Source organism: Prosthecodimorpha staleyi, from assembly GCF_018729455.1.
GTDB classification, from domain to species: Bacteria; Pseudomonadota; Alphaproteobacteria; order Rhizobiales; family Ancalomicrobiaceae; genus Prosthecodimorpha; species Prosthecodimorpha staleyi.
On record NZ_JAHHZF010000006.1, the window covers coordinates 1 to 55,978 of the forward strand.

The window sequence follows — 55,978 nt, forward strand, 5'->3', positions numbered from 1 at the left end:
CTTCCCGTGGTCGACGTGACCGATCGTCCCGATGTTGCAGTGCGGCTTGTCGCGGTTGAATTTCTCTTTGGCCATCGTCGTCCTGTCCTACACGGGGTCCGGCCGGGCCGGAAACGAACCGGGCAGTCGCTTAGTGGGTTTCGCGCCCGCATTCAAGACCTTTTCCGCGTCGGCGGCGTTCGGAGACGTGGCGGCGGCGGAGCGGGCGACCGGGTCGGAGCCGCTGTCGCGCCCGGAATACCTGTTATCGGTCGAATTGCCGCGACGGCGGCGCTAGCGTCCGTCCTGTCCTGCAAGAAAATCGGGAGGAAAGCGCCATGTCGGCAGTAGCCGGCCCCTATCCGGGCCCGGACTGGTTGGAGCGATACCGGTCGCGCGTGAATGCCGACCGGGAACTCGGCGTCATCGGTCGCTGGTTCACCGCGACCTTCATGCTCACCTTCGGAGACAACCGCCACGCCGTGAAGGTGGTCGAGGGCCGGATCGCGGAGGTCGTCGTCGCACCGCGATTCGACGTCCGTGCGACCTTCGGCTTCCGCGCGCCGGTCGAGGTCTGGGCGAAGTTCCTGTCGCCCAACCCGCCGCCGCTCTACCACGACTTCTTCGCCATGCTGATGCGGGTGCCGGCCTTCGTGCTGGAGGGCGACAGCCTCGCCGCCATGCAGAATGCCCGGGCGCTGCACCGGATGATGAACATCATGCGCGAGACGGGGGCGCCCGATGCCTGATTTCGAACCCATTGCCGGGCGCTACCTGACGGTCGCGATCGACGGCGTCGACCACCGCATCTTCCTCGAAGAGGCCGGCCGGGGCCTGCCGCTGCTCTGCCTGCACACGGCCGGGGCCGACAGCCGCCAGTACCGCCATCTCCTGAACGACGCCTGGGTCACCGAGCGCTTCCGGGTGATCGCCTTCGACATGCCCTGGCACGGCCGCTCCAACCCGCCGGACGAATGGTGGCTGACCCGCTACCGGCTGACCACGGCCGGCTATCTGGCGACGATCCGGGCCGTCTGGCAGGCGCTCGGCCTCGACCGCCCGGTCGTGCTCGGCTGCTCGATGGGCGGGGCGATCGTGCTCAAGGTCGCGGCCGACTACCAGGACGAACTGACCGGCATCGTCGGCCTGGAGAGTGCCGCCTATGCGCCCGGCCGCTACAACGAGCTGCTGCACCATCCCGCCATCCACGGCGGCGAGCTCTGCGCCAGCTACACCTACGGCCTCAACGCACCGACCTCGCCGGAGGCCAGCCGGCGCGAGAACTGGTGGTACTATTCGCAGTCCGGCCCCGGCGTCTACCAGGGCGACGTGCACTATTACAGCCTCGACTGGGACGCGCGCGAGGACATCAAGACGATCGACACCGCCCGCTGCCGCGTCGCGCTGCTGACAGGCGAATACGACTATAGCTGCACGCCCGAACAGACAGAGCAGGCCGCCGCCTCGATCCCGGGCGCCTCGCTGACCATCATGGAGGGCATGGGGCACTTCCCGATGATCGAAAACTACCGCGACTTCCGCCCCTATCTGCTGGAAGCCCTGAAGCAGATGCTCTGAGCCGCATCGGTCCCCGCCGCGCTGCGGCGGGGACAGGCCGGGGGCGACGTCCGGGTCCGCTCAATAGCTGCGCGGCATGCCGAGGACGTGTTCGCCGATATAGGCGAGGATCAGGTTGGTGGAGATCGGGGCGACCTGATAGAGGCGGGTCTCGCGGAACTTGCGCTCCACGTCATATTCCTCGGCGAAGCCGAAGCCGCCATGGCTCTGCAGGCAGGCCTCGGCGGCATGCCACGCGGCTTCCGAGGCCAGCAGCTTGGCCATGTTGGCCTCCTTGCCGCAAGCCTCGCCGGCATCGTAGCGGCGCGCGCCCTCGTAGACCATCAGCCGGGCCGCCGACATCTCCGCATAGGCGCGCGCGATCGGGAACTGGACGCCCTGGTTCTGGCCGATCGGGCGGCCGAACACGACCCGCTCGGAGGCATAGGCGGAGGCCTTGTCGATGAACCAAGTGGCGTCGCCGATGCACTCGGCGGCGATCAGCAGGCGCTCGGCATTCATGCCGTCGAGCACATACTTGAACCCGCGCCCCTCCTCGCCGATCAGATGGTCGGCCGGGACCTCGAGATTCTCGAAGAACACCTCGGTGGTGGCATGGTTCATCATGGTCCGGATCGGCCGGATGGTCATGCCGCGGCCGACCGCTTCGCGCATGTCGACGACCAGGATCGACAGGCCCTCCGAGCGCTTCCTGACCTCGGCCTGCGGCGTGGTGCGGGCCAGGAGCACCATCAGGTCGGAATGCTCCGCCCGCGAGGTCCAGATCTTCTGGCCGTTGACGACATAGCGGTCGCCCCGGCGCACGGCCGTGGTCGCGATCGAGGTCGTGTCGGTGCCGGCGGTCGGCTCGGTCACACCGAAGGCCTGCAGGCGCAGGTCGCCGCGGGCGATGGCGGGCAGCCAGCGCTGCTTCTGCTCGGCATTGCCGTGGCGCAGGATGATGCCCATGACATACATCTGCGCGTGGCAGGCGGCGCCGTTGCAGCCCATGCTGTGGACGGTCTCCAGGATGGTCGCCGCCTCGGTGACGCCGAGCCCCGAGCCGCCGAAAGCCTCGGGGATCAAGGCCGAGAGATAGCCCGCTTCGGTCATGGCGGCGACGAACTCGCCGGGATAGCGTCGTTCGCCGTCGACCTCGCGCCAATAGGGGCCGGGAAAGCGCTCGCACAGGGCTTTCACGGCATCGCGGATGTGGTCGCGCAGCGAATCCTGGGGCGTTGAAGTCGGGGTGTCGAGCACGTCCATCCTCGTCCGTTGCATGGCCGATGGGTTCGGACTGCATGGTACCCGGACCCGAACGCCCGATAAGCTGTCGCGCCGCGCTAGCTGATATATTCGAACGATAAGGCGCGGCAACGCTGGGAGGCGGCCCTGACCATGGAGATGAAGCAGCTCAAATATTTCCTGGCCGTGGCGGATCTCGGCAGCTTCTCCAAGGCGGCCGTGATGCTGGCGGCCGCACAGCCGGTTCTGTCGCGGCAGATCCGCAGCCTGGAAGAAGAACTCGGCATCGAACTGCTCTATCGCAACGGCCGCGGCATCGTACTGACCGAGGCCGGCACCGCCTTCGTGGCGCGCGCCCGGACCATCCTCGACACGGCCCGGCTGGCGGCCGCCGAGATCGACCAGATGCGCGGCGACCCGTCCGGCAAGATCGTGATCGGCCTGCCGCCGACCGCCGGAGCGGTGCTGACCGTGCCGCTGATCCAGCGCTTCCGCAAGGAACTGCCGCGGGTCCGCCTCAAGGTCCAGGAGGGCTACAGCGGCCATGTGCTCGAATGGCTGTCGACCGGCCGCATCGACGTGGCCGTGCTCTACAATGCACCGAAGACCTCGACCCTGCTGACCCAGCCGCTGATCGAGGAGGAATTGCTGCTGATCGGCCCGCCCGCCACGCCATCCGCGCTGCGCGCCGGCCCGGTCACCGGCAAGGACCTCGCCGGGCTGCCGATGATCCTGCCGTCGCATCCGCACGGCCTGCGCGTCCTGCTGGAAAACCTGCTGGCGGCGCATCAGGTCGAGCTCAATGTCGAATACGAGATCGACAGCTTCCAGGCCTGTCTCGGCCTCGTCGAGGAAGGGCTCGGCTATACGGTTCTGCCCTATGCCGGCGTCCACCGGCAGGTCGCCTCCGGCCAGCTCGTCGCCACCCCGATCGTCGAGCCGCGCCTGGCGCGCCAGCTGGTGCTCGCCACCTCGACCCAGCGCCCGATGACCCAGACCACCCGCGCGCTGGCCCGCACCGTCACCCAGCTGGTCCGCGACCTGGTCCACGACGGCATCTGGATGCCGAAATCCAACCGCCCGGATGCCTGAACGGAACATTCCGGGCGCGCCGACGGCAGAAATGGAACGGGCGCCCCCTTCTCCAAACCGCAATCCCGGACAAGGCCCGAAGGGCCGCCGATCCGGGACCCACTCGCACCGCAGCGGCGTCAAGATCACGCGCCAACGGAGTGCCGTGCGGCAAGTCGGGATGAGAGTGGGCCCCGGCTCTCCGCTGACGCTCCGGCCGGGGATGCGCCGCAAGATCGTCAATCCTCTCGAGGTATCGCGGCGAAGCGCCGCGAGATGCGGGGCCGGCCCGCGGCATCCCGTTCCTCGCCATCCCCCCTGAAACCGCAATCCCGGACAAGGCCCGCAGGGCCGCCGATCCGGGACCCAATCGCCTCGCAGCGGCGTCAAAATCACGAGTCGACGCAGTGCCGTGCGGCAAGTCGCGATGGGAGTAGGCCCCGGCTCTCCGCTGGCGCTCCGGCCGGGGATGCGTTGGGAGATCGGGGAGCGTTCCACCAGACTCTTCGCCATCCGCCGCCCGGGACAAGACCGGCCCACCCCGCCCCGGCCCACCCTCCCCTATAGCTGCTATACCGGCGGACGGCCGATGCGGCCGTTGTCCGCGCCGGCGACTTGCCCAACACTCGCGACCGGGAACGACCCGGCCGCAGATGCCGGGCAGGGAGACCGCTCGTGGATTTCGTCGATTCGCATGCGCATATCTGGGGCGCAGGCTTCGTGCCGCCGGCCTTCTTCACGCGGGCGGCGGAGGGCTGGGCCGCCAAGGCGCCCGACCGTCAGCCGGACATGATCCTGCCGAAGCTGCTCTCCGGCATCGTCGACCCGGACGGCGACCAGTTCGTCGCCAACATGGATGCAGCCGGGGTCGCCACCTCGCTGATCATGATGATCGATGTCGGCGCGCCGGTCTTCGGCGAGGAGCCGGAGACCGGCGTCGAGGCGCAGATCGACTACTATGCCGCGCTGCAGAAGCGCCATCCCGGCCGGCTCTATTGCCATGTCGGCGTCGATCACCGCCGCCCGGGCCATCTCGACATCGTCCGTCGCGCGATCCGCGACGGCGGCCTGGTCGGCATCGGCGAGATCACACCGGACGGCTTCTCGGTCGCCGACGACGCGTTCCGCCCGCTGATGCGGCTCGCCGCCGACCTCGGCGTGCCGGTGCAGATCCACACCCGCACCGGGGTCTGGACCGAATTCGCCGGCGTCGACTTCTCGGAGGCCAATCCGGTCCATCCGGTCCATGTCGCGCGGCTGGCGCGCGAACTGCCGGACCTGAAGATCGTGCTCTGCCATGCGGGCTTTCCGCATTGGTGGCAGCGCGCCGCCGAGCTGATCGCCGACCTGCCGAACTGCGTCCTCGACATCTCCAACTGGAACGAGACGCTCGGCCATGACGAGGCCGAGTTCGTCGCCCGGCTCGCCACCTGGCGCGGGCTGGTCGGCATCGAGCGCATCCTGTTCGCCTCCGACCAGGCCTCCGGCGCCCGCTTCACCGGCGAGCGCTCGGAACTGCGGCATTGGACCGGCTTCATCCGCGACCTGCCGGCCCGGGCCGCCCGCTGGGGCACCCGCTTCACGCCCGCCGAGGCGGCCGCCATCGCCGGGGCCAATGCCCGCCGCTTCTATTCGCTCGCCTGAGGACGCCCCGATGCCCATGCCTTCGAGCCGCACCGTGCCGGCCCTGCTCGCCGAACAGGCCGCCCGCTATCCCGACCACGAGGCGCTCGTCGCCGGCCCGGTCCGCCACACCTACGCGACGTTGCGCGACGAGGTCCGCGCCTTCGCCAAGGGCCTGATCGCGCTCGGCTTCGGCAAGGGCAGCCGGATCGCCATCCTGATGGGCAACAAGCCCGAATGGGTCGTCGCCGACCTCGCCATCTGCTCGATCGGCGGCATCATGGTGGCGGTCAACACCTGGGTGACGACGCGCGAACTGCACTACATCCTGAAGCATTCCGATGCCGACGGGCTGGTCGTCGCCGACCGGTTCCTCAAATACGACTATGTCGCCATGCTGGCCGAGATGGAGCCGCATGCCGAGAGCCTGCCTTGCCTGAAGACCATCATCCATGTCGGCGCGGCCGGGCCGAAGGGCTCGATCGCCTATGCGGACATCTTCGAGCGCGGCCGCGTGGTACCCGACGCTGTGCTGGCGGCGGCCGAGGCGGCAGTGGCGCCGGAGGACGTGACCTATCTCCTCTACACCTCCGGCTCGACCTCAACCCCGAAAGGCGTCCAGATCCAGCATTTCGGCCTGATCGAGAACATGTGGAACATCGGCGAGCGGATGCACGTCACCGATCAGGACCGCCTCTGGCTGGTGGTCTCGCTCTATTGGGGCCTCGGCTGCGAGAACGCGCTCTTCAACATGCTGACCCACGGCGCCTGCACGGTGCTGCAGGAGCATTTCGACGCCGGCGAGGCGCTCGCCATTCTGGAGCGCGAGCGCTGCACGCTCTTCTACGGCACGCCGAATATCGCCCAGGCGCTCGACGAGCATCCCGACCGGCCGAAATACGATCTGTCGCTTCTGCGCTCGGGCGGATCGACCGGTTCGCCGGAGCAGTTCCAACGGCTGATCAAGCTCGGCGTCACGGAGGTCTGCCACATCTACGGGCTGACCGAGACCTACGGCAATTGCACCGTCTCCGACGGCCGGCTCGACCCGCCGGAGAAGCGCTACGCCTCGGTCGGCCGGCCGCTGCCGGGCGTCGACCTGCGCATCGTCGATCCGGAGACCTTCGAACCGCGCGGCGTCGGCGAGCCGGGCGAGGTGCAGATGAAGGGCTACGTCACCATCGGCTACTACAAGGACGAGGACAAGAACCGCGCCTCCTTCACGCCGGACGGCTATTTCCGCACCGGCGATCTCGGCTTCCTGGACGAGGACGGCTACCTGTTCTTCCGCGGGCGGCTGAAGGAGATGATCAAGACCGGCGGCATCAATGTCGCCCCCGCCGAGGTCGAGGAGATCCTGATGGCCGAGCCGGCCGTCAAGGTCGCCTATGTGGTCGGCGTGCCGGACGCGGTGCGCGACGAGATCATCGGCGCGGTTGTGGTCGCCGAGCCGGGAACCGACATCTCCGAGGCCCAGTTGATGGATCGCTGCCGGCGCAATCTCGCCGCCTACAAGCTGCCGCGCGCCTTCCGCTTCGTGAAGGAGGCCGACCTGCCGCTGACCACGACCGGCAAGGTGCAGAAGAACCGGCTGGCCGAGTTCTTCCAGCCGGCCGCGGCCGGCTGACGGGCGGGCGACACCCGATGACCGACGTGAACCCATGACCGACGTGACGCCGATCGGCTTCGGCGGCGAACTGGCCGGCCGGGTCGCCCTCGTGACCGGCGCCTCCGCCAATATCGGCCGGGCGATCGCACTCGCTCTGGCCGATGCCGGCGCGGCGGTGGTGGCGCATGCGCGCAGCGCCGAGGCGGAGGCGGCGGAGACCGCCCGGCTGATCCGGGTCGCCGGCGGCCGGGCGACTTTCGCGCTCGGCGACCTCGCCCGGCCCGAGACGGCAGGCGACCTGGTCCGTGCGGCCGTCGGCGCCTTCGGCCGGCTCGACATCGTCGTCCACAATGCGGCCCTGCGCGGTGCCGCGCGGCTCGCCGACCTGGAGCCGGCCGACTGGCGGCAGGTGATGGCGGTCGATCTCGATGCCGCCTTCTGGCTCGCCCGCGCCGCCGCGCCGCTGCTCGCCAGCTCGGACGGCGCCGCGATCGTCGTCATCGGCGGCATGTCGGGCCATGCCGGGGCGGCCGGGCGCGCCCATGTGGTCGCCGCCAAGGCCGGCCTGTCCGGCCTCGCCCGCGCGCTGGCGCACGACCTCGCGGCCCAGGGCACCACCGTCAACTGCGTCGTCCCGGGCGTGATTGAGACCCGCCGCGGCCCGAGCGCCGGCGTCGCGCCCACCCAGGCGATGCCGCTGGTCGGCCGCCCGGGCCGGCCCAACGAGGTCGCCGCCATGGTGCGCGTGCTCGCCGGACCCGCCGGCCGCTACGTCACCGGCCAGACCCTGCACGTCAACGGCGGGGCCTATCTCGGCTGATAGGCCACCGCAGGACCTCACCTCACCGGCTGGCCAGGGCCTTGGCGCGGATGGCGGTCAGCGTGGTGCCCGGCAGGATGGCGTCGGGCGAGATCTTCAGATGCACGATCGCCGGCAGGCCGGAGGCTTCCGCGGCCCGGAAGGCGGCCGGGAAATCCTCGGTCCGCTCGACCGTGGCGCCGAAGCCGCCGAAGGCGCGGGCATAGGCGGCGAAATCGGGGTTGACCAGCTCGGTCGCCGAGACGCGGCCGGGATAGTCGCGCTCCTGGTGCATGCGGATGGTGCCGTATTGGCCGTTGTCGGCGATCACCACCACGATCGGCAGCCGGTACTGCACCGCGGCGGCGAATTCCTGGCCGCTCATCAGGAAGTCGCCGTCGCCGTTGACCGAGATGACCGGGCGGTCGGGATAGAGCCGCTTCATGGCGACCGCCGCCGGCATGCCGTAGCCCATCGAGGCCGAGGCCGGGGCGACATGGGTCATGTAGCGGCGGAAACGGTAGAAGCGGTGGATCCAGGAGGCGTAGTTGCCGGCCCCGTTGCACAGGATGGTGTCGTCGGGGAGGTTCTCGCGCAGCCAGATCATCACGTCGCCGAGATTGACCGCACCGGGCTGCGGCGTCGCCGTGCCGCTCCAGGCCAGATAGTCGGCATGGGCGGCCTCGGCCTCCGCGCGCCAGGCTGGCTTCGGCGTCACGGCGAGGCGCGCGAGCGCCGGCACGAAACGGGTCGGCGCGGCATGGATGGCGAGCGTCGGGCGATAGACCCGGCCGAGTTCTTCGGCACCCGGATGGACGTGGACCAGCTTCGTCTGCGGCGACGGCAGATCGAGGAGCGTGTAGCCCTGCGACGGGATCTCGCCGAGCCGGCCGCCGACCAGCACGATCAGATCCGCCGCCTTGGCACGCGCGATCAGCTTCGGGTTGGGGCCAAGCCCGAGATCGCCGGCGAAGACCGGCGACAGCGGATCGAACAGGGTCGCGCGGCGGTAGGAATTGGCGACCGGCAGCCCCCAGGCCTCGGCCAGTTCATGCATTTCCGCCCGCGTCGCCTCCGTCCAGCGGCTGCCGCCGACCACGAAGAGCGGCCGCTCGGCGCCGGCCAGCAGCCCGGCGAGTTCGGCCATTTCCTCAGCCCCCGGCGCGGTCTCGACCGGCGCGCAGGCGGGCACGTCGGGGGCGCTGCAGCGTTCCTTCAGCACGTCCTTGGGCAGCGCGATCACGACCGGGCCGGGCCGGCCGGCGGTGGCGGTGTAGAAGGCGCGGCTGACGATCTCCGGCGTCCGGTCGGGGTCGTCGAGCTCGGTCGTCCACTTGGTCATGCTGCCGAAGACGGCGCGATAGTCCATCTCCTGGAAGGCCTCGCGCTCGCGGAAGGCGCGCTCGATCTGGCCGACGAACAGGATCATCGGCGTGGAATCCTGCTGGGCGACATGGACGCCGGCGGAGGCGTTGGTGGCGCCGGGGCCGCGCGTCACGAAGCAGATGCCGGGCCGCCCGGTCACCTTGCCGACCGCCTCGGCCATCATCGCCGCCCCGCCCTCGTGGCGGCAGACCGTGACCGTGATGCCGCTGTCGACCAGGGCATCGAGCACGGCCAGATAGCTCTCGCCCGGCACGCAGAAGACATGGCGGACGCCGTTGACGACCAGTTGCGCGACCAGGGCCTCGGCGGCGGTGCGGGTCTGAAGCGGGGCATGCATGGATCGGTCTCCCGGTCGGCAGGTCGTGGGGCGGCCATGGGGGCAGGTCGTGGGGCGGATCGGCGGGGCCGGATCGGTCACGGCCCGAAGAGCACCAGTTCGGTATCGGTCAGGTCGGCGAGACGCGCCTCGCCCGGCCCCTTTACGTATTTGCGGCCGCGCCGCTCGGTGTAGAACCCGGCGAGCCCGGGCACCGGGCCGAGCGCGTCGATCAGCACGGCGAACCGGCCACGCCGCGCCAGCGCCCGCCCAAGCGGGGCGGCGGCGGCGACGAAATCCTCGACGCTTCGGCAATAGGCGAGCTGCATCACCGGCAGCGGAATGCGGCCGCTGCGCATGCGGAACGGCAGGAACACGAAGGGCGACGGTCCCGGCGCGCCGCGCACCACCAGGCTCAGGCAGCCATAGCCGGCGTGGTCGCCGAGGAGCCGCGCCTCGGCCTCGTCGAGCCCGTCGACCGCCGCCGCCCCCGGGGCGACCGTCTCGACGCGCCGGCCGGCCCCGTTCGTCGACAGCAACGGCACGGCCGCGAACAGCCCGCTGCAATAGCGCCGGTAGCCCTGCGCCTCCAGGATCGGCCAGGTGCTCGGCGCGGGCGTGACGTTCAGATAGGTCGCCTGCTTGTTGCGCAGCGCCATCGAGGACAGCATCGCCGCATGGCCGCGATAGGGCGGATCGACATACCAGCTGGCGATGTTGCAGCGCGGACCGGCCTCGCCGGACCGCCCGGTGAAGATCAGCAGCACGGCGCCGACCGGAACCCCGCCGGTCTCCAGCAGGTAGCCGTAGCGCGGCAGGCCGTCCGGCACCGCCCGGCTGCCCTGTCGCCGGAGCCCATCGAGGAAATAGGCCCGCGGCCGGGGCGCAAAGCCGCGCGCGAGCAGATCGGCGACCGCCTCGATGTCGGCATCTCCGATCGGCCGGCAGCGGACCCGAGTATCCGTAGTGCTTTGCTTTTCCATCGGCCCAAAGTCACTTCAAATTTAGGATTTCAACCTATCGTCCAGTCGTATTCGAACCGCCAACGGGGGTGCAGGAAATGTCGTCACGGTTAACGATTACCAACCTGATCGAAGAGATCGCGGCGGACCACAAGAAGACTCTGAAGCCCTTGTCTGACGACTTGGTTCTCCTGGAATCCGGCCTGGATTCTCTGTGCTTTGCGATCCTGGTCGCGCGGCTGGAGGACAAGCTCGGCATCGATCCCTTCTCGGCATCCGAGGAGGCCTATTTCCCCGTCACCCTCGGCGACTTCATCCGGTCCTACGACCATGCCGTCGCAGCCTGACCCGCGGCCGCTGGTCGCCCGCCTCGGCCAGCGGCTCGCCGAGCGCAGCCTGTCGGACGCGTCGCGGACGGTGACGCTCGCCGCCATGGCCGGCGGCACCGTCCTGGGCGGCCGGGCCGATGACCTCGCCGGCCGCGCGGTGCTGATCGCGACCGCGACGCAGCTCGGCGCCGCCATGGCGCTGGTCGAACTGGACGGGCTCGTCCGCCGCCTCCTGCTGGCGCCGCCCGATCTCGCCGTCGAGCACCGCGCCGCGGTGATCGAGGATGCCGGCATCGACGCCGTCGTCACCGACGATCCCGAAGCCTGGCAGGCGCTGGGCGTCGGCACGGTCATCGCCCCGGACATCTCGCCGGTTCCCGCGCCGCGGCCGGACCGCGCCTCGGTCGCCACCGAATGGCTGATGCTGACCTCCGGCACCACCGGCCGGCCGAAGATCGTCGCCCACACGCTCGACGCGCTGACCGGCGCCATCGGCGGCGACGCGCCCTCGGCCGCGGCCGCGCCTGTCTGGGCGACCTTCTACGACATCCGCCGCTATGGCGGCCTGCAGATCCTGCTGCGCGCGCTGATCGCCGGCGGTTCGCTGGTGCTGTCCGCGCCCGGCGAGGATCTTGCTGCGCATATCGCGCGGCTGGTCCGTTGCGGCGTCACCCACATCTCGGGCACGCCGTCGCACTGGCGCAAGGCGCTGATGAGCTCGGCGATCGGGTCCTTCCGGCCCGGCTATGTCCGCCTCTCCGGCGAGATCGCCGACCAGGCGGTGCTCGACGGCCTGCGCCAGACCTTCCCCGAAGCCTCGATCGGCCACGCCTATGCGTCGACCGAGGCCGGCGTCGGCTTCGCGGTCGACGACGGGCTGGAGGGCTTTCCGGCCCACTATGTCGGCCGGCCCGGCCCGGTCGAGATGAAGGTGGTCTACGGCGTCCTGCATATCCGCTCCCGCCGGGCGGCGCTCGGCTATGTCGGCGACGGGGCGAGCGCCCTGATGGATGCGGACGGCTTCGTCGACACCGGCGACATGGTCGAGCGGCGCGGCGACCGGTACCACTTCGTCGGCCGGCGCGGCGGCATCATCAATGTCGGCGGCCTGAAGGTGCACCCGGAAGAGGTCGAGGCGGCGATCAACCGCCATCCGCTGGTGCGCATGTCGCGCGTCAAGGCGCGCAAGAGCCCGATCACCGGCTCGATCGTCGTGGCCGACGTGGTGCTGACCCGGCCGGCGGACCCGACTGAGACCGCCGCGATCAAGGCGGAGATCCTGGCCGGCTGTCGGGACACCCTCCCGGGCCACAAGATTCCGGCCATGATCGCCATCGTTCCCGCGATCGAGGTCTCTCCCTCCGGCAAGCTGGTGCGCAACGTTGCGTAATGTCCTGGTCACCGGCGGCAGCCGCGGCATCGGCCTGGCGATCGTGCGCCGCCTCTCGGCGGCGGGCTACGGCGTCGTCGCCACGGCGCGGCGCGAGAGCGACGAGCTCGCCGCCGCGATTGCGGCCGCAGAGGTCGCCGGCGCGGGGCCGATCCGGTTCCGTGCCCTCGACATGAACGAGATCGCCGCCATCCCGGCCTTCGTGCGCGACCTGCGCAAAGAGGTCGGCGCGCTCTACGGCCTCGTCAACAATGCCGGCATCGGCACGGAGGGCGTGCTGGCGACCATGTATGAGAGCCAGATCGCCGAGCTCCTCAGGGTCAATGTCGAGGCGCCGATCGTGCTGACCAAATATGTCGTCCGCCACATGCTGGCGGCCGGCGAAGGCCGCATCGTCAATATGGGCTCGATCATCGGCTCGACCGGCTATCACGCCCTCTCGGTCTACGGTGCCACCAAGGCGGCGCTCGAAGGCTTCAGCCGCTCGCTGTCGCGCGAAGTCGGCCGGATGGGCATCACCGTCAACGTCGTCGCGCCCGGCTTCGTCGAGACCGAACTGACGCGCGGCCTGGGCGAGGACGGCCGCGCCAAGATCGCCGGCCGCAGCGCGCTGCGGCGCCTGCCGGAACCCGACGACATCGCCCGCACCGTCGAATTCCTGCTCGGCGACGGCGGCCGCAACATCACCGGCACGGTGCTGACCGTGGATGCCGGCAACACCGCCTGACCAGGCGGATACCGATCGACCCCGGCCCGGGCGTATGCCGGAAAACGGGCGCCCCGCCGCCGATGCGCGTCCGTCCTGCCGGCCGGATCCGGCCGGATCCGGCCGGGCCGGACGCCTCACGACAGCGGCAGGCGGCGGAACCGGTCGGGGCGGTCGGGGTCGTGGAACTTGTTGAAGGGGCCGTTGTCGACGAAATGGCGGTGGCAGAAGGCCAGCCGATCCGGCGACAGCGTCACGCCGATGCCGGGGCCGGTCGGCACTGGGACCTGATTGTTGCGCGGGCGCAGCGGGCCCTCCTCGATCACGTCGAAGGGCTGCATGTGGAACAGCGACTGCGACGGCTCGCGGATATGCTCGAAGGCGGCGGCGAGATGCAGGTAGACGCTGCTGGCGATGCCGGAATCGCCCGAATAGCACCAGAAATCGAGGCCCATCTGCTCGCAGGCGGCGATGAATTTCAGCGTCCGGCCGATGCCGCCATGGACATTCACGTCGGTGCAGAAGGCGTCGGGCACGCCGAGCGCCACGGCGCGGCGCAGGTCCGGCGTGTGCACCGAGAAGGGGATCGCGGTGTGGCGGCGGAGTTTCGCCATGTCTTCGAAGGTGGCGACCGGATCCTCCCAGGAGCGGATGCCGAGCGGCTCGATCGCCTGCGCGATGCGCGTCGCGGTCGCCAATGAATAGGCCTTGTTGGAATCGACCCGCAACACCGCCTCCGGGCCGAGGCCGTCGCGCAGCAGCGCCAGCGTCTCGATGGACGGCTTCGGGTCGGCGGTGGAGAGCTTGCCCTCGAACATCGTGGTGCCGAAGCGCTCCTTCTGGCCGAGGCAGTAGTCGAGCACCGCCTGCGGATCGCTCTCGCCGCCGACGCCGTCCTTGGCCTCGCGGAAGGCGAAATAGTCCGTGAACGTGATGGCATCGCGCACGCGGCCGCCGAAAAGGTCCGAAAGCGGCCGGCCCCAGGCCTTGCCGCGCAGATCCCAGAGCGCCATCTCGATCGCCCCGAAGGCGCGGATGCCGGCGAAGTCGACATCCGTATAGACGCCGCGCCAGGACGGCAGGCACAGCGCCTCGCAGGCCTGGATGTCGATCGGATCGCGACCGATCAGGCGCGGCGCAAAGCTGTTGGCGATCAGCGCCGCATTGGCAGGCGACGGCCCCTCGCCGAGCCCGACCAGCCCATCGCTGGTCTCGACCTCGACGATGGTCTTCGAGAAGCCCGCCAGCGAGCCGTAGGACCAGAGATAGGGCGCCTCGAGCGGGATGTTGACCGGCGTGGCGCGGATGGCTGTGATCTTCATGAGGCCTGGATCGTCCTGATCTGTGCGAGAAGCGCGTCGTCGACATCGACGCCGTCCGTCTCGGCCCGCTGGCGGGCCTCCAGGCGGCGGTCTCCGGGCAGGCGCGTGCCCGGCTGGGCGACGATGGACGCCACCAGGGCCTCCAGCCGCGCCTCGAATCCGGGCTCATAGGCGGCGGGATCGAAGGCGACGAAGCACTGCCCGACACCCGGCGGCGGCCCGTCGGATTTCGCGTAGGGCGAGGCATCCTGCGAGAAATTCGCGCCCGTCAGGCCCGCCGCCAGGATCTCGACGATCAGCGCCAGCGCCGCGCCCTTGGCGCCGCCCATCGGCGCCATCGACCCTCCAAGGCCGGCGACCGGATCCGTGGTCGGCTGCCCCTGCGCGTCGAAGGCCCAGTCCGGCGGGATGGTCCGGCCGGCCCGGGCGGCCGCGCTCAGCGTCACCTTGGTGACCTGGCTGGTCGCCATGTCGATCACCAGGGGCTCGCGGCCGGCCCTCGGGACAGCGAAGGCCAGCGGATTGGTGCCGAAGAGCGGCTTGCGGCCGCCCCAGGGCGCGACATTGGGCGGCGAATTGCTGAAGGCCAGCGCGATCAGCCCGTTCTGCGCCAGGTCCTCGACCGGATGGCCGAGCACGCCGATCGAATAGGACCGCCGGATCGCCAGCGTGGCGCAGCCGTTGGCCCGCGCCGCCGCCGCCAGCAGCGGGCGCGCAAGGTCGAAGGCCGGATGGGCGAAGCCGTGACCGGCATCGGCGAGAACCGCCCCCGCCCGCGGCGTGGTCACCACCGGCACGGCGCGGCCGTCGACCTTGCCGGTCTTGAGATGGCCGAGATAGGTGCCGAGATAGCCGAGGCCGACGCTGCCGATGCCGTCCGCCTCAGCCCGGCGGATCGACCGCGCGACGGCGGCGGCGGCGGTCCCGTCGGCCCCGCAGGCGACGAGCGCATCGAGCGCCAGGGTTTCGATGTGCTCAAGGCTGAGCCGGGCCATCAGGCGGCCTCGCGGTTGGCGATCAGCGGCGCCCGCCGAGCCGACCTGCGCCCGGTCGGGGCTCCGGCTGCGCCGCGACGCGGATCCTTCCCCACGCGGTGTATCACCACGCGGTCGCCCGGACCGGCAGGCTGTCGGGTCGCTCGAGGGTCGGGAGGCTGGCCACGTCCGGACAGGCAGGTCATTGCCGCAAGGGTCGACCGATCATGAACTTGCAGGATCGACCTGCATCCCGGGATGCCTCGCGCACCCCTCGATCGCGGCCGAGTTTGGACCGGATGATCCCGCCAGATCAAGCGCGCAGGCCGTCCCGGCGGCATCGCGCGCGCCGGAGGCAGGGGCGCGCGGACCCGGCCGCTCAGGTCCGGTCGTGCAGACAGCAAAACGCGGGCCCGGCCACCTGGCCTGACCCGCGTCCTTGGTCGTCTCGAACCGGGTCGCCGCGACCCTCAGAGGGTCGCCGAAAGCGCGTCGCAACGCGATCGGAAGCGGGCCATTCGAACGCTGTCATCCCCGGGCTTGTCCCGGGGATCCAGACTTTTCAAGGACTTGACCTTCACACTGGATCCCCGGGACAAGCCCGGGGATGACAGAATGGTGGGTTCGGCATGCTTCCCGGCAGCCTGTCAGAGGGCGAGCAGCGACCGCACGCTCGCCGGCCAGCGGGCGAGATCGGTGCCGTGGGTGTGGAACAGGGCGACCGCGAGGCGGTCCATGCCGAAGGCGACGCAGCCGGTATGGGCCGGCTCGCCATTGGCGTCCTTGATGTCCCAGGTCACGCCGAAATGCTCGCGATGATAGTTGAAGCTCATGCAGGCGGTCGGGCTTTCCTCCGAGCGCAGCGGCACGAGCAGTTCGAATTTCAGCGCCTGCTGCACCTGGCTGACCGCCTTGATCTGGCCGACGCGGCCGAAGAAGGGGTCGGAGGCGGTGTCGACCCGGAAGGTCAGGCCGAGATCGCGGGCGATGCCCTGCGCCCGCTCCATCCAGCGCTCGCGGAAGGCGGCGACATCGTCCGGGGCGCCGATCATGACATATTCGCGCATCCGGAAGGACTGCAGCCGGTCGAGATGCTTCGACGGCTCGTGGCGGAAGCAGTCGGCCGCCACGTCGAAGACCAGGCCGCCGGCCGGCAGCGGACCGCGCTCGGCGACGATCGGATAAACCGGGTAGCAGGCCGCCGGCGACAGGACGAGGTCGGCCGGCGAAAGCGCGTCGGTCCAGGTCCCGCCGCGGTCGAAGCGGGTGACCGCGTCGAGGATCTCGCGCTCGGTGCCATGCAGGGCGCAGACGCAGCCGAGCAGGTTCGGGAAGCTCTTCAGATAGCCGGACTTCTCCAGCTGGCTGCGGCTCATCACCGGCGGGAAGCGGAACACCTCGGTGCCCTCCTCCCGATGGCCGGAGATCAGCGCCGCCAGCTTGTCGACGATGCCCTCGTAGAGCGCGGTGCGGGCATAGACGCCCTCCGCGCCCATCTTGTGGAACAGCACCTCGGCGAGCGGATCGAGCGGATCGGCGGGCGTGCAGGCGAACCCCTTGGGGGCGATCATGTTCATCGGACGGAACCCTCGGCGGTCGGGAGGCGGATCGGACGAGCGGGCATCCGGGGTCAGGCCCGGAGGCTCGGCGCGACTTCGGCCATCAGGTTGGCGGTGGCCATGTTGGCGGCGACGCGGTCGTTGTGGATCATGATCGGCGCGGAGAGCACGTCGCGCAGATGGCGCGAGACGCTGAACTCGCCGTCGTTGCGATAGCCCGACAGGCCGTTGGCCCGGAGCGAAGCCATCACGGTCTCGACAGCCAGATCCGAGACATCGACCTTCAGGCCCGCGATGGCCGACTGGAACTCGAGCGAGCCGAGCGCGCGCTCGTCCTCGTAGATGCCGGCATAGCGATCGGCATTGGCGGCGAGCAGCGCCCGCGCCCGGGCGAGCGAGGCCCTGGCGAGGCCGAAATGGCGGGCGCCGGGCGGCATCTGCCCGCCATTGCTGCGCGCGACCTTGCGCAGGAACTTCTGCGTCCGCTCCACCGCCGCGGCGGCGACGCCGGTCCAGGCGGAGCCCCAGGTCAGATGCGCGAAGGGCACCATGGTCTGGGTATGGACCCGGTCGTAGGGCTCGGCGACGATCTGCTCGGCGGAGCCGGATGCCTCCAGCTTGAAGCCGATGCTGCGCGTGCCGCGCATACCCATCACGTCCCAGCCCTGGGTCGGGGTGAGCGCATAGTCCTCCTTGGCGATCACGACCAGCACCTGGTCGGAGCCGGCCGCATCGGCCGCGCGGCGTGCGGTGGTGACGATACCGTCGCATTCCGCGCCGTAGGAGATGACCGAGGCGTCACGCACGAGGTGGAAGCGGCCGTCGGCAACCTCGGCCGGCGCGGCGCTGGAGCGGACATTGCCGCCATTGTTGCCCTCGGTGGTCGAGGAGCCCATCAGCATCTGGTCGCGGGCGATGCGACGCATCATGCCTTCCATCCAGGCATGGCCGCGGCCATGGCGCACGATGCAGGCGACCTTGACATGGTGCATGGCGACGATCATCGCCGTGGACGAACAGGCGCGGCCGAGCGTGTAGCACATCTCCATCACGTCATGGATGGACGCGCCCTCGCCGCCGAGTTCGCGCGGCACCAGGACGCCGAGCAGTCGCTGTTCGCGCGCGGCCGCCATGGCGGCCGCCGGATAGCTCGCCTCGCGATCCACCGCATCGGCATGCGCCGCGGCGATCGCCGCCACCTCGGCGGTCCGTCGCACCAGGTCAGCCTTCGCATCGGCGAAGCCGGCTGCGGCCGGGCCGACCGGCATGTGACTGCGGGTTTCCGCCTCGCGGACATTGATGATCGTCATATTCTCGCTCCTCCCGGTCGTTCGGAGGATCGACCGGTTCACGTTCCCACTTCGCTTTTGACGCGCAGGCACTGTCGACCAAAGGCATTTCCAAAATCTGATGAAATGCTCGAATGCCGATATCACGATTTGCCTTGGTTAACGGTCCTATTCTGTAAAAATCGTGAGGATTTGGTAAGTCGTTAAGATTAATTTCTAGAAACGTCCGGAATTTCCTGCGCAGGCAACAGCTTTGAAACCCGGGAGACGTCAACTGAGGCTATCTTAAAGGCTCAGGATCAGTCCCGGCGCGCCGCGGCGGCCGGCCGGGCTGCGCAGGAGGCATGAATGCCGCAGTTTTCGAGAGAGCAGATCCGCGACGAGGTGACGGCGCTGGTCGGGTCCATCCTGACCGCCTCCGGCCGCAATCCGGCGATCGATCCGGATGTCGCGCTGGTCGATGCCGGCCTGGCATCGGTCGACATGGTCAATCTGATGCTCGGCGTCGAGGCGAGCTTCGACCTGATGATCCCGCGCGAGGATCTGACGCCGGAGAATTTCCGCTCGGTCGCCAGCGTCGAGGCCATGGTGGCCCGCCTCATCGGCCTGGACCGGCCGCTGTCCAAGGTCGCCTGACCCCCGGCGGCCCGACCTGCAGTCGCCTGGGCTGCAAGTCCCCGACATGAAAGAAGCCGCCGCGGAGACCCCTCCCGGCGGCTTTCGTGTGTGCCGTGTTGCATCGAGCGGATCCGCCAGCGACGGCCTGACGCCGCCGCCCGCTTCACTCCGCCGGCGCCTCGCGCACCGCCCCGCACACTGGGGCGACGGCTGCCCTCGGCCGGTTCAGGAACAGAGCGACCACGTCCGTGCGCATCTCGCCGAGGCGGCGGACCGCGACGGCGGTGGCGACGATCCAGCCGGTATAGCTGATCACCACCGCCCAGGCGGCGCCCGCCGGACCGAAGCGCGGCCCGAGCACCCAATTGGCGGCGAAGAGCGCCACCAGGGCGCCGGTGCACAGCGCGGCGTTGAGGCGCTGGGCGCCGGTCAGGGTCAGGAGATGCGCGCTCGGTCCGGCCATGGCGCGGACGACCTGCGTCGCCACCATGATGACCAGCACGTCGCGCGCCGTACCGAACTCGGCCCCGAACAGACCGAGGACCTGCCGGCCCAACACGAAGCAGCCGAGCACCGCTGCACTGGTGAAGGCGAGCGGCAACAGGATGGAGCGTCGGGCGGCGCGGCGCATGCCGGCCTGATCGCCCTTGCCGCGCGCATCGGCCAGATCGGGAATCGCGATCTGCTGGGCGATCTGCACGAAATAGCCGACCAGCAGCGAGAGTTTGAGGCAGACGCCGAAGACGGCGATGTCGGATTGGCTGAGGAACGGCGTCGCGAACAGGATCGCCACATCCGCGAAGGTGTTGGTGTAGAGCGACAGCAGCACCAGCGGCAGCGCCTCGCGCCGCCAGCGCTGACCGAGCCGCCGTTCTTCCGGGCGCGGCATCTCGATGGCCGGCAGATGCGGCTGCAGCGCCCGGAAGACGACCAGGGCGGTAACCGTGACCAGCGTCGAGAAGAGGATCATCACCTCGCCGCCGGTCGGCCGGCGCACGAACGCCTCCAGGGCGACGATCAGCCCCAGAAAGATGATCGGACGGACCAGGCCATCGGGGACGTAACACCAGCCGAAGAAGCGCATCGCCCCGGCCAGGTTGGTGTTCAGCACCAGCGAGGCGGCCGGAACGATGGTCGCGCCGGCGACCGCATAGACGACGCGGGTGGTCGGGTCGAGATCGGGCACCAGCAGGCAGGCGAGCACGACCAGGAACGCGGCGGCGACCGAGCAGGCCAGCCCGTCGAACATGGCGCGCGACACGAAGGCCTTGAACAGTCGCGCCTTCGAGGCGTCGCGGTAGCGCGCGGAGAAGCGGTAGGCGATCTGCGAATAGCCGATCGACGTGACGAAACCGGCGACGGTCGCCAGCGAGGTCGCCGAATAGAAGATGCCCAGATCATGGCTGCCGAGGGTCTTCGCCAGCATGATCTGGGTGAGGAAACCCACGCCGGCGCCGGAAATGCGCATGGCGAACAAGCCGGCCGAGCCCGTGAGGAGGGATTTGATCAAGGAGGCACCCAGGGAGTAGACGTTCAGGCCAACTTAGCGGCCGCGCATTAAGATTTCAGCCCAGGCGGCGGGACCATTACACTTGGACAAGATACAGAACTAAGAATTAACCTTTACGCCACGATCAGCATTCCCGCTCATTCGGCCTTAAGGCGCAGGCGCGCAGACCTTGTCCGTTCAGCCTTCTGAGGACATCGCGATGAGCAACCCGTTGATTGTCGTTTCCCGAACCGACGGACCGCTGCGGCCCTCTCCGATCGAGCCGTCCTGGATCCATGAAGGCAATCCGGTCGCCTCGAACGCCATCCTGTCGACCAGTGCCGACGGCACCGCCTCGACGATCGTGTGGGAATGCACCGAGGGCAAGTTCGAGTGGCACTACGATGTCGACGAGACCATCCATTTCCTGGAGGGCTCGGTGGTCATCGAGGCCGACGGCATGGCGCCGCAGCGGCTCGGCGCCGGCGACGTGATCTTCTTCAAGCGCGGCGCTGTCGCCCGCTGGCATGTCGAGAAGAAGGTGCGCAAGCTCGCCTTCTTCCGCCGGACCGTCCCGGGCTTCGTCGGCTTCGCGATCAAGGTGGCCGGCAAGCTGCGCCGCATGATCGGCGGCGCCGGGACCCCGAGCGGTTCCCTGCAGGAAGCCCGCTGACGACCCGTCCGCCGGCCGGGCGAACGATCGATCGATAGGACGGCCGGATGGGTCTCCCCATCCGGCCGCTCTGCTTTTGGGTTGCCGCGCGGCTGCGGGCGAGGGTTCAGGGCGCGGCCGACGCCCGGGAGCGGCGCAACCCGCCGGCAGTCCGCCGGCCGCCGGACGAGAGGGTCCGGCTGCCGGTTCGCTCCCCCTCAGGCCTCGGGGAATGCCTGGCGATACTTGGCGATACCGCCGAGGTTGCGGCGGCCCGCGGCGGATTTGGCGTCGACCGGCCGGGTCGGCGCCGACCAGCCCGCCTGCATCTTGCCACGCAGGGCCTTGGTCTTCGCCGTCGCGGTCACCAGGGAGCTCTTGGCGATCTGGTCGGCGGAGACCGGCGAGCGGATCAGGTTCTGCAGCACCGGCACCGAGGCGCTCGACGGGAAGATGGTTTCGTCGAGAAGGGTCTTCGGCACACCGAGATGGTCCTGCAACACGCCCTTGAAGATCGAGCGCAGGTCGGTGGTCGGGTTGAGGTCGCTCTGCTCGTAGAGATTCTGCGGCGCGAGGCCGGGCCAGTCGGTGAAGACATTGCCGCCGTTGACCGCGCCGCCGGCGAGCAGCGCGACGGTGCCGACGCCGTGATCGGTGCCGAGATTGCCGTTGACGGCGGCGGTGCGGCCGAATTCGGTCACACAGACGACGACCGTCTGCGCCCAGGCCTCGGCCATCTCGGTGCGGTAGTCGGCAATGCCGCCGTCGAGTTCGGCGAGCCGGGTCGCGAGCTGCCCGGTCGCGCCGCCCTGGTCGACATGGGTGTCGAAGCCCTCGACCGAGAGGACCGCGATGCGCGGCCCGGTATCGACCCGCATCATCCGCGCCGCGCCCCGAAAGGCCTTGCGCAACTGGCTGATATCCTCGCTGCCGCCATTGGGATCGACCGCCTCGGCGAGCGCGTCGGCGGTCAGACCGCGGCGCAGATAACCGGCCATGCCCGGATCGACCGCATCGTAGACCCCGAGCAGGTTGTTGGTCGTGATCTGGTTGACATGCGAGAACCAGGTCGGCGACCAGCCGAGCACCGGGGCCGGCCCGCGCAGCACCACGGGGGCCTCGCCGACCTGCACCGCGCCGCCGACGCGGATCGGGTCGCCGCTCGGCAGCGCGGTCAAGAGCCGGTTCAACCAGCCGGTGGCGTTGGTGGTGTTGCCGTCGGCCGGCAGGCCGGTCTCCAGATTGTCCTGCGCATCGAAATGCGACCGGTTGCGCTTCGGCGTGCAGGTGGCATGGACCACGGCGGCCTGGCCGGCGCCGTAGAGGCTGCCGAGCGCGGTCAGCGAGGGATGCATGCCGAAGAACGAGTTGAGCTGGATGGTGCTCGCTGCCGGCATGGCGATGCCGCCGCGCAGGCCGGCGTAGTTCGGATCGCCGAACGGCACCACGGTGTTGAGCCCGTCCATGCCGCCGCGGATGATGACCAGCAGCAGCCGCGGATCGGTCGACGATCCGGCGACCGCGAATTTCGGCGCGAAGGCCCAGGCGAAGAAGCCCGCCGAGACGCCGAGCATGTGGCGCCGGTTCATCAGGATGCGGGATTCCGTGCAGCCCTCGGCGGCGGCCCGAAGAATGCGCGGATCGACGGCGGGGAAATGATCATCCGACATGGGTCACCTGCGCTGGAATTCGGGGAGCATGAGAAGGCTGGTCAGGCCGTTGCGCTTGTCGGTCGTCTGGGCGAGCAGCGCCTTCGACTGGGCCGACAGGGCGACATCGAACAGTTGCGCGCCGAGCGTCGCCGGCACCGGGGCCGTCTTCCACCAGAACACGTCGTAGAAGAGCTGCGCCGTATCGAGTCTTATGGTCATGGCGTCCGGGTTCAGCCACCAGGCCGTCTCGTCCGGATAGCCGTCCGGCGTCTGGCGCTCGAAGGGCATGTGGTTCAGCGCGCGCAGCGGCTCGCTCACCGCCCATTCGCGGTCACCCCAGGTGGTCACCTTCGAGGCGCGGAACTGGGCGACGGCAAGCTCGTAGGGCGTGCGGATCTTGGTCGGCGTGCCGGTCAGGGCGGCCGGCAGCTTGATCAGGGCGAGCGCGGTCGATTTCAGATTGCCGCCGGAATTCAGGAAGGCGGTCTTGACCGGGTTGACCATCTCGGGCGTCGGGCTGTCCGAGATGAAGTGCAGCACCAGCTTGTAGGCGATGTGCTCGGCGGTCTTCGGATGGATCGCCAGATCGCGCAGCACGGTCAGGCCCTGGTTGATGCCGGACTGGGTGTAGCTCTTGCCGAGAACCGTGATCGCGCCCGGCTCGTGCCAATCGGGGCGGAAGATGAACTGGCCGCGGTTCTGCTGGTTGCCGCCGTTCCATTTGTTGTCGGCTTCCCAGCCGCGCACATAGGACCATCCGGTGATGATCTTGGCGAGATTGGTCACGTCGAGCTCGGTATAGCCGGCGCCGACGCCGAGCGTGTGCAGTTCCAGGATCTCGCGGGCGAGATTCTCGTTGTAGCCCATGCCCCAGGACAGGCCGATCGGCGAGTTCGGCCCCATCGAATTCTCGTTGTCCAGGAAGGCGATCATGGCCGGATGGCGCATGGTACCGATCAGCATGTCCGAGAACTTGCCGAGCACGTTCTTGCGCACGACGTCCCGCTCCCACTGCCCGATCGTCCCCAACACCGTGTTGGACTTCCAGGCCGACATGGAGAAGTGGTTCGACCAGAACAGGACGAGCCGTTCCAGGAAGCCGACTTCCGGCTCGAGCTGTTTGGAGAAGCGGGCCTGGCACTCCTTCTGGAAATACGCATAGGCCTCTTCGAACGAGTTCTGCCCGGCCACGGCCGCCTGGGCATAGGTCGGCAGGCCCGAGGTCGAGATTGCGGCACTGCCGTTGAGATCGTTCTGGAGCGCCTTGAGCGGGTCCTTGCCGATCCGGCCGATTCCCCCCGGCTTCGGTCCGAGACCGAAGCGCTGCATCGCGAGTAGAGCCTTGGCGGCGGCTGCGGCCGTGAGTGCCATGGGATGATTCCCCCCCTGACCATGGAGCCATCATTCCCGCAGCGTCACCTTAACCAAACGTAAATTGGAAACATTTGGAGACGGCCGGTGCCGGAATCCGTTAACGAATGGCGCCGACCTTGGCTCGCATTTTGCGCAAGATCCGATGACACCGGGCGGCGCCCCGCCGGCCGGGTCCGGACTTCTTCAGGCTTTCGGGGCCGCGCGGGGCGACCTATGGTCGGCGCGATCGAGAGAGGACCTGCCATGGACAAGGGACCCGCCACCGGGGCGGACAGCGAGGCGGACCGCACCACGCCCTATGCGCGGATCGGCGGCGCGGCCGGCGTCGCGGCCTTCGTCGAGCGCTTCTACGGCCTGATGGACACCCTGCCGGAGGCCGCCGCCTGCCGCGCGATCCATCCGCCGAGCCTCGCCGGCAGCGCCGAAAAGCTGACCTGGTATCTGACCGGCTGGCTCGGCGGCCCGCCGCTGTTCGTCGAACGGCGCGGCGCGCCGATGCTGCGCCGCCGGCATTTCGTCGCCGCGATCGGTGCGGAGGAGCGCGACGGCTGGCTCCTCTGCTTCCATCGCGCCTGGGCCGAGACGGTCGCCGATCCGGAGCTGACCGCGCTGATCGTGCCGCAGGTGGAAAGCCTCGCCCATCACATGGTCAACCGCGAATAGGCTCCAGGCCCGCAGCCTGCACGGTCCGTGCGGTCTCGGCCGCCTCGGCCGCGCAGCATTCGGCGATCGCCTCGTCGAGATGGGCGGCCACGTCGGCGATCTGCTCGCGCAGCCATTGTTGCGCCGGGTCGCGATGGGTGCGTGGGTGCCAGGCGGCGACTGCCGTGAAGCCGGCCAGATCGACCGGCGGTTCCAGGGCGGCAAAGCCCGGGCCGAAGGCGTGCAGCACCCGGCTCGGCACGGTCGCGATCAAGTCCGTGCAGGCGAGCAGCGGCGGCGCGACCAGGAAATCCTGGATCGAGACGGTCACGCGCCGGCTGCGCCCGATTGCGGCGAGTGCATCGTCGACGACGCCGGTGAAGCCGCCGCCGACCGGCGAGACGAGCAGGTGGTCGAGCGCGCAGAAGGTGTCGAGGTCGAGCGGCGCGCGCGCGGCCGGATGATCCGCCCGTACGACGCAGACGAAGCGCTCCTCCAGGATCGGGCGCGTCTGCCAGTCGCTCTCGATCCACTTGCCGGGCGTGATCAGGACGTCGATCTCGCCCTCTGCCATCTGGCGGGCGATGGTCGCGGCGATCGGACGGATCAGCGCGACGCGGGTGCGCGGGGCCGTCTCGGCGATGCGGGCGAGCAGGATCACGCCGAACACCGCCTGCATGGAATCCGACGCCGCGATCCGGAAGGTCTCCTCGGCGGTTTCGGGCGCGAAGCCGGTCCGCAAGGCCAGGAGATCGGCAAGCCCGGCCAGCCGCTCCGTCAGCGGTTCCTGCAGGGCGAGCGCGCGCGCCGACGGGATCATGCCGCGCGGACCGGCGATCAGCAGCGGATCGTCGAACATCTCGCGCAGCCGCGCCAGTTGACCGGACAGGGCCGGCTGGCTGAGCCCGAGCCGGCGGGCGGCGCGGGTGACGTTGCGCTCGGCCAGCAGGGCCTCCAGCGACACGAGCAGATTCAGATCGAGATTGCGCAGCACGTCCGCTATCCATCCAACCGATACGAGCTATAGGGACAATCGATTTCCATTATGTCGTAGAATTTCGTAGGGTCCAACCTGCAGCGCTGGCGATTTGAATCCAGACCGTCGACGCGCGACCCGACGCGTTTCCCAGATCGGACCCCGGACCGGGGTCCCGGTCGCAACGCCATATCGGAACCTGCCGGAGCGATGACGCCATGCGCGCGCTCCGGGCGACGGTCGCGCCGCCGCTTTTCTTTCCGGCCGGATCCGGACCGCCTGCGCGCGGACGGCCCGGCATTCGACACCGCATCATCCGGAGGCGATCATGCAAGTCCTCACCATCAACGGGCAACGCCGGGAACTCGACGTCGATCCCGACATGCCCCTGCTCTGGGCCATCCGCGACGTTCTCGAACTGACCGGCACCAAGTTCGGCTGCGGCCAGGCGCTGTGCGGCGCCTGCACCGTCATGGTCGACGGCATGCCGACCCGCTCCTGCCAGACCAGCGTCGGCGACGCGGCCGGCAAGCCGGTCGTGACCATCGAGGGCGTCGACGGCAAGGTCGCCGCCGCCGTGCAGGCCGCCTGGGTCAAGCTCGACGTGCCGCAATGCGGCTACTGCCAGTCTGGCCAGATCATCTCGGCGGTCGGCCTGCTCAGCCAGAACCGCAAGCCGAACGATGACGACATCGACGCGGCCATGTCGGGCAATCTCTGCCGCTGTGCCACCTATCACCGCATTCGTGGCGCGATCCACGAAGCCGCCCGCATGCTGGAGGCCTGATCATGCTGTTCGATCGACTGGGCTCGGCCCCTCGCCTCCTCGACCATGCCACGACCGATGCCGCCGGACCTGGTGTCCCGGACCTGTCGCGCCGGCGCTTCCTGCTCGCCGCGGCCGCGATCGGCGGCGGTCTCGCCGTCGGCTTCCGGGTGGCGCCCGCCGACGCCGCCGCCACGGCGGCCCCGGCCGCACCGGCCACCAATCCCTTCGCGGCCTATCTGCGGATTGCGCCGGACAACACGGTGACGGTGTTGTCCGCCCACATGGACATGGGCCAGGGCATCTATCACGGCACGGCGACGCTGGTCGCCGAGGAACTCGGTGCGGCCTGGGAGCAGATGCGCGCCGAGGGCGGCTGGGGCGATCCCAAGCTCTACGGCAACCTCGCCTGGGGCGGGGCGATGCAGGGCACCGGCGGATCGAGCGGCACCTTCTCGTCCTTTGACCGCTACCGGCAGGCGGGTGCTGCGGCGCGCGTGATGCTGGTCGCGGCCGCCGCCAAGGCCTGGTCGGTTCCCGCCAGCGAGATCAAGGTCGACAAGGGCGTCGTCAGCCACGGCTCCGGCCGCAAGGCGAGCTTCGGCGAACTGGCCGCAGCCGCCGCCGCGATGCCGGTGCCCGCCGACGTGATCCTGAAGGCGCCGGACGCCTGGACGCTGATCGGCAACGAGACGCTGCCGCGCATCGACAGCCGCGAGAAGTCGACCGGCCGGCAGGACTTCACCATCGACGTGAAGCTTCCGGGCCTCCTGACCGCCGTGATGATCCACCCGCCACTGTTCGGCGCCAAGGTGAAGAGCTTCGACGCCGCCAAGGCCAAGGCCATCAAGGGCGTCGTCGACGTGGTCGCGATCCATCGCGGCGTGGCCGTCGTCGCCGACACGATGTGGTCGGCGCTGAAGGGCCGCGAGGCGGTGACGGTGGTCTGGGACGAGACCGGCGCGGAGACGCGCTCCACCGCCGAGATCATGGCGACCTATCGCGAGCTCGCCGCCAAGCCGGGCGCGACCGTGGCCGAGAACCACGGCGATATCGACGGCGCCTTCGCGGGTGCCGCCCAGGTGATCGAGGCGCGCTACGAGTTCCCGTATCTCGCCCATGCCGCGCTCGAACCGCTCAACGCGGTCGCCCGCCGCAATGCCGACGGCACCATCGAGATCTGGGGCGGCCACCAGATGCCCGACCTCTACCAGATGATCGCCGCCAAGGTCGCCGACACCACCCCCGACAAGATCGTGCTGCATGTCATGAAGACCGGCGGCGGCTTCGGCCGGCGCGCGGTGTTCGATGCCGACGTGGTCTCTGAAGCGGTGGCGGTCGGCCGGGCGATCGGCTGGAAGGCGCCGGTCAAGGTGCAGTGGACGCGCGAGGACGACATGCGCGGCGGGCGCTACCGCCCGGCCTATGTCCATGCGCTGAAGGCCGGCCTCGACAAGGACGGGCGCATCGTCGCCTGGACGAACCGTGTCGTCGGCCAGTCGATCATGAAGGGCACGGCCTTCGAGGCCATGGTCACCAACGGCGTCGACCCGACCTCGGTCGAGGGCTCGGCGCACCTGCCCTATGCGATGCCCAACCGGCGCGTGGAGCTGACCACCACGGATGTCGGCGTGCCGGTGCTGTGGTGGCGCGCGGTCGGCTCGACCCACACCGCCTACGCGGTCGAGACCTTCCTCGACGAATTGGCGGCCGCCGCCGGCCGGGATCCGGTCGAATTCCGGCTCGACATGCTGCAGGGCAGCCCGCGCCATGCCGCGGTCCTGAAGATGGCGGCCGAGAAGGCCGGCTGGGGCGCGCGCCTCCCGGCGGGCCGCTTCCGCGGCGTCGCGGTCGCCGAGAGCTTCGGCACGGTGGTCGCGCAGGTGGCGGAACTGAGCCTCGGCAAGGCCGGCGCGATCAAGGTCGAGCGGGTCGTCTGCGCCGTCGATTGCGGCACGGCCGTCAACCCGGACATGATCCGCGCCCAGATGGAGGGCGGCATCGGCTTCGGCCTCGGCGCGATCCTGAAGTCGAAGCTGACCCTCGACAAGGGCCGGGTCGTCGAAGGCAATTTCGACGGCTACGAGGTGCTGCGCATCGAGGACATGCCGAAGGTCGAGGTCCATATCCTCGCCTCGAACGCCAAGCCGACCGGCGTCGGCGAGCCCGGCGTGCCGCCGATCGGCCCGGCGGTCGCCAATGCCTACGCCAAGGCGACCGGCAAGCGCATCCGCGCCCTGCCCTTCGCCCAGAGCCTGAACACATGATCGAAGCCTGCGGGGGCGGGCGGCACATGCCCGCTCCCGCAGGCCCGCCGAAGCGAACGGCTCGCCTCATTCCGATCCCACGTCCCGCGCGACCACCGGGCGTGGGATCGTCTTCGAGCGACGGGGCCGACGGCTGAAGGGTTGACCGAATCGTTTAGGCGGCCGCGATCTGGTCGACCAGAAATTCGGAATAATAGTTGAGCAGGGCATCGGCGAATTCGCGGTCGGTCACACGCCGGCGCTGGCGCGTGAACGGCAACGCGGCTTCCATCTCGGCCGCGGAGGAATAGCGGGCATAGTCCTGGTCGACGATGACGTGAAATTCGGTCGGCTGGCCGAGCGCGAAGACATAGCCGTCCTCGATCTGGAACACCGTGCCGGCCGCGACCTGCGCAACCGCCTCCTCCACCGAGGCGAGCGGGGTCTCGGCGCAGATCTTCATGACAATCAGGGGCAGCATGCCGCGGTCGTTGACCGCCAGATAGTCGCGCGCGAGGCGGTCCAATGCCGGTTGGCCGTAGGGGCGCACCTGCTCGTAAGCCTCCTGCACCTCCGGGTCATATTCGAGCAGGACCTGCCATTTCCGTCGGTCGTAATCGGCCTGGTCGGTCGCCTCCGGCGAAGTCGTGCGCGCGGCCGCACCCGACAATTCGACGAATTCCTCGCGGAAAAGCACGTAGACGGCCCAAGCCGCCGTCACCACCCAGACGACCACGATGGCAACAATACCACCGAACAGCGAGCCGACACTCAAGGCGAGGCAAACAACACCGCTGGCAATCTTGCCGCGCAGCATCAAAGCCAGCCACGGCAAAATAATTGCCAGTACTATCATTGCGCCGACCCCACCCATCAATGGCGGTTTATAAAAATAACGAAAATTTAAGTCAATCAAGAAGGATCGCATTAAGGATTTCGTAATTTCAGGTTTCCATAATTATCTGAAATTATAGTTTATTTCCGTTTTGCATTTTAGACATTGACCAATGCTCGTCGACGCCCCCTCCCAGAATCTTCGGCCGCCGCCGCGAAGCCGCGTCAGCCCTCCTCCGTGTCGGCCAGACGGTAGCCGACACCCGGTTCGGTCAGGATCAGGGTCGGCATCGCCGGATCTGCCTCCAGCTTCGCGCGAAGCTGCCCGACGAAGACCCTGAGATACTGGGTATCTTCGCCGTGGCCCGGCCCCCAGACCCTGGTCAGGATGGTCCGGTGCGGCAGGACGCGGCCGGCATGGGCGGCGAGCAGGGCCAGAAGGTCGAATTCCTTCGGGGTCAGCTTCACCGGCTCCCCGGCCAGGCTCACGCGATGCGCCGGCCCGTCGATCACCAGGGCACCGACCCGCAGGACATCCGGCGCCGCCGCATCGCGCCGCCGCCCGCGCAGGGCGGCGCGGACGCGCGCCAGCAGTTCGCCGATGCCGAACGGCTTCGCGACATAGTCGTCGGCCCCGAGATCCAATGCCGCGATCTTCTCCGCCTCGATATCGCGCGCCGAGAGCACGATGACCGGCACGTCCGAGCGACGGCGCAGGTCGGCGATCAGCACCTTGCCGTCACGATCGGGCAGCCCGAGATCGAGCACGATCAGGTCGGGATCGATGGCGGCAGCCAGCTTCTCGGCCTCCGCGACGCTGCCGGCCTCGTCGACCCGATAGCCGGCCGCCGTCAGACCGAGCCGCAAGAAGCGGCGGATCTGCGGCTCGTCGTCGACGATCAGGATGCGGGCGGTCGGAGTGGTCATGGCTTGGCTCCTTCCACCGGAAGCATCACGCTCAGGCGCGCCCCGCCACCCGGGGCCTCGCCGGCGACGATCGTTCCGCCGAGCGCGGTGACGATGCCGCGGCAGACGGCGAGGCCGAGCCCGGTGCCGGACCCCGCGGTACCGGACGAAACCCGGAACGGCTCGAAGATCCGCTCCCGGTCCGCCGCCGGGATGCCCGGCCCCCGGTCGCACACCGCCATCTCGACGCCCTCCGGCCGGGCCGCGAGCTCGACCGCGATCGGCGCCGCCGGCGGCGAGAACTTGACGGCATTCTCGATCAGGTTGAACAGCACCTGTTCCAGCAGCGCCGGATCGGCGGAGACGAGCGGGACGCCGGACGCCGGCAGGATCAGGCGGAAATCTCCGCCGGGGAAGCTGCGCCGCGCCCGATGCACCACGCTGGCCGCGAGATCGGCGAGATCGACCGGCTCGCGGCGCGGCTCCAGTCCCGCCTCGATGCGGGTCATGTCGAGCAGGTTGGCGACGAAGCGGGCGAGCCGCCGCGTCTCCGCCTCGATCGCCTCCAGAAGCTCGTCGCGCGCCTGCGGCGGCATCCGGTCGCCGAGTTCGCGCAGCGACGTGACCGCGCCGAGGATCGAGGCGAGCGGCGTGCGCAGGTCGTGGGAGATCGAGGAGACCAGCGCCGCCCGGAAGCGCTCGCGCTCCGCGGTCGCCCGCGCCTCGGCAGCGGCGGCCTCGGAGTGCAGGCGGTCGAGCGCGCCAGCCGCCTGGGCGAGCACCGCGGCGGCGACCCGCGCCCCCTCCTCGGCGATCGGACGGCCGGCCGGTCCGGCGAAGCCCACCGCAAGACGTTCCTCGCCGGTCTCGAACGGCCGGAACTCGAACCGCGCGCCGGGCCAGCCGGCAGCCGGACGGGGCGCCTCGGCGCCGAGCCGGATGACGCGTTCGGCGGCGGCCTCGTCCTCCGGATCCGGCCGGATCGCCGCCGGTGCCGCAGCGACCGTCGTCAGGCCCTGCCCGCGCCGGGCCAGCACCAGGGCGGAGCCTTCCAGCGAGCCGGCGAGCGTATCGGCCATGGCCGCCAGCACGTCGTCCGGCCCGTCGGCCCGGCCGAGGCGGTTCGAGAAGGCGGCCAGCGCCTCCAGGACCGCCGCGCGCCGTCGCGCCGCCTCGGCCTCCTCCTTCAATCGCCCGGCGAGGCTCCCGGTCAGCAGGCCGGCGAAGAGCAGCAGCGCCAGGGTCAGCGTGTCGCGGCCTTCCGCCACGGAGAAGGTGAAGCGCGGCTCGACGAAGACGAAGTTGAAGGCCAGGAAGCCGAGGATGGCGGCGACCAGTCCGGCCATGACGCCGGACAGGACCGCGGCGATCAGGACCGCGACCGTGAACAGTAGCAGCAGCGTCGCCTCGGGCAGCACCGTCCGCAGCGCCAGCCCGGCCAGCACGGCGCCGGCGACCGCCGCGACGGCGATCGGCGCGGTTCCGGCAATCGGGCGCAGTCCTCTGGCCATGGTGCTCCTGAAGGGTTCGTCCCTCTCGTCTAAAGATTTTCCGGGTCGAGCGGAAGGCGCAGCGCCCGCCGTGCCGCGCCGGCGCACGGCGACGGTCGCCGCGTGCGCGCCCGGCCATCGCTCGAGGGGCGGACGGAAAGCCGGGCACGCCCGTCGGGAGCGATGCGATCGCGCCGGCCCCGATCTTTACGGGTTCCTTATGCCCGCAGACCCGAACCCGCATCGCTTCCTTATGGCCCGTAGCGCATCTCCGGATGGATCATCGATCCAGGACCGCATCCATGTCGACCACGGAAAACAATCAGTCCCAGCCGGCGACGGTGCCCGACGCCCCAGCCGCGGAGGCCCACGCCCATCCGGGCTTCCTCGCGCTGATGCTCGGCTCGATCGGCGTCGTCTACGGCGACATCGGCACCAGCCCGCTCTATGCCCTGCGCGAGGCGGTGGTTGCCGGCTCGGCCGGCGGCGCGCCGGTGCGCGACACCGTGCTGGGGATCCTGTCGCTGATCATCTGGGCGCTGACCATCGTGGTGACGCTCAAATATGTCGTCATCCTGCTTCGGGCCGACAACGAGGGCGAAGGCGGCACGCTCTCGCTGCTGGCGCTCGCCCAGCGCGCCATGGGCAAGCCGAGCCGGCTGGTACTGGCCTTCGGCATCGTCGGCGCCGGCCTCTTCTTCGGCGACGCGCTGATCACCCCGGCCATCTCGGTGCTCTCCGCCGTGGAGGGGCTGAAGCTGGTCACCGCGGCCTTCGACCCCTATGTCCTGCCGCTGACCATCGCGATCATCATCGCCCTGTTCCTGATCCAGAGCCGCGGCACGGCGGCGGTGGCCGGCTGGTTCGGCCCGATCACGCTGGTCTGGTTCGTCCTGCTGGCGGTCGGCGGCGCGCGGCACATCGCCGACGATCCCGGCATCCTGGCCGCCTTCGATCCGCGCCGCGCGGTCGCCTACCTGATCCATGGCGGCGCGACCGGCTTCTATGTGCTCGGCGCGGTCTTCCTGGCCGTCACCGGCGCGGAGGCGCTCTATGCCGATCTCGGCCATTTCGGCCGCCGGCCGATCCAGACCGCCTGGATCGTGGTCGCCTTCCCGTGTCTGGCGCTGAACTATCTCGGTCAGGGCGCGCTGATCCTGGCCGAGCCCGATGCGCTCGAGAACCCGTTCTTCCGGCTCTATCCGGACTGGGCGCTGATCCCGGTCGTGATCCTGGCGACCGCGGCAACCATCATTGCCTCGCAGGCGGTGATCACCGGCGCCTTCTCGCTGACCCGGCAGGCGATCCAGCTGAAGCTCTTGCCGCGCATGGAGGTGCTGCACACCTCCGAATCCCATGCTGGCCAGATCTACCTGCCGCAGGTCAACGCCTTCCTGCTGGTCGGCGTGATCGTGCTCTGCCTGCTGTTCGGCTCGTCGAGCCGGCTCGCCACCGCCTATGGCATCGCCGTGACCGGCACCATGGTGGTGACCGCCTCGCTCGCCATCGTGGTCGCCTGGAAGCACTGGCGCTGGCCGCTCGCCGCTGCTGTCCTGCTGATGGCTCCGTTCCTGGCGATCGACTTCATCTTCATGGCCGCCAACCTGCTGAAGGTGGTCGAGGGCGGCTACGTCTCGCTGACCGTGGCGGCGATCATGTTCGCCGTCATGGCCACCTGGGTGCGCGGCACCGACATCATCGCCGCCAAGGCGCGGCGCGACGACGTGCCGCTCGACCTGCTGCTCGGCCAGCTCGACCGCAAGACGACCATGCCGATCGTGCCCGGCACCGCGGTCTTCTTGACCGCCGAGAAGGACCTCGCCCCGGTCTCGCTGCTGCACAGCCTGAAGCATTACAAGGCGCTGCACGAGAAGAACGTCATCCTGACGATCGCGGTCGCCGGCAAGCCGCGCGTGCCGGAGAGCGAGCGCGTGCGCCTGGAACCGCTCGTCGGCCGCTTCAGCCGGGTCACGATGACGTTCGGCTATATGGAGGAGCCGAACGTCCCCGCCGCGCTGGCGCTCTGCCGCAAGGCGGGCTGGAAGCCGGACATCATGGCGACCTCGTTCTTCCTGTCGCGCCGCTCGATCCGGCCGGCCGCACGCAGCGAGATGCCGCGCTGGCAGGACCATCTCTTCATCCTGCTCGCCCGCAACGCCGCCAATGCGACCGACTATTTCCGCATCCCGACCGGCCGCGTCGTCGAGATCGGCACGCAGGTGCTGATCTGACGGTACGCACCCGCGCGGCGGCAGGCCGCGCGGGCGCCCGGCCCCAGTGCTCTCAGCCCTTGTGGTAGCTCGGCTGCAGCCCGTAGACGGGCGTCGGGATGCCCTCCATCCGGGCCTTCAGCTGCAGCGACAGGAACTGCGAATAGTGGCGCGACTGGTGCAGGTTGCCGCCATGGAACCACAGCGCCTCCTGCTGGGTCGGCTTCCACATGTTGCGCTGTTCGCCCTCCCACGGGCCCGGGTCCTTCGGCGTGTCGGAGCCGAGGCCCCAGCACTTGCCGACCTTGTCGGCAGTCGCCTGGTCGACCAGGTCGGCGACCCAGCCGTTCATCGAGCCGTAGCCGGTCGCGTAGACGATCACGTCGGCCGGGATCTCGGTGCCGTTGTCGAGCCTGACGCCGGTCTCGGTGATCTCCTCGACCTGGCCGCCGACCAGCTTGATCTTGCCGTCGATGATCAGCTGCGAGGCGCCGATGTCGATATAGTAGCCCGAGCCGCGGCGCAGGTATTTCATGAACAGACCGGAGCCGTCGGCGCCCCAGTCGAGCTTGAAGCCCGCCTTTTCGAGGCCGGCATAGAAGTCCTTGTCCAGTTCCTTGATCTTGTCATAGACCGGGATCTGGAAGGTGTGCAGGATCCGGTAGGGCAGCGAGGCGAAGATCAGGTCCGCCTTGGCGGTGGTCATGCCGGACTTGACCGCCCGCTCGGAATAGAGATCGCCGAGGCCGATCTCCATCAGCGGGTCGGACCGGACGATGTGGGTCGAGGACCGCTGCACCATGGTCACGTCGACGCCGTTCTCGTAGAGCGCGGCGCAGATGTCATGGGCCGAATTGTTCGAGCCGATGACGACGACCTTCTTGCCCTTGTAGCCGTCCGGGCCGGGATGCTGCGAGGAATGGTGCTGCTCGCCCTTGAAGCGTTCCATGCCCTTGAATTTCGGCATGTTGGCCTTGCCGGACATGCCGGTGGCGAAGACCAGCTGCTTCGGGCGCAGCACGATCTCCTGCCCGCCCCGCTCGACCACGACGGTCCATTCCTTCTTGGCCTCATCGTAGCTGGCATGCTTGGCGGTGGTGCTGGACCAGTAGTTCAGCTCCATCACCTTGGTGTAGAATTCCAGCCAGTCGCCGATCTTGTCCTTCGGCGCGAAGACCGGCCAGTTCTTCGGGAAGTCGATATAGGGCAGATGGTCGTACCAGACCGGATCGTGCAGGCAGAGCGACTTGTAGCGCTTGCGCCAGCTGTCGCCGGGCCGCTCGTTCTTCTCGACGATGATGGTCGGCACATTGAGCTGGCGCAGCCGCGCGCCGAGCGCGATGCCGCCCTGGCCGCCGCCGAGGATGACCACATAGGGCTGCGTTTCGAAGCCGAGCGTGCGGGCCTCGTCCTCGCGTTCCTCCTTCCAGGACTTGGCGCCCGGATTGATGCCGTGCTTGGCGCCAAGCGGACGGGTGAAGCCGGCCTTCTCCTCGAAGCCCTTGAGCTCGACCATGGTGGTCAGGAGCGTCCAGATCTGGCCGTCGCGCAGGCGGATCAGGCCGTAGCCGCGCGCCACCTCGGTCTCGAAGGAGATCCAGGCCTCCAGGATGCCGCCGCCCTCGCTCGCCTCGGTCTCCTCGGCGATGCGCCAGCCGCGCGGTTTGGTCGTGGCGAGCGTCTGGGTGAGCAGGTCGCGCACCTGATCGCGACCCTCGACGGTCTTGATGTTCCAGGTGAAGGCGACGAGGTCGCGCCAGTAGCATTCGGTGCCGAACAGGTCGACGGCGGCATCGATGTCGCCGGCCTGCAGCGCGGCGTCGAGGCGACCGAGAAAGGCTTCGACGCGGGCGCGCGGGGTGGTGTCGAGCATTCAGTTTCCTCCAGGATGGACCCTATGGCGCGGGTTCGTCACCGTCCCGCGCTCGGCCCTATCCTGGGCAATCGCCGTGCCAGCCGCGGCCAGGCCGGCCGCCCTTGACGGAAAAGGACATTGCGCCCGCAGCGCCTTCGGATTGCCAGCCCGGACCGTGGCGGACGCCACAGCTGCGGCGCCTCACCTGTGGTCCGCCGCCACAGGATCACCGAGCGTCACGGCCGCGATCGGGCGCCGGTCCAGGCTGGCCGTTGGCCTCCGGGCCGGCAACCGGGCCCCGACCGGCCACCGGCCCCCATCAGGCGCCAGCGATCGACACCATCGCGATGGTCATCGAAACCGCCCAGGACTCCCCCGGCGCCAGGACCCGCAAGGGCGTGACCGCGCGGGCGGCGGCCTCGCTTGGGGCGCCGATGGCGTGGGTCTGCGGCTCGAGGCAGACGAAGTCGGCGTCCGGCGGCGCCCAAAGCAGCGGCGCCGACAGGTCCGGATCGGCGCTGATACGGATCGCGAAGCCGCGGGCCGGATAGTCGAGGCGCGCCGTGCCGTCCCAGCCGGTATAGCTCGCCACCAGTTCGCGACCGCGATGGACGCGGGCGCCGGAGCCGAAATCGAGCTCCCCCGGGACCGGGCCATGGCCGGTGGCGCGATAGCCGGGGCCGAGGATCAGCGCACCGCCGGCGCGCAGCGTCAGCCGGGTGTCCGGATCGCGGGGAAACCAGGGATGCAGGCCGAGCCCGAAGGGCAGCGGCCTCGCGCCCGTGTTGACGACCGAGAGGTCGACCCGCAACCCGGCCTCCGACAGCGTGAAGCGCTGCTGCGCGACATAGCGGTAGGGATCCGGCCCATCGTCGCGCCGGTGTTCGAGCAGGACATGGGCCGGCCCGGCCTCGATCGTCCGCCAATTCGCCTGCCAGCCGAAGCCGTGGATCGCCGCGCCGCCGCCGGGATCGTTGAGCGCCACCTGGAAGGCGATCCCATCCGCTTCGACGCGGCCGCCGAAGGCCCGGTTGGCGAAAGGAACCAGCGGCCACAGGCCGAACAGGTTCGGGCTTGCGGTCGACGGCTCGGCGCCGGCCGGCGCATGCACCAGGTCGACCACGCCGCCGCCATGCTCGACGGTCAGCCGGTGCAGCAACCCGCCGGCCTCTGGCCGGATCTCCGCCGCATAGGCGCCTGCCTGAATCCGCATGCCCTCCCCCTCGATCGCCCTCGCCGCCGGCGCAACCCCGCCGCCCCACCGCGGGTAGCGCCCGCCCCGAGGGACCTGCCCCACCCCGGCGCTTCGGGCAAGCCCCTGATCGGAGACATCCGGCGTTGATCGGGATCAACGCCGAAAGCTCCAGGTATGTCAGATTCCAGTCACCTCCGGCGGGGGCGCCGGAGACGGACGGAGGAGGAAGCCCATGAGGGCCAAGGATATCATGACCACGGGCGTGATCACGGTCACGCCGGAAACCACCATCGACGCGATTGCGGGCCTGCTGCTCGACCGGCGCATCAGCGCGGTCCCGGTGGTCGATCCGGACGGCACGCTGGTCGGCATCGTCAGCGAGGGCGACCTGATTCGCCGCGTCGAGACCGGCACGGAGCCGCGTCCGTCCTGGTGGCTCGAACTTCTGCGCACCACCGAGGACCGCGCGCTCGACTATGTCCGCAGCCACGGCCGGCGCGCCGCCGAGATCATGAGCACGAGCCTGATCACCGTCGCGGAGGACACCGAACTGCGCGAGATCGCGCGCCTCCTGGAAGACAACAGGATCAAGCGCGTGCCGGTCGTCCGCGACGGCCGTCTGGTCGGCATCGTCAGCCGGGCCGACCTGCTGCGCGGCCTGATCACCGCGCGCCCCGCTGCGCCGCCGGCCGGCGACGACGCGCAGATCCGCACCGAGGCGCTGAAGCGGGTGCATGACAGCGGCATCTCCGACACGCTGCTGAACGTCACGGTCGCCGACGGCACCGCCCATCTGTGGGGCTCGGTGACCACCGAGGCCGAGCGCCTTGCCGCGCGGGTCGCGGTCGAAAACACGCCCGGGGTCGGCGAACTGGTCGATCATCTGCGCGTGCTGCGGCCCTGATCGGGGCGATTGGCGGACGCGGACCGAATCCGTCTAGTCTCGACGCCGGAAGGACCGGCGGCCCGTCGCCGCCGGCCCGTTTCGGCACGGAGACCCGATGACCACCGTCACCCTGACCCTTAATCCGGCCATCGATCTGTGGAGCGAGACCGAGCAGATCCGGCCGAACCACAAGGTCAGGACGGTCAACGACCGCTACGATCCGGGCGGCGGCGGCATCAATGTCGCCCGCGTCCTGCACAATTTCGGCGCGCCGGTCGTCGCCGTGGCGCTGGCCGGCGGGGTCACCGGCAACCTGCTCGGCGAACTCCTGGACCAGGAGGGCGTGCCGCACCGGCTGGTCGAGATCGCCGGGCGCACGCGCATCAATCATGTCGTGTTCGAGCGCCGCACCGGCCACGAGTTCCGCTTCGTGCTGGCCGGCCCGCCGGTCTCGCCCGCCGAGATCGACGAAGCCTTGGCTCTGCTCGACGACATCCCGGCGACCCGCCTCGTCATCAGCGGCAGCCTGCCGCCGGGCCTGCCCGGTTCGGTGATGGGCGATATCGGCCGCCGGGCGGTGGCGCGCGGGATCAAGGTCGCGGTCGACACCTCCGGCGAGGCGCTGCCGGCGGCCGTCGCCAGCGGCACCGTCGACCTCCTCAAGGTCAGCCTCTCGGAACTGGAGAGCCTGGCCGGCCGCGATCTCGCCGATCCGGCCGACCAGGAGCGGGTCGCCGGCGCGCTGATCGCGCAAGGCAAGGTCCGCCGGGTCGCGGTCTCGCTCGGCGGCGACGGCGCCGTGCTGATCGGGGCGGACGGCACCTGGCGCCGGGCCGCGCCGCCGGTCCAGGCGATTTCCACGGTCGGCGCCGGCGACAGCTTCCTGGCCGCGCTGGTCTGGTCGCTCGATCGCGGCGACCCGCCCGGCGAGGCGCTGGCCTGGGGCGTGGCTGCGGGGGCGGCCGCCGTGTCGAAACCGGGCACCCGGCTCTGCCAGTTCGCCGATGTCGAGCGCATCCACGGCCCCGCCCCCGCGGGACTTGGCCGCAGCCCGGCCTGACGGCTGGATTTGTCAGCTAGCCGTCATCATGCCATCATGCCGGCTGGCCATCGGATCCCGAGCCCATGGATTTCGCCCTCGACCCCGCCATTGCCCTGCGCTTCCTCACGGTGCTGTTTGCCTGGGGCGTGGTGGAATTCGTCATCCGGGTCGACCCGATCGATTGATCGGCGCGATCGCCGACCGCCCGGTCGAAGGATCGGCCCGATCGGCCGATCAGCCCTGCCCCGCCTTGCGGAAGCGGCCGACGATGCCGGTCGGGAAGAAATAGACGCTGGCGACGAACAGGATGCCGAGCCAGAGCAGCCAGCGGTCCGGATGGATCAGGTGCGGCAGCAGCGGGATGCCCTCGGTCGCGGCGGCGCCGACGGCCATCAGCTTCTGCAGGTAGTTCTGCGCGACGATGAACAGCGTGGCGCCGATCACCGCGCCGTAGAGCGTGCCCATGCCGCCGATCACCACCATCAGCAGGATGTCGAGCATGATGGCGAAGGACAGCGTGGTATCCGGGCCGGTATAGCGCAGCCAGAGCGCGTTGAGACCGCCGGCCGTCACCGCCATGGCGGCGGCGAGGCAGTTGACCTTGGTGCGGAACACGACGGTGCGGTAGCCGAGCGCCTCGGTGCGGAAGTCGTTCTCGCGGATCGCCTTCAGGACGCTGCCGAAGGGCGAGTTGACGACCCTCAGCGCCAGCAGGAACAGGACCAGCGCCGAGCCGAACAGGATGTAGTAGGTCAGCACCTTGCCGGTGATGTCGAGGCCGAGCACGGGCTCCTCGAACAGCTTGAAGGCCGGTCGCAACTCCGGCGGCACCCGGAAGGAGCGGCCGTCCTCGCCGCCGGTGAAGCCCGACAGCTGCGAGGCGAGGATCGCGAAGGCGGAGGCGACCGCGAGCGTGATCATGGCGAAGAAGATCGCCCGCACCCTGAGCGAGAACAGGCCGATCGCCAGCGCCAGCACGATGCCGAGCCCGAGCGCCAGGGCGAGGCCGCCGAAGACCGAGGCCCAGGTCGCGCCCCAGCTGTAGAGGGCGAGGCCGACCCCGTAGCCGCCGATGCCGTAGAACATGGTGTGGGCGAAGGAGACGATGCCGGCATAGCCGATCAGCAGATCGTAGCTCGCCACCAGGATCACGAAGACGCAGATCTTGGCCGCCGTGTTGAGCGCCTGCGCGCCCGGAAAGACGAAGGGCGCCGCGGCGAGCCCGACCAGGATGGCGAGGATCAGCGCCGAGAGCACCGCCGAGCGCGGCCGGTCGCCGGAGAGAAGCGAGATCATCGATGCCGTCTCCAGCTTACCGTTTCGCAACCGGATAGAGCCCGCTCGGCCGCCACAGCAGGATGCCGGCCATCAGCAGGATGTTGGAGGCGAGCGCGATCTTCGGCGCCAGGAAGCCGACATAGTTGGCGGTCAGCGCGACCAGGAGCGCGCCGAGGAAGCAGCCGCCGACCGAGCCGAGCCCGCCGATGATGATGACGATGAAGACCATCACCATCACCTCCGAGCCGAGCGCCGCCGTCATGGTCTCCCGGTAGAAGGCCCACAGCGTGCCGCCGAGCCCGGCCAGCGCCGAGCCGGCCGCGAAGACCATCACGAACAGCCGCTTGACCCGGTAGCCGAGCGCCTCGACCATCTCGACATTCTCAACGCCGGCCCGGATCAGGAGCCCGAGGCGGGTGCGGTTCAAGACCAGCACCATGCCGAGGAAGACGACCAGGCCGACGCCGACCGCGACCAGGCGGAACTTCTCGACCGCCACGTCGCCGAACAGAACCGCGCCGCGCAGGCCGGCCGGCAGCGCCATCGACTTCTGCTCGCCGCCCCAGACGACATGGATCATCTGCTCGGCGATGATCAGCCCGCCCATGGTGACCAGGATCTGCTTCAGGTGCTGGCCGTAGACCGGCATCACGATGACCCGCTCGAAGGCGTAGCCGAGCGCCGCCGTACCCGCCATGGCGACGCCGGCGGCGAGCCCGAGCGCGGCGAGATTGAGCGCCAGATTGTCGACCTGGACCCAGCCGGCGAGCGGGATCAGCGCCGTCATGGCCAGATAGGCGCCGATCGAGATGAAGGCGCCGTGGCCGAAATTGAGCACATCCATCAGGCCGAAGACCAGCGTCAGCCCGGAGGCTATGACGAAGATCATCATCCCCATGGCGAGGCCGGCAAGCGTCAGCGTGATCCAGGTGGTCGGATCGCCGATCAGCAGGAAGGAGACGGCGGCGATCACCGGCAGGATCAGGAGCGGCAGCCGGTCGTGCGGCAGGCGCGGGATCGGCTCGGCGGGCGCGGAGGACGCCGGTGCGGCGGCGGTCGGGTCGGACAGGGTTTCGCTCATCGGGCCGGCCTCACTGGTGCTGGTCGAGCGAGAGGCCGAGCAGCCGCGTCTGCAGCGCGGCGTCGGCGGCGAGATCGGCCATCCGGCCGGCATGGACGATGCGGCCGTCGTCCATCACGGCGACGCCGTCGCCCAGGCTGGCGGCGAAGCGGAAATTCTGCTCGACCAGCAGGATCGTGGTGCCGCCGCGCTTCAGCTCGCGGAAGGCGCCGATCATGGCCTCGATGATCGCCGGGGCGATGCCCTTGGTCGGCTCGTCGACCAGGATCAGGTCGCGCGGCTCGATCACCGACCGGGCGATCGAGAGCATTTGCTTCTGCCCGCCGGAGAGCACGCCTGCGGGGAAGTCCCAGAACTTCCGGAGCGCCGGGAAGAAGCCGAAGATCCAGTCGAGCCGCCGGGGGTCGGGCCGTCCCGCGCGGGCGGCAAGCTGCATGTTCTCGGCGACCGTCAGATCGGCGAAGATGCCCATGCTTTCGGGCACATAGGCGATGCCGAGGCGGGCGATGTCGGGCGTCGCCCAGCCGCCGATCTCGCGCCCACGCCAGGTCAGCCGGCCGGCGCTCGGCTGCCACAGGCCCATGATCGTTCTGAGACAGGTGGTCTTGCCGGCACCGTTGCGGCCGAGCAGCACGGTCAGTTCGCCCTCCGGCACGGCAAGGTCGACGCCCTGCAGGATGTGATACTGGCCGATATGGGTGTGGACCCCCTCGAGCCGGACCAGGTCGGCGGTCATCGGGCGGCCTCCCTGCCGGCAGCAGCGGTCGGGGCGGCCGGGGGTGCGGCGGATGCGGCAGGGGCGGCGGCCATGCCCAGATAGGCCTCCTGCACGATCGGCGAGGCGATCACCGCGCCGGGTTCGCCATCGGCGACCAGGCGACCCTGATGCAGCACGACGATGCGGTCGGCGAGCGAGCGGACCACGTCCATCTTGTGCTCGACCAGCAGGATGGTCTTGTCGCGGCGTTCCTTCAGGCGGCGGATCAGGTCGAGCACCACCGGCACCTCGTCGACCGACATGCCGGCGGTCGGCTCGTCGAACATGTAGACCATCGGCTCCAGGGCCATCATGATCGCGACCTCCAGCTTGCGCTTGTCGCCATGGCTGAGCGCGGCGGCGGGCTGCGCGGCGGCCGCGTCCAGATGCACCTCGGCCAGGATCAAGTCGGCCTTGGCGATCCAGTCGCGGTGGCCGGAGGCGAGCGACAGCATCGAGCCGCCGCCGCCCGCATGGGCCTGCACGGCGAGGCGGACATTCTCGCGCACGCTGAGATTGGGAAAGAGGTTGGTCAGCTGGAAGGCGCGGCCGAGCCCGGCCCGCGCGCGCGCCGCCGTCCCGGCGCCGGAGAGATCGCGGCCGTTGAGCACGACGCGGCCGGCGCTTGCCCGGATCTGGCCGGAGATCAGGTTGAAATAGGTCGTCTTGCCGGCCCCGTTCGGCCCCACGATCGCGGTCAGCGTGCCGGCCTCGAAGGCCGCCGTCACCCCGTCGACGGCGACATGGCCGCCGAAGCGCACGGTCAGGTCATGGGTTTCGAGGACGGGCATCGAGAACCGATCGGGGTTGGGAGGCAAGGGTCGAAGAGGCATCGCGCCATCACCGCCGGCGGCCGGCCCCGGCCGCGTCACCGGCTCTCGGGCGCGACCGCGACGGGCTCCATCGGCAAGGCGCGGCATCGGCTACCGAGCCGGGTGTGATCACGCGATCGCACCCGGCGATGGCAACTCAGCGCTTGTTCTTGATCGGGACCGGCAGGTCCTTGGCCGGGATGGTGGCGACCCATTCGAGCAGGTCGGTATCGGTGGCGCCGGCCTTGATGCGCCAGTGATACATGTCCTGCATCGCCTGATGGTCCTCCTTGCGGAAGGTCATCGTGCCCTTCGGGGTCTCGAAGGAGAGCCCCTCCATGGCGGCGATCAGCTTCTCGCTGTCGGTCGATCCGGCCTTGGTCAGGCCGGCCACCAGGGCCGCGGCGGCCGAGAAGCCGCCGGCGACGAAGAAGTCCGGCGGAGCGTTGAAACGCTTCTGGTATTCGGTCTTCAGCCAGTCGTTCTGCGGGTTCTTGGGGAAGCCGTAGTAGTAGTAGATGCCGCCCTCGGTGCCCGCGAAGGCCTTCCAGGCCGCCATGGCCGGCAGGATGTTGCCGCCCGGCGCCAGCGCGATGCCGAAGCGCTCGGGCTTCATGTCGACGAACTTGGCGAGCGGATGCGCGCCGGCCCAGATGAAGGCGATGACGCGCTTGCCGGGCTTCTCCTTCAGTGCGCCGAACAGGCGCTCGGCGGAGGGCGCGAAGTCGGCCGTGTTGCCGGCGGCATATTCCTCCGAGACGATCCTGGCCTTCGGGCGGATCGCGGCGAGCGCCTCCTTGAAGGCGGCGACGCCGTCGCGGCCGAAGGCCGTGTCGAGCGCCATCATGCCGATCGAGACCTCCTCGCCGGCGGGGATCGCGGCTGCGGCCGCATAGGCGTCCTGCGTGGAGGACCGGCCGGTGCGAAACACGTAGCGGTTCCACTTCTCGCCGGTGATCGAATCGGCGACCGCCGGCTCGACGATCAGCACCTTCTTGAACTCCTCGGCAACCGGCAGCATGGCCAGCGCGATCGGGGAGCCGGTGGTGCCGACCGCCACGTCGGCCTTGTCGTCGCCGTAGCATTCCTCCAAGAGCGACTTGCCGCGGTCGGGCTTCAGCTGGTCGTCCTTGACCAGGACGGTCAGCTTGTCGGCGCCGACCTGCATCGTGCCCTTGGTCAGGAATTCCAGCCCCATCATGAAGCCGTTCTCGGTCTGCTTGGCATAGGCCTCCAGCGCGCCGGTCTTGCCGGCGATCAGGCAGACCTTGATCTCCTTGGCGGTCGCCGGCGCGGCGAAGACGGCGGCCGAGCCCAGCAGGGCAGCGGCGACGGCCGCGCCGAGCGGCGCGGTCCTGGCGGGAATGCGGATTGCGGACCAGCGAGCGGACATTTTCACCTCCCGGATCGAACCGCCGGCCCAAGGCCCTGTTGCGGCTCGCATTTCCTCGGTTCGGACTCGTGCCGTTGCGGCTTTCGCGTCGCCTCGGGTCGATCAAAGTCGGACCAGATTTGACACTTGAGTCATGTTTCAGGTGAAGCTATCGTTACCCCGTTCGGCCGTCAAGGTCGGGCGCGCCGAAGGGTCCGGGAGAGACCGCCGGCAGGGAGAGACGACAGATGCAGGAGCGCGCAAGCGAAGCGCCGCTGCCGAGGCCAAAGACCTCGCGCGGCGAAGCGACCCGGCAGAAGCTGATCGACGCGGCCATCCGCGAGATCGGCCGGCGCGGCTTCGCGGACGCCTCGGTGGCCGGCATCACCCAGGAGGCGGGCGTCGCGCAGGGCACCTTCTACGTCTACTTCCGCTCCAAGGAGGAGGTCTTACGCGAACTCGTGCTGCGCATGGGCCGGCGGCTGCGCCACTTCCTGACCCAGGCGACGACCGGCGCGGCCGACCGGCTGGAGGCCGAACGGCTCGGCCTCGTCGCCTTCCTGCGCTTCGTGCGCGACAATCCGGACCTCTACCGGATCGTCGCCGAGGCCCAGTTCGTCGATTTCGAGGCCTACCGGCGCTATTACGACGATTTCGCCGCGGCCTACGAGGAAGTCCTGAAGGCCGCCGTCGGGCGCGGCGAGATCAGCCCCGGCCATTCCGGCGTGCGGGCCTGGGCCCTGATGGGCATCGCCGACATGGTCGGCCAGCGCTACGCGCTGTGGGACGATCAGGCCTCGCTCGAGGAGATCGCCGCAGCCGGTTACGACCTGATCGCCCACGGACTGTCGCCGAAGCCGGCGGGAGACGCCCGATGAGCGCGAGCGATGTTGTCCATCTAAGCGCGAGCGATCTCGTCCGCCTCGACGTGACCGGCGCCGTGGCGCGCCTCACGCTCGCCCGCCCGGCCCGCCACAATGCCCTGGTGCCGGAACTGGTCGAGGGTCTCGTTGCCGCGCTCGATCGCATCGCCGGCGCCTCGCTCGACGCGCTCGTGCTGGCCGCGGAGGGCCGCAGCTTCTCGACCGGTGGCGACCTTGCCGGCTTTGCCGCCGTGCCGCGCGGCCAGCGCCGCGCCTATGCGGACCGGCTCGTCGGCGGGCTCAACCGGGCCATCCTGGCGCTGATCGAGCTGCCCTTCCCGACCATCGCGCGCGTCCAGGGGCCGGTCACCGGCGGCGCGCTCGGTCTGGTGCTCGCCTGCGATCTCGCCGCCATGAGCCGGGCCGCCTTCCTGGCGCCCTACTATGTCGCGGTCGGCTTCGCCCCGGACGGCGGCTGGACGGCCCTGCTGCCCGACCGGATCGGCGTCGCACAGGCCCGTGCGATCCAGCTTCTCAACCGCCATGTCGACGCCGACGAGGCCGCCGGGCTCGGCATCGTCACCGCGGCGGTCGATCCGGAGGCGCTGGATGAGACCGTCGACGGCTGGCTGGCGACGCTGGCCGGCCACGATGCCGGCGCCATCCTGGCGACGCGCGAACTCCTGATGCCGGCCGAGGCGACCGCCGCGCTCGCCGCCCGGCTCGCCGCCGAGAAGGCCCGCTTCCTGGAGATGGTCGACGACGACGCCGTCGATGCCGGCCTTGCCCGCTTCCTCGACGCCCCCCGCATCCGGAAGGTCGAGCCATGACGCCGATCCCCGATTTCGCCCGCCGCCGTGCCGAACTGACCCCCGACCGCCTCGCCTTCGAGGAGATCGCGACGGGCCGCCGCGCCACCTTCGCCGAGGTCGACGCGGCCACGACCCGCATCGCCGCGGTCCTGCGCGCCCGCGGCCTCGCCGACGGCGCCCGGGTCGCGGTGCTGTGCCTCAACACCGCGCGCTTCTTCGAGATCCTGTTCGCCGCCGCCCGCACGGGCGCCATCCTGGTGCCGCTCAACTGGCGCCAGACCCCGGCCGAACTGATCCCGATCCTCGATGATTGTGGCGCCGGCCTCCTGATCCACGACGCCGCGACGGCCGAGCTCGCCGCGGCCCTCGGCCCGGTCGCGCGTCTGTCCTTCACCGAGTTGGAGGTCGAGATGGCCGCCGCGGCGCCGGAGGCCCCGACCGGCGCTCTACCCGGCTGGCCGGCCGACCGGGTCTGGTACCTGCTCTACACCTCCGGCACGACCGGAAAGCCCAAGGCCGTGATCCAGACCGCCGGCATGGCACTCGCCAATGCGGTCAACATTGCCCAGGCGACGCAGCTGCGCGAGACCGATGTCACGCTGAACGTCCTGCCGCTGTTCCACACCGCCGGCATCAACCTGCACGCCCTGCCGGTCTTCCTGTGGGGCGCCGCCAGCCTGGTCATGCCGCGCTTCGATGTCGATGCGACGGTCCGGCTGATCGCGGACGGGCGGTTGACGCTGTTCTTCGGCGTCCCGGCGCTCTACCAGGCGATCGCGCTGCACGCCGATTTCGACCGGCTCGACGTGTCGCGCCTGCGCCACTGGGGCTGCGGCGGCGCGCCCCTGCCCGAGCCGCTGATCCGGTTGTTCCTCGACCGCGGCGCCCGGGTCTGCAACGGCATGGGCATGACCGAGACCGGCCCGACCGTGTTCCTGATGGACCCGGAGCAGGCACCGAACAGGATCGGCTCGGTCGGCAAGCCGCAGGTGCTGGCCGAGGTCCGCATCGTCGGGCCGGACGGCGCCGACCTGCCGGACGGCAGCGTCGGCGAACTCCTGTTCCGCGGCCCGGCCGTGACGCCCGGCTATTTCGGCAACCAGCCAGCCACCGAGGCCGCCTTCGCGCCCGGCGGCTGGCTGCGCTCGGGCGATGTGGGCCGTCGCGATGCCGACGGCTATTACTATATCGTGAGCCGGATCAAGGAGATGTACATCTCCGGCGGCGAGAACGTCTATCCGGCCGAGGTCGAGGCGGTGCTCGACGCCCACCCGGCCGTTCTGGAGGCCGCGGTCGTCGGCGTGCCGGATGCACGCTGGGGCGAGGTCGGCCATGCCGTCATCCGGCTCAGGCCCGGCGCCAGCCTGGATGCCGAGGCCCTGCGCGCCCATGCCCGCGCCCGCCTCGCCGCCTACAAGGTGCCGAAATACGTGACCGTCGTCGAAGACTATCCGCGCACCGCCGCCGGCAAGGTGCAGAAGCACCTGCTCGCCCGCAGCCTGGCCCCGGAGACCGCACCATGACCGGCCCCGCCGCCTTCACGCTGGACTGGACGCCGACCCAGGCGGAGTTCGACGCCTTCGCGAAGGTGTCCGGCGACGACAACCCGATCCATGTCGACCCCGCCTTTTCGGCCCGCACCCGCTTCGGCCGGACCGTGTCGCACGGCATGCTGATCTACGCCAAGGTCTGGGGGCTGATCCGCAGCCGGCTGCCGGTCGGCCCGCAGGTCGCCCAGACGCTGGTCTTCGCCCATCCGACCTATGCCGGCGAGACGGTCCGCATCGAGGTCGCCGAGATCGGGCGCGACGCGGCCGGCATCCGCCTCGCGGTCGCGGCGCGGCGCATCGAAGACGGTGCCAGCGGCCTGGAGGGCGAGGCGCTGTTCGCCTGGGAGGCAGCACGATGAGGATCGGCGCCCGCGTCTCCGTCTCGCGCGTCTTCGAGCCGGCCGAGATCGCCGCCTTCCACAGCCTCGCCGGGGCGCCGGAGGCCGATGCGTCGACGGTCCCTGAGCCGCTCGTCGCCGGCATGATCTCCTACCTGCTCGGCGTCGAACTGCCCGGCCGCGGCACCAACTATCTGAAGCAGTCGCTCGATTTCCATCATGCCGCCCCGGCGTCGCGCACGCTGGTGGCGAGCGTCGAGATCACGCGGCTGCGGCCCGAGAAGCATCTCTGCGACCTCGCCACCACGATCGTCGACGCCGACGGCCGATTGATCGCGACCGGGCGGGCGCTGGTCTATGTCGAGGATGTCGCCGCCGGCGACTCGGCCGTCGACCGGGAGGCCTCGTGACCGCGGCCGCCCTCTCCGCCCCGATCCCGCCGCTGCGGGCCGTCGCGCATTTCGATCGCGGCGCCGGCCGGCCGGTCGTCTTCCTGCACGGCTGGGCGACCCATGGCGGGTTCTTCCGGTTCCAGGAGCCCCTGGCGGGGCCCGACCGGCGCCTGATCGCGCTCGATCTGCCGGGTCACGGCGCCGCCCGCGCCGAAGGCCGCCCGGTCGTCTTCGCCGATCTGGCACCGGCGGTCGCGGACTGGCTCGAGGGCGCCGGGCTCGACGGCGTCGTGCTGGTTGGCTGGTCGATGGGGGCAAGCGTCGCCTTCGACCTGATCGCCCGCTTCGGCTTGGACCGGATCGCCGGCCTCGTCGTGATCGACATGACCGCCCGCATCCTCGATGCGCCGGGCTGGACCCACGGCCTCGCCGGCGGCCTGACACCGGCCCAGGTCGAGCGGGCCAGTGCCGCCATGCGGGCGAATTGGCCGCGCCAGGCCGAGCGCGTGGTCGAGCGCCTGTTCGCGCCCGGCCGGCGCACCGACACGGCCGACCTCGCCGGCTTCATCGAGGCGATCGAAGCCGCCGACGGGGCCGCCATGGCGTCGCTGTGGTCGACGCTCGCGACGACCGACTTCCGCAGCCTGCTGCCGCGGATCGACCGGCCCGCGCTGGTCGTGACCGGCGCCGAGAGCCGCCTCTATCGGCCGGATGTCGGCGTCGCCATGGCGCAGGCGCTGGCCCGGGGCCGCCATGTCGCGATCGAGGGCGCCGGCCACGCGCCGCAGATCGAAGCACCCGCCGCCTTCAACCGCGTGCTGGCAGATTTCATCGCGAGCCTGAACGATCAGGATCAGCAGCCATGACGGACCAGAGCTATGCGTCGATCGCATCATACCGCATTGCAGCAGAGACAATTCGGAGAGGCATAGTGTTGGATCCTCGGACAACAGAGCGGGCGTGCGCGGCGGGTGCCGAACCCGTGCCGAACATTTGCGCGCCCACAATCGCCTTTCCGCTTTACCGGTTTGGGCGGGATCGCTAGTTTCCGCCACAACATCTTCATCGGCCTGGACTTTCCGTCACAAGTCCAGGGCCCAAGCGGGCCTCAGACCCGCACCGAGGAAACGGTTCCCCGAGGAGCGCCATGGCTGCAGCCGACGCCGTCCCCATTCTCGTAGCGGAAGGTCTGACCAAGACCTTCGCCGGCTTCACCGCCGTCAACAATGTCAACCTCTCGGTCCGGCGCGGGACCATCCACGCGCTGATCGGCCCGAACGGCGCCGGCAAGACGACCTGCTTCAACCTGCTGACCAAGTTCCTCACCCCGTCCGGCGGGCGCATCCTCTACAAGGGCGAGGACATCACGGGCCTGAAGCCGGCCGATGTGGCGCGCCTCGGGCTGATCCGCTCGTTCCAGATCTCGGCGGTCTTCCCGCACCTGACCGCGCTCGAAAACGTCCGCGTCGCCCTGCAGCGCCAGCGCGGCAATTCGTTCGACTTCTGGCGCTCCAAGTCGGTGCTCGGCGTCTACGACGCGCGCGCGGCCGAACTCCTGGAGGATGTCGGCCTGGCCGAGTTCATCCATTCCCGCGCGGTCGAGCTCTCCTACGGCCGCAAGCGCGCCCTGGAGATCGCCACCACGCTGGCGCTCGACCCGGAAATGATGCTGCTCGACGAACCGATGGCCGGCATGGGCCACGAGGACATCGAGCGGATCACGGCGCTGATCCGCCGCGTCGCCGCCAACCGGACCGTGCTGATGGTCGAGCACAATCTGAGCGTCGTCGCCGAACTCTCGGACACCATTACGGTCCTGACCCGCGGCCAGGTGCTGGCGGAGGGCGACTACGCGACCGTGTCGACCAATCCGGCGGTGCAGCAGGCCTATATGGGGGATGCCGATGGCTGAGGCGGCAAACGGGGCCCTGCTTACGGTGGCGGGCCTGGAGGCCTGGTACGGCGAATCCCACATCCTGCACGGCGTCGACTTCCACGTCCGGCCGGGCGAGGTGGTGACCCTGCTCGGCCGCAACGGCGCCGGCAAGACGACGACGCTGAAGTCGGTCATGGGCATGATCGGCAAGCGGTCCGGCTCGATTGTCTTCGACGGCGCCGAGACCATCCGGCTGACCTCCGACCGGATCGCGCGCGCCGGCATCGCGCTCTGCCCGGAGGAGCGCGGCATCTTCGCCAGCCTCGACGTGAAGGAGAACCTGACCCTGCCGCCGGTCGTGCGGCCCGGCGGACTCAGCCTGGACCAGATCTTCGAGCTGTTCCCGAACCTGAAGGAACGGCTCGGCAGCCAGGGCACCAAGCTCTCGGGCGGCGAGCAGCAGATGCTGGCGATCGGCCGCATCCTGCGCACCGGCGCCCGCCTGCTGATGCTCGATGAGCCGACCGAGGGCCTCGCCCCGGTCATCATCCAGCAGATCGGCCGGACCATCGCCCGGCTGAAGCAATCCGGATTCACGATTCTGCTCGTCGAGCAGAACTTCCGCTGGGCCTCGAAGGTCGCGGACCGGTTCTACGTCATGGAACACGGCCGCGTCGTCGACGGCTTCGCCAGTGCCGACCTGGAAGCCAACAAGCAGAAACTTCAAGACTATCTCGGCGTCTGATCGGCCGAGCAAGAGAGGAAAGAGCCCATGCAGTCTCGCACCATCACCGCGCTGCTCGCCGCCGTTGCGGCGACCGCGCTGACCGTCGGTTCCGCGGCGGCGCAGGACAACAAGACCGTCCGCATCGGCAACCTGTCCGACCAGTCCGGCCTCTATGCCGATCTCGGCGGCCCGGGTTCGACGCTGGCCGCCCAGATGGCGATCGAGGATTCCGGCCTCCTCGCCAAGGGCTGGAAGATCGACGTGATCGCCGGCGACCACCAGAACAAGCCCGACGTGGGCACCAACATCGCCCGCCAGTGGTACGACGTCGACAAGGTCGACGTGATCGTCGACACGCCGAATTCCGGCGTCGCGCTCGCCGTCAACCAGGTCACCCGCGAAAAGAACAAGGCGTTCCTGAATTCCGGCGCCGCCACCTCGGACCTGTCCGGCAAGGCCTGCTCGCCCAACACCGTCCACTGGACCTACGACACCTGGATGCTGGCGCACGGCACCGGCGAGGCGGTGGTGAAGTCGGGCGGCGACAGCTGGTTCTTCCTGACCGCCGACTATGCCTTCGGCCACGCACTTGAGCGCGACACGACCGAAGTCGTCAAGGCCAACAAGGGCACCGTCACGGGCGCCGTCCGCCATCCGCTCAACACCGCCGACTTCTCGTCCTTCCTGCTGCAGGCGCAGTCGTCCAAGGCCAAGATCATCGGCCTCGCCAATGCCGGCGGCGACACCACCAACTCGATCAAGCAGGCCTCGGAATTCGGCATCACCGCCGGCGGCCAGAAGCTCGCCGCGCTGCTCCTGTTCCTGCCCGACGTGCACGCCCTCGGCCTGCAGGTCGCCCAGGGCCTGACCTTCACCGAGACTTTCTACTGGGACCTGAACGACCAGACCCGGGCCTTCTCCAAGCGCTTCTCCGAGCGCATGAAGAACAAGATGATGCCGTCGATGGTCCATGCCGGCGTCTATTCGGCCGTGCTGCACTATCTGAAGGCGATGGAGACCTTCGGCGGCAATCCCGGCGACGGCGCCAAGGTGGTCGCCAAGATGAAGGAGATGCCGACCGACGACGCGCTGTTCGGCAAGGGCACGATCCGCGCCGACGGCCGCAAGCTGCACCCGGCCTATCTGTTCGAAGTCAAGAAGCCGGCCGAGTCGAAGGGTCCCTGGGACTACTACAAGCTGGTCGCCACCATCCCGGCCGACAAGGCCTTCCGGCCGACCGCCGAGGGCGGCTGCCCGCTCGTGAAGTGATCGCGCGCACGATCTGATCCCGGCTGCGGGGCCGGTCCGCCGAGCCCCGCCGCCGTCCGGTCTCGGCCGGCCCGCCTCCCGCGGGACCGGCCGGTCCGCCCGCCGTTTCAGCGACATCCCGGAACCCGGTGCCCGGAGCCGCCATGCAAGCCCTCTACGGACAGCTCGTCGTCGGACTGATCAACGGGTCCTTCTACGCCCTCTTGAGCCTCGGGCTCGCCGTCATTTTCGGCATGCTCAACATCATCAACTTCGCCCATGGCGCCTTCTACATGATGGGCGCCTTCGCGGCCTATTTCCTGCTCAACTGGGCGGGGCTCGGCTACTGGTGGGCGCTCGTCCTGGCGCCCCTGATGGTCGGCGCGGTCGGCGTGCTGGTCGAGCGCACCATGCTGCAGTGGCTGACCGGGCTCGACCATCTCTACGGGCTCTTGCTGACCTTCGGGCTCGCGCTGGTCATCCAGGGCGTGTTCCAGAACGAGTTCGGCTCGTCCGGCCTGCCCTATGCGATCCCGGCCGAACTGCGCGGCGCGCAGAATCTCGGCTTCATGTTCCTGCCCAACTACCGCGCCTGGGTGATCGTCTTCTCCCTCGTCGTCTGCCTGGCGACCTGGTTCGTGATCGAGCGCACCAAGCTCGGCGCCTATCTGCGCGCCGCCACCGAGCGCCCGGAACTGGTCCGCGCCTTCGGCATCGACGTGCCGCGCATGATCACGCTGACCTACGGCTTCGGCGTCGCGCTGGCCGCGCTCGCCGGCGTGCTCGCCGCCCCGATCAACCAGGTCCGGCCGCTGATGGGCGCGGATTTCATCATCGTGGTCTTCGCCGTGGTGGTGATCGGCGGCATGGGCTCGATCATGGGCTCGATCGTGACCGGCTTCGCGCTCGGCCTGATCGAGGGCCTGACCAAGTATTTCTATCCCGAGGCTTCCAGCACGGTCGTGTTCGTCATCATGGCGATCGTCCTGCTGGTCAAGCCGAACGGCCTGTTCGGAAGGACCGCCTGACATGACCGGCGCGACCCATGCCGCCCCCGCTGCCGCCTCCGGCGCCGCTCCCTCCGGCCCTCTCGCCGCGCGCGCCGAGATCCTTGCCTTCCTGGTCATGGCCGGCCTGCTCGCCGCCCTGCCGCTGACCGGGCTGATCTATCCCTATTTCCTGATGCAGGCGCTGTGCTTCGCGATCTTCGCCTGCGCCTTCAACCTGCTGATCGGCTATGTCGGCCTGCTCTCCTTCGGCCATGCCATGTTCCTCGGCACCGGCGGCTACATCGCCGCCCATACCGCCAAGGTCTGGGGCTTTCCGCCGGAACTGGCCATCCTGGCCGGCCTTGCCGCGGCCGGGGCGATCGGCGCCGTGGTCGGCCTGCTCGCCATCCGCCGCCAGGGCATCTATTTCGCCATGACCACGCTGGCGCTGTCGCAGATGGTCTATTTCGTCTACCTGCAGGCGCCCTTCACCCATGGCGAGGACGGCATCCAGAGCGTGCCGCAGGGCCGGCTGTTCGGCCTCTTCGACCTCTCCCAGCAGCAGACCTTCTACTATGTCGTGCTGGCGGTGTTCCTGATCGCCTTCCTGCTGATCCGGCGCATCGTCAACTCGCCCTTCGGCGACATCCTGAAGGCGATCCGCGAGAACGAGCCGCGCGCCATCTCGCTCGGCTACCGCACCGAGCGCTACAAGCTGATGGCCTTCGTGCTGTCGGCGACGCTGGCCGGCCTCGCCGGCTCGGTCAAGGCGCTGGTCGCGCAGAACGCCTCGCTGACCGACGTGCACTGGACCATGTCGGGCGAGGTCGTGCTGATGTGCCTGGTCGGCGGGCTGGGCACCATCTTCGGGCCGGTGATCGGCGCCGTGGTGATCATCGCCATGCAGCAGTATCTGGCTGGCTTCGGCCAGTGGGTGCTGGTCATCCAGGGCGTGATCTTCATCGCCTGCGTGCTCGCCTTCCGCCGCGGCATCGTCGGCGAGATCATCGCCTTCGCCCAGTGGCGCAGCGCCGAGAAGCGCTGACCGCTGCCGAACCGGACCGGTCCCTGCGCACGGGGCCGGCCCCGGCCGGATCGCCGCCGGGCGGTTCCGTCCGCAGGGGCCGGGCCGGCAGAGCCCCTCGCGTCGGCTGGCGACGGACATGCGGCCGCCCACCGTCGCAAAGGGCGTGGATCCCGGCCATGCGGATCGCCGCCTACCGCGCGCGGGCGTTCCCGGCTATCCAGTCTGTCCGGCGGACAGATATGAGGCTTTGCGGGTGACCACGACGGAGATCGACGACAGGGGCGGCGCCGGGACGCCCGGGCGGGCCTGGCTGGCACCGCTCCTCTTGACGCTGACCGTGCAGTCGGTCGCTTCCTTTCTGCTGCGCCTGCCGCCGACGGTCGGTCCGATCCTGACGGCGGAACGCGGCGTCTCGCCGGCCGCGGTCGGCTACCTGTCGGGCGCCGCCATGATCGGCTCGATGCTGTTCCTGCTCGCCGGCGCGCCGCTGATGGAACGGGTCGGCTCGGTGCGGACGCTGCAGATCGGCCTCGTCGCCGGTGCCGTCGGGGTCGCCCTGATGGCGCTGCCGTCGGGCGCGGTGCTGATCGCCGCCGTGGTCCTGATGGGGCTCGGCTACGGCCCCTCGACGCCCGCCGGCAGCGACATCCTGCACCGCTTCGTGCCGCCGCACCGGCAGGCCTTGGTCTTCTCGATCAAGCAGGCCGGCGTGCCGATCGGCGGCGTCCTGGCCGGGCTGATCCTGCCGCCGCTGGTCGAGCATGGCGGCTTGACGGCGGCGCTCGCGGTCTCCGCGCTGATCGCGCTGGCGACCGTCTTCGCCGTCCAGCCGGTCCGCCGCCGGGTCGATCCGGCCGGGCCGGAAGGCCCGCCGCTGACGCTCGCCCGTATCCTCTCGCCCGACAACCTGCTGACCCCGATCCTGGTCCTGCGCTCGACGCCAGGCCTCGTCCGCCTCGCCCTGTCGGGCCTGATGCTCGCCGTCAGCCAGGGCGTCTGGATCGCCTTCCTGGTGACCATCCTGGTCGACCGCTTCGGGCTCGGCCTGATCGCCGCCGGCGGGCTGTTCGCGATCATGCAGACAGCAGGCATCGTCGGCCGCATCGGGCTCGGCTGGATCGCCGACCGGATCGGCTCCGGCACACTGACGCTGAGGGTGGCGGCCGGGTTGTCCGCCGCCTGCACGTTGGCCCTGGCGCTCTTGCCGGCCACGACGCCGATCCCGCTGGTCGCCGTCCTGTGCACACTGGCCGGGGCGACCGTGACCGGGTGGAACGGCGTCCAGATCGCCGAGGTCGCGCGCATCTCGCCGCGCGGGCGGGTGCGCGAGACCGCGGCCGGCGCAACGCTCTTGCTGTTTACCGGCTACGTGCTCGGGCCGATGATCTTCGCCCTCGCCGTCTCGGGCACCGGAGGCTATGCCGGCCCGCTTCTGGCGGTCGCACTCCTGACCGCCGTCTCGGCCCTGGTGCCGCGCGGCGCGACCGGCGCGGACATCAATCGGCCTTGAGCAGATAGGCCTCCAGCGCCGCCAGGGCGTTGATGTGGTTGGAGCGGATCAGCGCGGCGGCGAGCTGCGGGTCGCCGTCCTCATAGGCCTTGATCAGGCGGGCATGGTCGTCGAAGGAGCGCGCCATGCGGCCGGGCTGCGACAGGCTGAGCCGGCGCAGGCGCGCGGTGCGCAGCAGAAGCGAATCCAGGATTCGCTTGACGGTGCGGTTGTTGGCGAGCTGCGTGTTCAACTCGTAGAAATCGACATTGGCCCACACGAAGCCGTTCAGGTCGCCCTCGCGGTGGGCTGCTTCCATCGCGGCGAAATGCTCGCGCAGCGCCTGCAGCCCCTCGGGGGTGATCGCCGCGGCGACATCGGCCGCGATCATCTCGAACAGCACCGCACGGGCGCGATA

General features: G+C 69.7%; 51 protein-coding genes (1 of these 51 cut by a window edge). 29 read left to right on the forward strand and 22 right to left on the reverse strand.

The genetic code is table 11. The annotated features are described in order from the left end of the window. Positions 1-317 precede the first annotated feature (317 nt). The gene (locus tag KL771_RS12710) at positions 318-728 is read left to right on the forward strand and encodes a hypothetical protein (RefSeq protein WP_261968933.1); all 411 of its coding nucleotides are present in this window, start codon (positions 318-320) and stop codon (positions 726-728) included. Beyond that, positions 721-1,557, forward strand: coding sequence for an alpha/beta fold hydrolase (locus KL771_RS12715; RefSeq protein WP_261968934.1), 837 nt, complete (start codon positions 721-723; stop codon positions 1,555-1,557). Before KL771_RS12710 ends, KL771_RS12715 begins: the two co-directional genes overlap by 8 nt. Before the next feature lie 60 nt (positions 1,558-1,617). On the opposite strand, the gene KL771_RS12720 is transcribed toward KL771_RS12715, so the two are convergent. Then, the gene (locus tag KL771_RS12720) at positions 1,618-2,802 is read right to left on the reverse strand and encodes an acyl-CoA dehydrogenase family protein (protein WP_261969283.1); all 1,185 of its coding nucleotides are present in this window, start codon (positions 2,800-2,802) and stop codon (positions 1,618-1,620) included. A 132-nt stretch (positions 2,803-2,934) separates the two neighbouring features. Between KL771_RS12720 and KL771_RS12725 the strand changes: the two genes are divergently transcribed. The 4 genes from KL771_RS12725 to KL771_RS12740 all read left to right on the forward strand — a co-directional run bounded on the left by KL771_RS12725 (position 2,935) and on the right by KL771_RS12740 (position 7,904). Further along, the gene (locus KL771_RS12725) at positions 2,935-3,873 is read left to right on the forward strand and encodes a LysR family transcriptional regulator (protein WP_261968935.1); all 939 of its coding nucleotides are present in this window, start codon (positions 2,935-2,937) and stop codon (positions 3,871-3,873) included. A 654-nt stretch (positions 3,874-4,527) separates the two neighbouring features. After that, a complete protein-coding gene (locus tag KL771_RS12730) occupies positions 4,528-5,496 on the forward strand; it encodes an amidohydrolase family protein (RefSeq protein WP_261968936.1) in 969 nt (322 codons plus the stop codon). 10 nt (positions 5,497-5,506) lie between these two features. Then, the gene (locus KL771_RS12735; RefSeq protein WP_261968937.1) at positions 5,507-7,102 is read left to right on the forward strand and encodes a class I adenylate-forming enzyme family protein; all 1,596 of its coding nucleotides are present in this window, start codon (positions 5,507-5,509) and stop codon (positions 7,100-7,102) included. 34 nt (positions 7,103-7,136) lie between these two features. Continuing rightward, on the forward strand, positions 7,137-7,904 hold the full coding sequence (locus tag KL771_RS12740) for an SDR family oxidoreductase (RefSeq protein ID WP_261968938.1): 768 nt from the start codon (positions 7,137-7,139) through the stop codon (positions 7,902-7,904). A 22-nt stretch (positions 7,905-7,926) separates the two neighbouring features. Here the strand turns inward: KL771_RS12740 and KL771_RS12745 are convergent, their stop codons facing one another. Together KL771_RS12745 and KL771_RS12750 are read right to left on the reverse strand one after the other, a co-directional pair. Beyond that, complete coding sequence (locus KL771_RS12745) at positions 7,927-9,606, reverse strand: thiamine pyrophosphate-binding protein (protein ID WP_261968939.1); 1,680 nt, start codon at positions 9,604-9,606, stop codon at positions 7,927-7,929. A 77-nt stretch (positions 9,607-9,683) separates the two neighbouring features. After that, positions 9,684-10,568: an acyl-CoA acyltransferase gene (locus KL771_RS12750; RefSeq protein ID WP_261968940.1), complete on the reverse strand. Its 885-nt coding sequence runs from the start codon at positions 10,566-10,568 to the stop codon at positions 9,684-9,686. 77 nt (positions 10,569-10,645) lie between these two features. On the opposite strand from KL771_RS12750, the gene KL771_RS12755 reads away from it, so the two are divergent. Genes KL771_RS12755 through KL771_RS12765 form a run of 3 tightly spaced genes read left to right on the forward strand, consistent with a single transcriptional unit; the run spans position 10,646 to position 12,993 of the window. Further along, positions 10,646-10,894 carry an acyl carrier protein gene (locus KL771_RS12755; RefSeq protein WP_261968941.1) on the forward strand — a complete coding sequence of 83 codons (249 nt, stop codon included), beginning with the start codon at positions 10,646-10,648 and terminating at the stop codon, positions 10,892-10,894. Further along, the gene (locus KL771_RS12760; RefSeq protein WP_261968942.1) at positions 10,878-12,266 is read left to right on the forward strand and encodes an ANL family adenylate-forming protein; all 1,389 of its coding nucleotides are present in this window, start codon (positions 10,878-10,880) and stop codon (positions 12,264-12,266) included. The genes KL771_RS12755 and KL771_RS12760 overlap by 17 nt, the downstream gene beginning before the upstream one ends. Beyond that, positions 12,259-12,993, forward strand: coding sequence for an SDR family NAD(P)-dependent oxidoreductase (locus KL771_RS12765; RefSeq protein WP_261968943.1), 735 nt, complete (start codon positions 12,259-12,261; stop codon positions 12,991-12,993). Before KL771_RS12760 ends, KL771_RS12765 begins: the two co-directional genes overlap by 8 nt. Positions 12,994-13,109: 116 nt before the next feature. Here KL771_RS12765 and KL771_RS12770 read toward each other — a convergent pair whose 3' ends face one another. From KL771_RS12770 to KL771_RS12785, 4 genes are all read right to left on the reverse strand, one after another. After that, the gene (locus tag KL771_RS12770) at positions 13,110-14,294 is read right to left on the reverse strand and encodes a mandelate racemase/muconate lactonizing enzyme family protein (RefSeq protein ID WP_261968944.1); all 1,185 of its coding nucleotides are present in this window, start codon (positions 14,292-14,294) and stop codon (positions 13,110-13,112) included. Then, positions 14,291-15,289: an Ldh family oxidoreductase gene (locus tag KL771_RS12775; protein ID WP_261968945.1), complete on the reverse strand. Its 999-nt coding sequence runs from the start codon at positions 15,287-15,289 to the stop codon at positions 14,291-14,293. The genes KL771_RS12770 and KL771_RS12775 overlap by 4 nt, the downstream gene beginning before the upstream one ends. A 626-nt stretch (positions 15,290-15,915) precedes the next feature. Next, positions 15,916-16,845 (reverse strand): amino acid--[acyl-carrier-protein] ligase, encoded by a 930-nt coding sequence (locus KL771_RS12780; protein WP_261968946.1) that lies wholly within the window; start codon positions 16,843-16,845, stop codon positions 15,916-15,918. Positions 16,846-16,898: 53 nt separating this feature from the next. Further along, positions 16,899-18,137 carry an acyl-CoA dehydrogenase family protein gene (locus KL771_RS12785; protein WP_390866678.1) on the reverse strand — a complete coding sequence of 413 codons (1,239 nt, stop codon included), beginning with the start codon at positions 18,135-18,137 and terminating at the stop codon, positions 16,899-16,901. A 327-nt stretch (positions 18,138-18,464) separates the two neighbouring features. Here KL771_RS12785 and KL771_RS12790 point away from each other — a divergent pair, with 327 nt between their 5' ends. After that, the gene (locus KL771_RS12790; RefSeq protein ID WP_261968947.1) at positions 18,465-18,752 is read left to right on the forward strand and encodes a phosphopantetheine-binding protein; all 288 of its coding nucleotides are present in this window, start codon (positions 18,465-18,467) and stop codon (positions 18,750-18,752) included. A 145-nt stretch (positions 18,753-18,897) separates the two neighbouring features. Here the strand turns inward: KL771_RS12790 and KL771_RS12795 are convergent, their stop codons facing one another. Beyond that, positions 18,898-20,244, reverse strand: a complete 1,347-nt coding sequence (locus tag KL771_RS12795; RefSeq protein WP_261968948.1) for a lipopolysaccharide biosynthesis protein — start codon at positions 20,242-20,244, stop codon at positions 18,898-18,900. Positions 20,245-20,443: 199 nt separating this feature from the next. Between KL771_RS12795 and KL771_RS12800 the strand changes: the two genes are divergently transcribed. Then, positions 20,444-20,896 carry a cupin domain-containing protein gene (locus tag KL771_RS12800; RefSeq protein ID WP_261968949.1) on the forward strand — a complete coding sequence of 151 codons (453 nt, stop codon included), beginning with the start codon at positions 20,444-20,446 and terminating at the stop codon, positions 20,894-20,896. Between the two features lie 197 nt (positions 20,897-21,093). On the opposite strand, the gene KL771_RS12805 is transcribed toward KL771_RS12800, so the two are convergent. Then, positions 21,094-22,545 (reverse strand): DUF1501 domain-containing protein, encoded by a 1,452-nt coding sequence (locus KL771_RS12805; RefSeq protein WP_261968950.1) that lies wholly within the window; start codon positions 22,543-22,545, stop codon positions 21,094-21,096. Between the two features lie 3 nt (positions 22,546-22,548). Next, positions 22,549-23,898, reverse strand: a complete 1,350-nt coding sequence (locus tag KL771_RS12810) for a DUF1800 domain-containing protein (protein WP_261968951.1) — start codon at positions 23,896-23,898, stop codon at positions 22,549-22,551. A 246-nt stretch (positions 23,899-24,144) separates the two neighbouring features. Here KL771_RS12810 and KL771_RS12815 point away from each other — a divergent pair, with 246 nt between their 5' ends. After that, complete coding sequence (locus tag KL771_RS12815; protein WP_261968952.1) at positions 24,145-24,564, forward strand: group II truncated hemoglobin; 420 nt, start codon at positions 24,145-24,147, stop codon at positions 24,562-24,564. Here the strand turns inward: KL771_RS12815 and KL771_RS12820 are convergent. After that, positions 24,551-25,537, reverse strand: a complete 987-nt coding sequence (locus tag KL771_RS12820) for a LysR family transcriptional regulator (protein ID WP_261968953.1) — start codon at positions 25,535-25,537, stop codon at positions 24,551-24,553. The genes KL771_RS12815 and KL771_RS12820 overlap by 14 nt on opposite strands. 310 nt (positions 25,538-25,847) lie before the next feature. Between KL771_RS12820 and KL771_RS12825 the strand changes: the two genes are divergently transcribed. Then, entirely contained in the window at positions 25,848-26,306 is a 459-nt protein-coding gene (locus KL771_RS12825; protein ID WP_261968954.1) for a (2Fe-2S)-binding protein, read from the forward strand. A 2-nt stretch (positions 26,307-26,308) separates the two neighbouring features. Further along, positions 26,309-28,552: a xanthine dehydrogenase family protein molybdopterin-binding subunit gene (locus KL771_RS12830; protein WP_261968955.1), complete on the forward strand. Its 2,244-nt coding sequence runs from the start codon at positions 26,309-26,311 to the stop codon at positions 28,550-28,552. 154 nt (positions 28,553-28,706) lie between these two features. Here the strand turns inward: KL771_RS12830 and KL771_RS12835 are convergent, their stop codons facing one another. The 3 genes from KL771_RS12835 to KL771_RS12845 form a co-directional block, all read right to left on the reverse strand. Continuing rightward, positions 28,707-29,459, reverse strand: a complete 753-nt coding sequence (locus KL771_RS12835) for a hypothetical protein (protein ID WP_261968956.1) — start codon at positions 29,457-29,459, stop codon at positions 28,707-28,709. Positions 29,460-29,590: 131 nt separating this feature from the next. Further along, the gene (locus tag KL771_RS12840; protein WP_261968957.1) at positions 29,591-30,292 is read right to left on the reverse strand and encodes a response regulator; all 702 of its coding nucleotides are present in this window, start codon (positions 30,290-30,292) and stop codon (positions 29,591-29,593) included. Further along, positions 30,289-31,782, reverse strand: coding sequence for a sensor histidine kinase (locus KL771_RS12845; RefSeq protein ID WP_261968958.1), 1,494 nt, complete (start codon positions 31,780-31,782; stop codon positions 30,289-30,291). Before KL771_RS12845 ends, KL771_RS12840 begins: the two co-directional genes overlap by 4 nt. 254 nt (positions 31,783-32,036) lie before the next feature. Between KL771_RS12845 and KL771_RS12850 the strand changes: the two genes are divergently transcribed. Next, a complete protein-coding gene (locus KL771_RS12850; protein ID WP_390866684.1) occupies positions 32,037-33,992 on the forward strand; it encodes a potassium transporter Kup in 1,956 nt (651 codons plus the stop codon). 52 nt (positions 33,993-34,044) lie between these two features. On the opposite strand, the gene KL771_RS12855 is transcribed toward KL771_RS12850, so the two are convergent. Continuing rightward, entirely contained in the window at positions 34,045-35,844 is a 1,800-nt protein-coding gene (locus KL771_RS12855; protein ID WP_261968960.1) for an NAD(P)/FAD-dependent oxidoreductase, read from the reverse strand. A gap of 301 nt (positions 35,845-36,145) precedes the next feature. Next, entirely contained in the window at positions 36,146-37,039 is an 894-nt protein-coding gene (locus KL771_RS12860) for an aldose 1-epimerase (protein WP_261968961.1), read from the reverse strand. 214 nt (positions 37,040-37,253) lie between these two features. On the opposite strand from KL771_RS12860, the gene KL771_RS12865 reads away from it, so the two are divergent. Both KL771_RS12865 and KL771_RS12870 read left to right on the forward strand, forming a co-directional pair. Next, complete coding sequence (locus tag KL771_RS12865) at positions 37,254-37,925, forward strand: CBS domain-containing protein (protein ID WP_261968962.1); 672 nt, start codon at positions 37,254-37,256, stop codon at positions 37,923-37,925. A 97-nt stretch (positions 37,926-38,022) separates the two neighbouring features. Then, on the forward strand, positions 38,023-38,967 hold the full coding sequence (locus KL771_RS12870; protein ID WP_261968963.1) for a 1-phosphofructokinase family hexose kinase: 945 nt from the start codon (positions 38,023-38,025) through the stop codon (positions 38,965-38,967). Positions 38,968-39,183: 216 nt separating this feature from the next. On the opposite strand, the gene KL771_RS12875 is transcribed toward KL771_RS12870, so the two are convergent. The 5 genes from KL771_RS12875 to KL771_RS12895 form a co-directional block, all read right to left on the reverse strand. Beyond that, positions 39,184-40,245, reverse strand: coding sequence for a branched-chain amino acid ABC transporter permease (locus KL771_RS12875; protein ID WP_261968964.1), 1,062 nt, complete (start codon positions 40,243-40,245; stop codon positions 39,184-39,186). A gap of 16 nt (positions 40,246-40,261) precedes the next feature. Further along, entirely contained in the window at positions 40,262-41,308 is a 1,047-nt protein-coding gene (locus KL771_RS12880; RefSeq protein WP_261968965.1) for a branched-chain amino acid ABC transporter permease, read from the reverse strand. A 10-nt stretch (positions 41,309-41,318) separates the two neighbouring features. After that, positions 41,319-42,044, reverse strand: coding sequence for a branched-chain amino acid ABC transporter ATP-binding protein (locus KL771_RS12885; RefSeq protein WP_261968966.1), 726 nt, complete (start codon positions 42,042-42,044; stop codon positions 41,319-41,321). Next, positions 42,041-42,856, reverse strand: a complete 816-nt coding sequence (locus KL771_RS12890) for an ABC transporter ATP-binding protein (protein ID WP_261968967.1) — start codon at positions 42,854-42,856, stop codon at positions 42,041-42,043. The genes KL771_RS12885 and KL771_RS12890 overlap by 4 nt, the downstream gene beginning before the upstream one ends. A gap of 178 nt (positions 42,857-43,034) precedes the next feature. After that, entirely contained in the window at positions 43,035-44,270 is a 1,236-nt protein-coding gene (locus tag KL771_RS12895; RefSeq protein WP_261968968.1) for a substrate-binding domain-containing protein, read from the reverse strand. A gap of 227 nt (positions 44,271-44,497) precedes the next feature. On the opposite strand from KL771_RS12895, the gene KL771_RS12900 reads away from it, so the two are divergent. From KL771_RS12900 to KL771_RS12955, 12 genes are all read left to right on the forward strand, one after another. Continuing rightward, positions 44,498-45,127 (forward strand): TetR/AcrR family transcriptional regulator, encoded by a 630-nt coding sequence (locus KL771_RS12900; RefSeq protein ID WP_261968969.1) that lies wholly within the window; start codon positions 44,498-44,500, stop codon positions 45,125-45,127. Further along, positions 45,124-45,942 (forward strand): enoyl-CoA hydratase/isomerase family protein, encoded by an 819-nt coding sequence (locus KL771_RS12905; RefSeq protein WP_261968970.1) that lies wholly within the window; start codon positions 45,124-45,126, stop codon positions 45,940-45,942. The genes KL771_RS12900 and KL771_RS12905 overlap by 4 nt, the downstream gene beginning before the upstream one ends. Further along, the gene (locus KL771_RS12910; RefSeq protein ID WP_261968971.1) at positions 45,939-47,447 is read left to right on the forward strand and encodes an AMP-binding protein; all 1,509 of its coding nucleotides are present in this window, start codon (positions 45,939-45,941) and stop codon (positions 47,445-47,447) included. The genes KL771_RS12905 and KL771_RS12910 overlap by 4 nt, the downstream gene beginning before the upstream one ends. Next, positions 47,444-47,833, forward strand: a complete 390-nt coding sequence (locus KL771_RS12915) for a MaoC/PaaZ C-terminal domain-containing protein (protein WP_261968972.1) — start codon at positions 47,444-47,446, stop codon at positions 47,831-47,833. The genes KL771_RS12910 and KL771_RS12915 overlap by 4 nt, the downstream gene beginning before the upstream one ends. Next, positions 47,830-48,222: a phosphate acetyltransferase gene (locus tag KL771_RS12920; protein ID WP_261968973.1), complete on the forward strand. Its 393-nt coding sequence runs from the start codon at positions 47,830-47,832 to the stop codon at positions 48,220-48,222. Before KL771_RS12915 ends, KL771_RS12920 begins: the two co-directional genes overlap by 4 nt. Continuing rightward, a complete protein-coding gene (locus tag KL771_RS12925) occupies positions 48,219-49,070 on the forward strand; it encodes an alpha/beta fold hydrolase (RefSeq protein WP_261968974.1) in 852 nt (283 codons plus the stop codon). The genes KL771_RS12920 and KL771_RS12925 overlap by 4 nt, the downstream gene beginning before the upstream one ends. A gap of 281 nt (positions 49,071-49,351) precedes the next feature. Continuing rightward, entirely contained in the window at positions 49,352-50,116 is a 765-nt protein-coding gene (locus KL771_RS12930; RefSeq protein WP_261968975.1) for an ABC transporter ATP-binding protein, read from the forward strand. Continuing rightward, complete coding sequence (locus KL771_RS12935; RefSeq protein WP_261968976.1) at positions 50,109-50,825, forward strand: ABC transporter ATP-binding protein; 717 nt, start codon at positions 50,109-50,111, stop codon at positions 50,823-50,825. The genes KL771_RS12930 and KL771_RS12935 overlap by 8 nt, the downstream gene beginning before the upstream one ends. A 27-nt stretch (positions 50,826-50,852) precedes the next feature. Further along, a complete protein-coding gene (locus KL771_RS12940) occupies positions 50,853-52,076 on the forward strand; it encodes an ABC transporter substrate-binding protein (protein ID WP_261968977.1) in 1,224 nt (407 codons plus the stop codon). Positions 52,077-52,219: 143 nt separating this feature from the next. Then, a complete protein-coding gene (locus KL771_RS12945) occupies positions 52,220-53,083 on the forward strand; it encodes a branched-chain amino acid ABC transporter permease (protein WP_261968978.1) in 864 nt (287 codons plus the stop codon). Position 53,084: 1 nt separating this feature from the next. After that, positions 53,085-54,089: a branched-chain amino acid ABC transporter permease gene (locus KL771_RS12950; protein ID WP_261968979.1), complete on the forward strand. Its 1,005-nt coding sequence runs from the start codon at positions 53,085-53,087 to the stop codon at positions 54,087-54,089. Between the two features lie 235 nt (positions 54,090-54,324). Further along, a complete protein-coding gene (locus KL771_RS12955) occupies positions 54,325-55,581 on the forward strand; it encodes an MFS transporter (protein WP_261968980.1) in 1,257 nt (418 codons plus the stop codon). Here the strand turns inward: KL771_RS12955 and KL771_RS12960 are convergent. Then, positions 55,568-55,978: the 3' portion of a GntR family transcriptional regulator gene (locus tag KL771_RS12960; protein ID WP_261968981.1), read on the reverse strand. 357 nt of this gene lie beyond the right edge of the window; 411 of the gene's 768 nt are visible here — the last part of the coding sequence; its start codon lies beyond the right edge, outside the window; the stop codon is at positions 55,568-55,570. The two genes, KL771_RS12955 and KL771_RS12960, sit on opposite strands and share 14 nt — an antisense overlap.

What these genes read in the sequence shown, in the direction of transcription:
- KL771_RS12710 (WP_261968933.1), top strand. Translation starts at nt 318, where the DNA reads ATGTCGGCAGTAGCCGGCCCCTATCCGGGCCCGGACTGGTTGGAGCGA.
- KL771_RS12715 (WP_261968934.1), top strand. Translation starts at nt 721, where the DNA reads ATGCCTGATTTCGAACCCATTGCCGGGCGCTACCTGACGGTCGCGATC.
- KL771_RS12720 (WP_261969283.1), bottom strand. Translation starts at nt 2,802, where the DNA reads ATGGACGTGCTCGACACCCCGACTTCAACGCCCCAGGATTCGCTGCGC.
- KL771_RS12725 (WP_261968935.1), top strand. Translation starts at nt 2,935, where the DNA reads ATGGAGATGAAGCAGCTCAAATATTTCCTGGCCGTGGCGGATCTCGGC.
- KL771_RS12735 (WP_261968937.1), top strand. Translation starts at nt 5,507, where the DNA reads ATGCCCATGCCTTCGAGCCGCACCGTGCCGGCCCTGCTCGCCGAACAG.
- KL771_RS12740 (WP_261968938.1), top strand. Translation starts at nt 7,137, where the DNA reads ATGACCGACGTGACGCCGATCGGCTTCGGCGGCGAACTGGCCGGCCGG.
- KL771_RS12745 (WP_261968939.1), bottom strand. Translation starts at nt 9,606, where the DNA reads ATGCATGCCCCGCTTCAGACCCGCACCGCCGCCGAGGCCCTGGTCGCG.
- KL771_RS12750 (WP_261968940.1), bottom strand. Translation starts at nt 10,568, where the DNA reads ATGGAAAAGCAAAGCACTACGGATACTCGGGTCCGCTGCCGGCCGATC.
- KL771_RS12755 (WP_261968941.1), top strand. Translation starts at nt 10,646, where the DNA reads ATGTCGTCACGGTTAACGATTACCAACCTGATCGAAGAGATCGCGGCG.
- KL771_RS12760 (WP_261968942.1), top strand. Translation starts at nt 10,878, where the DNA reads ATGCCGTCGCAGCCTGACCCGCGGCCGCTGGTCGCCCGCCTCGGCCAG.
- KL771_RS12770 (WP_261968944.1), bottom strand. Translation starts at nt 14,294, where the DNA reads ATGAAGATCACAGCCATCCGCGCCACGCCGGTCAACATCCCGCTCGAG.
- KL771_RS12775 (WP_261968945.1), bottom strand. Translation starts at nt 15,289, where the DNA reads ATGGCCCGGCTCAGCCTTGAGCACATCGAAACCCTGGCGCTCGATGCG.
- KL771_RS12780 (WP_261968946.1), bottom strand. Translation starts at nt 16,845, where the DNA reads ATGAACATGATCGCCCCCAAGGGGTTCGCCTGCACGCCCGCCGATCCG.
- KL771_RS12785 (WP_390866678.1), bottom strand. Translation starts at nt 18,137, where the DNA reads ATGACGATCATCAATGTCCGCGAGGCGGAAACCCGCAGTCACATGCCG.
- KL771_RS12790 (WP_261968947.1), top strand. Translation starts at nt 18,465, where the DNA reads ATGCCGCAGTTTTCGAGAGAGCAGATCCGCGACGAGGTGACGGCGCTG.
- KL771_RS12800 (WP_261968949.1), top strand. Translation starts at nt 20,444, where the DNA reads ATGAGCAACCCGTTGATTGTCGTTTCCCGAACCGACGGACCGCTGCGG.
- KL771_RS12805 (WP_261968950.1), bottom strand. Translation starts at nt 22,545, where the DNA reads ATGTCGGATGATCATTTCCCCGCCGTCGATCCGCGCATTCTTCGGGCC.
- KL771_RS12810 (WP_261968951.1), bottom strand. Translation starts at nt 23,898, where the DNA reads ATGGCACTCACGGCCGCAGCCGCCGCCAAGGCTCTACTCGCGATGCAG.
- KL771_RS12815 (WP_261968952.1), top strand. Translation starts at nt 24,145, where the DNA reads ATGGACAAGGGACCCGCCACCGGGGCGGACAGCGAGGCGGACCGCACC.
- KL771_RS12825 (WP_261968954.1), top strand. Translation starts at nt 25,848, where the DNA reads ATGCAAGTCCTCACCATCAACGGGCAACGCCGGGAACTCGACGTCGAT.
- KL771_RS12830 (WP_261968955.1), top strand. Translation starts at nt 26,309, where the DNA reads ATGCTGTTCGATCGACTGGGCTCGGCCCCTCGCCTCCTCGACCATGCC.
- KL771_RS12835 (WP_261968956.1), bottom strand. Translation starts at nt 29,459, where the DNA reads ATGCGATCCTTCTTGATTGACTTAAATTTTCGTTATTTTTATAAACCG.
- KL771_RS12840 (WP_261968957.1), bottom strand. Translation starts at nt 30,292, where the DNA reads ATGACCACTCCGACCGCCCGCATCCTGATCGTCGACGACGAGCCGCAG.
- KL771_RS12845 (WP_261968958.1), bottom strand. Translation starts at nt 31,782, where the DNA reads ATGGCCAGAGGACTGCGCCCGATTGCCGGAACCGCGCCGATCGCCGTC.
- KL771_RS12850 (WP_390866684.1), top strand. Translation starts at nt 32,037, where the DNA reads ATGGATCATCGATCCAGGACCGCATCCATGTCGACCACGGAAAACAAT.
- KL771_RS12855 (WP_261968960.1), bottom strand. Translation starts at nt 35,844, where the DNA reads ATGCTCGACACCACCCCGCGCGCCCGCGTCGAAGCCTTTCTCGGTCGC.
- KL771_RS12860 (WP_261968961.1), bottom strand. Translation starts at nt 37,039, where the DNA reads ATGCGGATTCAGGCAGGCGCCTATGCGGCGGAGATCCGGCCAGAGGCC.
- KL771_RS12865 (WP_261968962.1), top strand. Translation starts at nt 37,254, where the DNA reads ATGAGGGCCAAGGATATCATGACCACGGGCGTGATCACGGTCACGCCG.
- KL771_RS12870 (WP_261968963.1), top strand. Translation starts at nt 38,023, where the DNA reads ATGACCACCGTCACCCTGACCCTTAATCCGGCCATCGATCTGTGGAGC.
- KL771_RS12875 (WP_261968964.1), bottom strand. Translation starts at nt 40,245, where the DNA reads ATGATCTCGCTTCTCTCCGGCGACCGGCCGCGCTCGGCGGTGCTCTCG.
- KL771_RS12880 (WP_261968965.1), bottom strand. Translation starts at nt 41,308, where the DNA reads ATGAGCGAAACCCTGTCCGACCCGACCGCCGCCGCACCGGCGTCCTCC.
- KL771_RS12885 (WP_261968966.1), bottom strand. Translation starts at nt 42,044, where the DNA reads ATGACCGCCGACCTGGTCCGGCTCGAGGGGGTCCACACCCATATCGGC.
- KL771_RS12890 (WP_261968967.1), bottom strand. Translation starts at nt 42,856, where the DNA reads ATGCCCGTCCTCGAAACCCATGACCTGACCGTGCGCTTCGGCGGCCAT.
- KL771_RS12895 (WP_261968968.1), bottom strand. Translation starts at nt 44,270, where the DNA reads ATGTCCGCTCGCTGGTCCGCAATCCGCATTCCCGCCAGGACCGCGCCG.
- KL771_RS12900 (WP_261968969.1), top strand. Translation starts at nt 44,498, where the DNA reads ATGCAGGAGCGCGCAAGCGAAGCGCCGCTGCCGAGGCCAAAGACCTCG.
- KL771_RS12905 (WP_261968970.1), top strand. Translation starts at nt 45,124, where the DNA reads ATGAGCGCGAGCGATGTTGTCCATCTAAGCGCGAGCGATCTCGTCCGC.
- KL771_RS12910 (WP_261968971.1), top strand. Translation starts at nt 45,939, where the DNA reads ATGACGCCGATCCCCGATTTCGCCCGCCGCCGTGCCGAACTGACCCCC.
- KL771_RS12915 (WP_261968972.1), top strand. Translation starts at nt 47,444, where the DNA reads ATGACCGGCCCCGCCGCCTTCACGCTGGACTGGACGCCGACCCAGGCG.
- KL771_RS12920 (WP_261968973.1), top strand. Translation starts at nt 47,830, where the DNA reads ATGAGGATCGGCGCCCGCGTCTCCGTCTCGCGCGTCTTCGAGCCGGCC.
- KL771_RS12930 (WP_261968975.1), top strand. Translation starts at nt 49,352, where the DNA reads ATGGCTGCAGCCGACGCCGTCCCCATTCTCGTAGCGGAAGGTCTGACC.
- KL771_RS12935 (WP_261968976.1), top strand. Translation starts at nt 50,109, where the DNA reads ATGGCTGAGGCGGCAAACGGGGCCCTGCTTACGGTGGCGGGCCTGGAG.
- KL771_RS12940 (WP_261968977.1), top strand. Translation starts at nt 50,853, where the DNA reads ATGCAGTCTCGCACCATCACCGCGCTGCTCGCCGCCGTTGCGGCGACC.
- KL771_RS12945 (WP_261968978.1), top strand. Translation starts at nt 52,220, where the DNA reads ATGCAAGCCCTCTACGGACAGCTCGTCGTCGGACTGATCAACGGGTCC.
- KL771_RS12950 (WP_261968979.1), top strand. Translation starts at nt 53,085, where the DNA reads ATGACCGGCGCGACCCATGCCGCCCCCGCTGCCGCCTCCGGCGCCGCT.